At 70.8% G+C, this 44,424-nt stretch carries 46 protein-coding genes (1 of these 46 only partly in view); 14 read left to right on the top strand and 32 right to left on the bottom strand.

Annotation, left to right across the window (positions count from 1 at the left end; all coding sequences use genetic code 11):
• The 3 genes from ACIG5F_RS08940 to ACIG5F_RS08930 all read right to left on the bottom strand — a co-directional run.
• The coding region (locus ACIG5F_RS08940) for a tetratricopeptide repeat protein (protein ID WP_396516869.1) at positions 1 to 1,983 on the bottom strand (1,983 nt) is incomplete at its 3' end.
• 2 nt (positions 1,984 to 1,985) lie between these two features.
• A complete protein-coding gene (locus ACIG5F_RS08935) occupies positions 1,986 to 2,384 on the bottom strand; it encodes a hypothetical protein (protein WP_396516868.1) in 399 nt (132 codons plus the stop codon).
• Positions 2,385 to 2,514: 130 nt separating this feature from the next.
• Positions 2,515 to 3,759, bottom strand: coding sequence for an IS110 family transposase (locus ACIG5F_RS08930; RefSeq protein ID WP_396516867.1), 1,245 nt, complete (start codon positions 3,757 to 3,759; stop codon positions 2,515 to 2,517).
• Between the two features lie 447 nt (positions 3,760 to 4,206).
• Here ACIG5F_RS08930 and ACIG5F_RS08925 point away from each other — a divergent pair, with 447 nt between their 5' ends.
• Complete coding sequence (locus ACIG5F_RS08925) at positions 4,207 to 5,436, top strand: cytochrome P450 (protein ID WP_396516866.1); 1,230 nt, start codon at positions 4,207 to 4,209, stop codon at positions 5,434 to 5,436.
• Here the strand turns inward: ACIG5F_RS08925 and ACIG5F_RS08920 are convergent.
• From ACIG5F_RS08920 to ACIG5F_RS08910, 3 genes are all read right to left on the bottom strand, one after another.
• Positions 5,402 to 5,812 (bottom strand): nuclear transport factor 2 family protein, encoded by a 411-nt coding sequence (locus tag ACIG5F_RS08920; RefSeq protein ID WP_396516865.1) that lies wholly within the window; start codon positions 5,810 to 5,812, stop codon positions 5,402 to 5,404. The two genes, ACIG5F_RS08925 and ACIG5F_RS08920, sit on opposite strands and share 35 nt — an antisense overlap.
• 97 nt (positions 5,813 to 5,909) lie before the next feature.
• Entirely contained in the window at positions 5,910 to 6,038 is a 129-nt protein-coding gene (locus ACIG5F_RS08915; protein WP_396516864.1) for a hypothetical protein, read from the bottom strand.
• 202 nt (positions 6,039 to 6,240) lie between these two features.
• Positions 6,241 to 6,657 (bottom strand): carboxymuconolactone decarboxylase family protein, encoded by a 417-nt coding sequence (locus ACIG5F_RS08910; RefSeq protein WP_396516863.1) that lies wholly within the window; start codon positions 6,655 to 6,657, stop codon positions 6,241 to 6,243.
• 40 nt (positions 6,658 to 6,697) lie between these two features.
• On the opposite strand from ACIG5F_RS08910, the gene ACIG5F_RS08905 reads away from it, so the two are divergent.
• Positions 6,698 to 7,204 carry a hypothetical protein gene (locus ACIG5F_RS08905; protein WP_396516862.1) on the top strand — a complete coding sequence of 169 codons (507 nt, stop codon included), beginning with the start codon at positions 6,698 to 6,700 and terminating at the stop codon, positions 7,202 to 7,204.
• Here the strand turns inward: ACIG5F_RS08905 and ACIG5F_RS08900 are convergent.
• The 7 genes from ACIG5F_RS08900 to ACIG5F_RS08870 form a co-directional block, all read right to left on the bottom strand.
• Entirely contained in the window at positions 7,201 to 7,986 is a 786-nt protein-coding gene (locus ACIG5F_RS08900; protein WP_396516861.1) for a class I SAM-dependent methyltransferase, read from the bottom strand. The genes ACIG5F_RS08905 and ACIG5F_RS08900 overlap by 4 nt on opposite strands.
• 34 nt (positions 7,987 to 8,020) lie before the next feature.
• Complete coding sequence (locus tag ACIG5F_RS08895) at positions 8,021 to 8,602, bottom strand: DUF1707 domain-containing protein (RefSeq protein WP_396516860.1); 582 nt, start codon at positions 8,600 to 8,602, stop codon at positions 8,021 to 8,023.
• A gap of 40 nt (positions 8,603 to 8,642) precedes the next feature.
• Positions 8,643 to 9,521: a metal ABC transporter permease gene (locus tag ACIG5F_RS08890; RefSeq protein ID WP_396516859.1), complete on the bottom strand. Its 879-nt coding sequence runs from the start codon at positions 9,519 to 9,521 to the stop codon at positions 8,643 to 8,645.
• Positions 9,521 to 10,318 (bottom strand): metal ABC transporter ATP-binding protein, encoded by a 798-nt coding sequence (locus ACIG5F_RS08885; protein WP_396516898.1) that lies wholly within the window; start codon positions 10,316 to 10,318, stop codon positions 9,521 to 9,523. Before ACIG5F_RS08885 ends, ACIG5F_RS08890 begins: the two co-directional genes overlap by 1 nt.
• A gap of 56 nt (positions 10,319 to 10,374) precedes the next feature.
• Positions 10,375 to 11,277, bottom strand: coding sequence for a metal ABC transporter solute-binding protein, Zn/Mn family (locus ACIG5F_RS08880; RefSeq protein ID WP_396516858.1), 903 nt, complete (start codon positions 11,275 to 11,277; stop codon positions 10,375 to 10,377).
• A gap of 200 nt (positions 11,278 to 11,477) precedes the next feature.
• Positions 11,478 to 12,143 (bottom strand): VanZ family protein, encoded by a 666-nt coding sequence (locus ACIG5F_RS08875; protein WP_396516857.1) that lies wholly within the window; start codon positions 12,141 to 12,143, stop codon positions 11,478 to 11,480.
• An 89-nt stretch (positions 12,144 to 12,232) separates the two neighbouring features.
• Entirely contained in the window at positions 12,233 to 13,333 is a 1,101-nt protein-coding gene (locus ACIG5F_RS08870) for an ABC transporter ATP-binding protein (protein WP_396516856.1), read from the bottom strand.
• A 375-nt stretch (positions 13,334 to 13,708) separates the two neighbouring features.
• Between ACIG5F_RS08870 and ACIG5F_RS08865 the strand changes: the two genes are divergently transcribed.
• Together ACIG5F_RS08865 and ACIG5F_RS08860 are read left to right on the top strand one after the other, a co-directional pair.
• On the top strand, positions 13,709 to 14,743 hold the full coding sequence (locus ACIG5F_RS08865) for a LacI family DNA-binding transcriptional regulator (RefSeq protein ID WP_396516855.1): 1,035 nt from the start codon (positions 13,709 to 13,711) through the stop codon (positions 14,741 to 14,743).
• Between the two features lie 119 nt (positions 14,744 to 14,862).
• The gene (locus ACIG5F_RS08860) at positions 14,863 to 15,963 is read left to right on the top strand and encodes a LacI family DNA-binding transcriptional regulator (RefSeq protein ID WP_396516854.1); all 1,101 of its coding nucleotides are present in this window, start codon (positions 14,863 to 14,865) and stop codon (positions 15,961 to 15,963) included.
• A 65-nt stretch (positions 15,964 to 16,028) separates the two neighbouring features.
• Here the strand turns inward: ACIG5F_RS08860 and ACIG5F_RS08855 are convergent, their stop codons facing one another.
• The 3 genes from ACIG5F_RS08855 to ACIG5F_RS08845 form a co-directional block, all read right to left on the bottom strand.
• On the bottom strand, positions 16,029 to 17,708 hold the full coding sequence (locus ACIG5F_RS08855) for a hypothetical protein (protein WP_396516853.1): 1,680 nt from the start codon (positions 17,706 to 17,708) through the stop codon (positions 16,029 to 16,031).
• A gap of 140 nt (positions 17,709 to 17,848) precedes the next feature.
• The gene (locus ACIG5F_RS08850; RefSeq protein WP_396516852.1) at positions 17,849 to 18,577 is read right to left on the bottom strand and encodes a hypothetical protein; all 729 of its coding nucleotides are present in this window, start codon (positions 18,575 to 18,577) and stop codon (positions 17,849 to 17,851) included.
• A 99-nt stretch (positions 18,578 to 18,676) separates the two neighbouring features.
• Positions 18,677 to 19,390 (bottom strand): hypothetical protein, encoded by a 714-nt coding sequence (locus tag ACIG5F_RS08845; protein ID WP_396516851.1) that lies wholly within the window; start codon positions 19,388 to 19,390, stop codon positions 18,677 to 18,679.
• A 135-nt stretch (positions 19,391 to 19,525) separates the two neighbouring features.
• On the opposite strand from ACIG5F_RS08845, the gene ACIG5F_RS08840 reads away from it, so the two are divergent.
• The 5 genes from ACIG5F_RS08840 (at position 19,526) to ACIG5F_RS08820 (ending at position 22,430) form a co-directional block, all read left to right on the top strand.
• On the top strand, positions 19,526 to 20,032 hold the full coding sequence (locus tag ACIG5F_RS08840; protein WP_396516850.1) for a beta-class carbonic anhydrase: 507 nt from the start codon (positions 19,526 to 19,528) through the stop codon (positions 20,030 to 20,032).
• 9 nt (positions 20,033 to 20,041) lie between these two features.
• Positions 20,042 to 20,914 carry an A/G-specific adenine glycosylase gene (locus ACIG5F_RS08835; protein ID WP_396516849.1) on the top strand — a complete coding sequence of 291 codons (873 nt, stop codon included), beginning with the start codon at positions 20,042 to 20,044 and terminating at the stop codon, positions 20,912 to 20,914.
• 173 nt (positions 20,915 to 21,087) lie between these two features.
• On the top strand, positions 21,088 to 21,345 hold the full coding sequence (locus ACIG5F_RS08830; RefSeq protein WP_184862903.1) for a Prokaryotic metallothionein: 258 nt from the start codon (positions 21,088 to 21,090) through the stop codon (positions 21,343 to 21,345).
• Positions 21,346 to 21,363: 18 nt separating this feature from the next.
• Positions 21,364 to 21,891: a 2'-5' RNA ligase family protein gene (locus ACIG5F_RS08825; RefSeq protein WP_396516847.1), complete on the top strand. Its 528-nt coding sequence runs from the start codon at positions 21,364 to 21,366 to the stop codon at positions 21,889 to 21,891.
• 32 nt (positions 21,892 to 21,923) lie between these two features.
• On the top strand, positions 21,924 to 22,430 hold the full coding sequence (locus ACIG5F_RS08820) for a helix-turn-helix domain-containing protein (RefSeq protein WP_396516846.1): 507 nt from the start codon (positions 21,924 to 21,926) through the stop codon (positions 22,428 to 22,430).
• A gap of 127 nt (positions 22,431 to 22,557) precedes the next feature.
• Here the strand turns inward: ACIG5F_RS08820 and ACIG5F_RS08815 are convergent, their stop codons facing one another.
• Positions 22,558 to 23,316, bottom strand: coding sequence for an alpha/beta fold hydrolase (locus ACIG5F_RS08815; protein WP_396516845.1), 759 nt, complete (start codon positions 23,314 to 23,316; stop codon positions 22,558 to 22,560).
• A 33-nt stretch (positions 23,317 to 23,349) separates the two neighbouring features.
• Here ACIG5F_RS08815 and ACIG5F_RS08810 point away from each other — a divergent pair, with 33 nt between their 5' ends.
• Positions 23,350 to 24,759 carry a M1 family metallopeptidase gene (locus ACIG5F_RS08810; RefSeq protein WP_396516844.1) on the top strand — a complete coding sequence of 470 codons (1,410 nt, stop codon included), beginning with the start codon at positions 23,350 to 23,352 and terminating at the stop codon, positions 24,757 to 24,759.
• Here the strand turns inward: ACIG5F_RS08810 and ACIG5F_RS08805 are convergent.
• The 4 genes from ACIG5F_RS08805 to ACIG5F_RS08790 all read right to left on the bottom strand — a co-directional run bounded on the left by ACIG5F_RS08805 (position 24,749) and on the right by ACIG5F_RS08790 (position 29,191).
• Positions 24,749 to 24,883 carry a hypothetical protein gene (locus tag ACIG5F_RS08805; RefSeq protein ID WP_396516843.1) on the bottom strand — a complete coding sequence of 45 codons (135 nt, stop codon included), beginning with the start codon at positions 24,881 to 24,883 and terminating at the stop codon, positions 24,749 to 24,751. The two genes, ACIG5F_RS08810 and ACIG5F_RS08805, sit on opposite strands and share 11 nt — an antisense overlap.
• Before the next feature lie 34 nt (positions 24,884 to 24,917).
• Entirely contained in the window at positions 24,918 to 25,940 is a 1,023-nt protein-coding gene (locus tag ACIG5F_RS08800; RefSeq protein WP_396516842.1) for an endonuclease/exonuclease/phosphatase family protein, read from the bottom strand.
• 71 nt (positions 25,941 to 26,011) lie between these two features.
• Entirely contained in the window at positions 26,012 to 28,558 is a 2,547-nt protein-coding gene (locus tag ACIG5F_RS08795; protein ID WP_396516841.1) for an ATP-dependent Clp protease ATP-binding subunit, read from the bottom strand.
• 258 nt (positions 28,559 to 28,816) lie between these two features.
• Positions 28,817 to 29,191, bottom strand: a complete 375-nt coding sequence (locus ACIG5F_RS08790; RefSeq protein ID WP_396516840.1) for a MarR family winged helix-turn-helix transcriptional regulator — start codon at positions 29,189 to 29,191, stop codon at positions 28,817 to 28,819.
• A 162-nt stretch (positions 29,192 to 29,353) separates the two neighbouring features.
• Between ACIG5F_RS08790 and ACIG5F_RS08785 the strand changes: the two genes are divergently transcribed.
• Complete coding sequence (locus tag ACIG5F_RS08785) at positions 29,354 to 30,745, top strand: MFS transporter (RefSeq protein ID WP_396516897.1); 1,392 nt, start codon at positions 29,354 to 29,356, stop codon at positions 30,743 to 30,745.
• Positions 30,746 to 30,901: 156 nt separating this feature from the next.
• Here ACIG5F_RS08785 and ACIG5F_RS08780 read toward each other — a convergent pair whose 3' ends face one another.
• From ACIG5F_RS08780 to lysS, 5 genes are all read right to left on the bottom strand, one after another.
• Positions 30,902 to 31,696, bottom strand: coding sequence for an ABC transporter ATP-binding protein (locus ACIG5F_RS08780; RefSeq protein ID WP_396516839.1), 795 nt, complete (start codon positions 31,694 to 31,696; stop codon positions 30,902 to 30,904).
• Positions 31,693 to 32,748 carry a FecCD family ABC transporter permease gene (locus ACIG5F_RS08775; RefSeq protein WP_396516838.1) on the bottom strand — a complete coding sequence of 352 codons (1,056 nt, stop codon included), beginning with the start codon at positions 32,746 to 32,748 and terminating at the stop codon, positions 31,693 to 31,695. The genes ACIG5F_RS08780 and ACIG5F_RS08775 overlap by 4 nt, the downstream gene beginning before the upstream one ends.
• Positions 32,745 to 33,758, bottom strand: coding sequence for a FecCD family ABC transporter permease (locus tag ACIG5F_RS08770; protein WP_396516837.1), 1,014 nt, complete (start codon positions 33,756 to 33,758; stop codon positions 32,745 to 32,747). Before ACIG5F_RS08770 ends, ACIG5F_RS08775 begins: the two co-directional genes overlap by 4 nt.
• 375 nt (positions 33,759 to 34,133) lie before the next feature.
• Positions 34,134 to 34,487 (bottom strand): Lsr2 family protein, encoded by a 354-nt coding sequence (locus tag ACIG5F_RS08765; protein ID WP_396516836.1) that lies wholly within the window; start codon positions 34,485 to 34,487, stop codon positions 34,134 to 34,136.
• 126 nt (positions 34,488 to 34,613) lie between these two features.
• The gene (gene lysS, locus ACIG5F_RS08760; protein ID WP_396516835.1) at positions 34,614 to 36,122 is read right to left on the bottom strand and encodes a lysine--tRNA ligase; all 1,509 of its coding nucleotides are present in this window, start codon (positions 36,120 to 36,122) and stop codon (positions 34,614 to 34,616) included.
• A 56-nt stretch (positions 36,123 to 36,178) separates the two neighbouring features.
• Between lysS and ACIG5F_RS08755 the strand changes: the two genes are divergently transcribed.
• Positions 36,179 to 36,934, top strand: coding sequence for a class I SAM-dependent methyltransferase (locus ACIG5F_RS08755; protein ID WP_396516833.1), 756 nt, complete (start codon positions 36,179 to 36,181; stop codon positions 36,932 to 36,934).
• A 142-nt stretch (positions 36,935 to 37,076) separates the two neighbouring features.
• Here ACIG5F_RS08755 and ACIG5F_RS08750 read toward each other — a convergent pair whose 3' ends face one another.
• The 5 genes from ACIG5F_RS08750 to ACIG5F_RS08730 form a co-directional block, all read right to left on the bottom strand.
• The gene (locus ACIG5F_RS08750; RefSeq protein ID WP_396516832.1) at positions 37,077 to 37,847 is read right to left on the bottom strand and encodes a type III pantothenate kinase; all 771 of its coding nucleotides are present in this window, start codon (positions 37,845 to 37,847) and stop codon (positions 37,077 to 37,079) included.
• A 6-nt stretch (positions 37,848 to 37,853) separates the two neighbouring features.
• Positions 37,854 to 38,318 (bottom strand): aspartate 1-decarboxylase, encoded by a 465-nt coding sequence (gene panD / locus ACIG5F_RS08745; protein WP_396516831.1) that lies wholly within the window; start codon positions 38,316 to 38,318, stop codon positions 37,854 to 37,856.
• A 13-nt stretch (positions 38,319 to 38,331) separates the two neighbouring features.
• Positions 38,332 to 39,216 carry a pantoate--beta-alanine ligase gene (gene panC / locus ACIG5F_RS08740; RefSeq protein WP_396516830.1) on the bottom strand — a complete coding sequence of 295 codons (885 nt, stop codon included), beginning with the start codon at positions 39,214 to 39,216 and terminating at the stop codon, positions 38,332 to 38,334.
• Positions 39,213 to 40,106: a Rossmann-like and DUF2520 domain-containing protein gene (locus ACIG5F_RS08735; RefSeq protein WP_396516829.1), complete on the bottom strand. Its 894-nt coding sequence runs from the start codon at positions 40,104 to 40,106 to the stop codon at positions 39,213 to 39,215. Before ACIG5F_RS08735 ends, panC begins: the two co-directional genes overlap by 4 nt.
• Before the next feature lie 143 nt (positions 40,107 to 40,249).
• Positions 40,250 to 41,389: a PrsW family intramembrane metalloprotease gene (locus ACIG5F_RS08730; RefSeq protein WP_396516896.1), complete on the bottom strand. Its 1,140-nt coding sequence runs from the start codon at positions 41,387 to 41,389 to the stop codon at positions 40,250 to 40,252.
• Between the two features lie 63 nt (positions 41,390 to 41,452).
• Between ACIG5F_RS08730 and ACIG5F_RS08725 the strand changes: the two genes are divergently transcribed.
• Positions 41,453 to 42,412 (top strand): SAM-dependent methyltransferase, encoded by a 960-nt coding sequence (locus ACIG5F_RS08725; protein WP_396516828.1) that lies wholly within the window; start codon positions 41,453 to 41,455, stop codon positions 42,410 to 42,412.
• Entirely contained in the window at positions 42,409 to 43,548 is a 1,140-nt protein-coding gene (locus ACIG5F_RS08720; protein WP_396516827.1) for an NADH-quinone oxidoreductase subunit D, read from the top strand. Before ACIG5F_RS08725 ends, ACIG5F_RS08720 begins: the two co-directional genes overlap by 4 nt.
• Here the strand turns inward: ACIG5F_RS08720 and ACIG5F_RS08715 are convergent, their stop codons facing one another.
• Positions 43,549 to 44,424 carry the 3' portion of a DUF6779 domain-containing protein gene (locus tag ACIG5F_RS08715; RefSeq protein ID WP_396516826.1) on the bottom strand. 690 nt of this gene lie beyond the right edge of the window, so only the last 876 of its 1,566 coding nucleotides appear in the window; the start codon falls outside the window, past its right edge; its stop codon occupies positions 43,549 to 43,551.

The following is a 44,424-nucleotide window of genomic DNA, read 5'->3' as shown; positions in this document are numbered from 1 at the left end:
GCGTTCGAACTCGGCGATCGCGCCCGCGACATCACCAGCCCTAGCCCGCCAGGAGGCGAGATTGCCGCGGGTGACCAGCGTGTCGGGGTGGTCGGCGCCCAGGACCCGCCGGCGGTCCTCGAGGAGGCGTTCGAACTCGGCGATCGCGCCCGCGACATCACCAGCCCTAGCCCGCCAGGAGGCGAGATTGCCGCGGGTGACCAGCGTGTCGGGGTGGTCGGTGCCCAGTACCCGCCGGCGGTCCTCGAGGAGGCGTTCGAACTCGGCGATCGCGCCCGCGTCATCACCCGCCTCAGCCCGCCAGGAGGCGAGATTGCTGCGGATGACCAGCGTGTCGGGGTGATCGGTGCCCACGACACGCTGCAGGTCATGGTGAAGGTGTTCGAACTCGGCGATCGCGCCCGCGACATCACCAGCCTCAGCCCGGCAGGTAGCGAGTTCGTTACGGCTGAACAGGGTGTCGGGGTGACCGGCACCAAGAAGGCTATCTGCCTGCGACCACAGGTCGCGGAAATGATGTGTAGCGTCCGAAATGAGCCCGGCTTTTATCAACGACTGGCCTGTGTGGAACAGCACCGGATGTCCACCGGGCATCCACAGCGCCGGGAACGTGGTGGCATGGAGGGCGCCGGCCGCTGAACGTAGTGCCAATGTGAGTGCCGCGTCGCGGTCGATCTCGGGCCAGATGCTGATGAGTGCGTCTGCTGCGATGTGTGCGAGATCAGCGAGCTGTTCGGCCGGAATGGTGTCGCGGACAGCGCGTTGCACCAGTGCGTGCGCCTGCACGGTGCGCACCGGCTGGTTGCGATCCAACGTGATCAGGCTGAAACGGTGCAGGCACCCTAAAGCATCTCGGACGATGCTGGGATCTGCCTCCGTCTCCGTGACGGCAGTGAGGTGGCTGAGGACGGCGTCACTGGTGAACACCGTAACGGGGACACCGGCGGGGTCGAGCACGCTCATCAGTTCCAGCAGAGGCCGTGCGAAGCCTTGCGGGGTCAGGGTGTTGGCGCGCTCGATCGACAGCGACCAGGTCGCCGCGACGGTGGCTCGATGCTCGTCCGGCAGGCTGCCGTCCTCTGGCAGCGCCTGCGCCAGTTTGCGGTCAGCCAGACGCTTTCGGTACTCGGCGACGGACTCCAGTGGGTTGTCGGCAATGAACGCCGCTGCCTGGGCCAATGCCAGGGGGAGATACCCGAGGTCTGTGGCCAGCGCCTTCAGCTGTTCTTGATCAGCCGCGGTCGCGGAGTGAGCTGGCAGTTTCGCGGTCAGATACGCCAGTGACACGGCTTCGGTGAACACGCCGACCTCGATGACATGTCGGTCCCCGCGTCCCAGCGCGGCGTCGCGGCGTCGGGTGGTCACCACGATGTGTCCCGCAGAGGTGGGGGGCGGCCACAGACCATGAAGATCCACGGGGTCCTGGAGGTCGTCGAGCACGATCAACCACCGGCGCTTGGTGGAGGCCAGCCAAGTCAACAACGCTCGAGCGACGTCCTCCGGCGGCCGCTGTCCAATCGAGGGATCGTCGCCCCGCAATACGTGGCGCGCGGTGTCGACGTAGCTCGTGAGGATCCCGTCGCGCGATGCGGCGTTGATCCACACCACCAGGTCGGCAGACGTGTCTGACCAGGCATGCCATGCGTGGTTGGCGGCCAGCTGCGACTTGCCGACCCCACCCAACCCCGACAGCACGACACCACGAACCTGCTCGGCGCCCACCAGCACCGCTGTCTCTCCTGACGCCAACACTCTGGACAGTTCCTGCTCGGCGTCACGGTGCTGGTAGCGGTCGGCCGGCCGCGGCGGCACTCCTACGCGCACTGGCCACTCCGCTGACGGCAGCGGCGGCTGGACGATGTACGCGGTGTTGCCGTCACCGACCAGCGCTGCGATGTTGCCATGCACGTCGTGCGTGGCTTGCGACAGCTGAGTGCTCGGCTCTGGTTCGGCGTCGGGTTCGCCGTCCTGCTGGTGGCCCATGGTCAGGATTGGGGGCCGAAGTTCATCGTGAGGGTGTTGCCGTCGCCGACCGAGACGCCCTGGTTGTGGTGCACGTTGACGCGGTACTTGCCGGCATTACTACCTTCCGGGTCGGTCAGCGCCAGCAGTCGCTGCGCCGCCGCCACCAGTTCCGCATCCGAGCCGGCATCGGCCGCGACCAACGCCTTCCTCAGCTCCTCCTGATGCTGCTGCGGATCCTCCAGCTGCCCCTCGATCACGCCCTCAGACTCAGGATCAACTCCCTTGTGCCGCAGGGCCTTCTGAGTCAGAACTTTAAGCCCCTGATAAGCCTCCTTGACCGCTGTCGACGCCGTGTCCTTCAGGCCCGCCGCAGCTCCCGCGCTCAACGCCGCCACCACGACCTCAACCGACTCGATCACTCGAACCACTCCCGCCTCGGAACGCGTTAGTCACGGGCAGTATCGACATCACCGGTCTCGCCAGTACGGCAACGACAAACACACACCCGAATGGCTCAGCCTCGGCGTGCGCGTCCTTCACACGCCCTGCTCACACCGCTGAGCGCGACGCCGCTGGCCCTACACCCAGCGTCCGGTTGGCCTGATACAGGCACTCATCGCGAATCAGCGCCCACATGACGTTCACCCGCCGGCGGGCCAACGCCAGCAAGGCCTGCACGTGGCTTTTGCCCTCGTCGCGTTTGCGCTGGTAGAACGCCTTCGAGGTGGGACAGTGAATCAGTGCCGCCATCGCGGACAGGTAGAACGCGCGTTGAAGCCGGCGGCTGTAGCGCTGCGGTCGGTGCAGGTTTCCACTGACCTTGCCCGAGTCCCGCGGAACCGGCGCCAAACCGGCGACGCTGGCCAGCCGGTCCGGCGATCCGAACGTCAACACGTCGCCACCAGAGCTGACCAGCAGCTCAGCGGCCAGCTGCGGGCCGACGCCGGGCATGCTCGCGAGAAGCACCGCCTGGTCGTGTTGCTCCAGCAGCCGCTTGAGCCAGCCGTCCAGGTCGCGGATCTCCTCGTCCAGCGCGGTCAGCATCCGCACCAGGTGCCGCACGAGGTCGGCGGCGACCTGTTCGCCGGGCACGGCGACGGACTGCTGCTCGGCCGCGCTGATGGCGCGGGTGGCGATGGCGTCGGCGTTGCGGACGTTGTGCACCTTCAGCCAAGACACCAGCTGCGACCGGGTGACCGAGCGGATCTCGGCCGGCGTCCTGAACCCGCGCAGCAGCACCAGTGCGTTCGGCGAGCGCGCCCAGGTGAACGCCCGCTCCAAGGCCGGGAAGTACTCCAGCAACAGGCCCCGCAGCCGATTGACCGTGCGGACCCGGTCGGCCACCAGGTCCTCGCGGCGACGGGTGACCATCCGCAGCTGGGCGACCAGCTCGTCGGCGACACGGACAGGTTGCAGGTCCCGGCGCATCCGAGCCTGGTCGGCGATCACCGCGGCGTCGCGGGCGTCGGTCTTGCCCTCGCCGCGGTAGGTCTCAGCGGCGCGGTGGACCAGACGACCGGGCAGGTAGAGCACCAGCGCAGCGTGCTCGGCCAGCAGCGTGATCAGCAGCATCGCCGGCCCGCCAACGAGGTCGATAGCCCAGGTCACTGGTGATCCCAGCGCTGCGACGTCGCTGATCAGAGCCCGTAAGTCCGCCTCGTCGTTGCGGACCCGCCGGGACAGCACCCGGGTGCCGTCGGTGTCGATGACCACGCAGTGGTGGTGTTCCTTGCCAACGTCGACACCGGCCCAGACCTGCGGCATCAGCGCCTCCTCCGTGCTCGTCGTGGCCATGACCCAGCAGACGAGCACGCCGGCGCTTCCTTACACAGCGATCGAGTCGCGGATCCCAATGATGCGGTCGTTCTCGTCGTGAGCACCGGGTGGCCATTCCCCTCCAGCCATGACGGCGAAGTCAGACAAGCCATGCCCGGTGCCCCTGAGCTGCGACGACCCTACGACAGCCCTCGAACAGACCCAGTGCCGGAGATCGTAAGGAAGTTCCTCCCGGCTACCCGACTCACTCTCAGGCCGTCTCCAGGCCGTCAAGCGTCGGGCAACGGTGAAGCGGCTAGAACTATCGAGAGATGTCTTCGCTGGTAGAAGGGCTTCCAGCGCCAGGAGTCCCAGGTGGACGGTCGCCGGACTCAGTACTACCAGTTCTGATCTGGGCACTGGGGTTTCTTCAGCAGCGAGAAATCCGTTGGTGGTTTGCCGGCCGGTCTTCCTAGGGTGTGGACCATGGCGGACGAGGGGCAGCCCATCTCCGTGGACGAGGACGTCTATTTCCGGAGCCCATCGGGGTTTTTCGCGCAGTTGCGCGAGACGCGGCCGGTCGCGGCGGTACAGATTCCGGGCCAGGGGCGGAGGTGGGTCGTGACGCGCTACGAGGACGTGCGGGCCGGCCTGGCCGATCCGCAGCTGAGCAAGGACCTGCACCACTGGCCCACCGGCCCGCGGACTTGGCCGAGCCAGGCCGTGAACCTGCACGCGCACATGCTCCACCGGGACCCGCCGGACCACACGAGGCTGCGCGGCCTCATGCTGAAGGCCTTCACGCCGCGGCGTATCGCGCAGTTGCGGCCACGCACGGTGGAGATCGCCGAAACGTTGCTGGCGGACATGGCGTCGGCGGGCGGCGAGATCGTCGACCTGCTCATCCGTTTCGCCCGGCCGCTGCCGATCACGGTGCTCAGCGAGCTGTTGGGTGTGCCGGCGGCCGATCGGGCGTGGCTCGAGGTAGCAGTGGTCGACTACGACAACGGCAAGGACCGCGAACGCGTCATCCGGGAGCTGGCCGTCTACTTCACAGACCTCATCACGGCCAAGCGCGCCGAGCCCGGCGACGACCTTGTCTCGGCACTCGTGCGGGTTCGCGACGAGTCCGACGCCGCCCTCACCGACATCGAGCTGCTCTCCGGCGTGTTCCAACTAGTCATGGCCGGGTTCGACACCACCGTCAACCTCATCGCCTCCGGCACCTTGGCGCTGCTGACCCACCCCGAGCAGGCAGCCCGGCTACGCGAAGAGCCGTCGCTACTGCCGGCGGCCGTCGAGGAACTGCTGCGGCACACCAACCCGCTGAACCACGCGACCGAACGGTTCACCCTCACCGACGTTGTCATCGGCGGCGTGACGATCCCGGCTGGCGAATGGGTCCTGCTCGCGACCAGTTCCGCCAACGGGGATCCGGGCCGGTTCCCCGCCCCGGAGCGACTCGACTTCAACCGCCAGCCCGGCGGGCACGTCTCCTTCGGCCACGGCATCCACTACTGCCTGGGCGCACCCCTGGCACGGTTGGAGGCGCAGGTCGCGTTCGGCGCGCTACTCACCCGCTTCCCCAAGCTCTCACTCGCCGCCACGCCGGAGGATCTCCGGTGGCGACCGGTCAGCCTGATGCACGGCCTGGAAGCCCTCCCTGTCCGACCTCACGGCCCTAGTCGACCGACCCTCCCGCTCCGTCAACGCTGAAGTAGTCCCGTAGGCGCGCGATCTTCCCGTCCCGGAGCCGAAAGATCTGCACGAACGACATGGTCGATCGGGAACCGTCGGGGAGGTCGAAGACGGTGTCGATCTCGACGACGAACGTGGAGGGGTCGACGGTGTGCAAGCAGTAGCGGGACTCCTGGATGTTGACGGCGCCGGGGACGTCGAGGTCTTGGTGGTACTGGCGGATTCCGGCACGGATGGCGGCGCGGCCCTCCAGGAGGCGAGGCAGGTGGTGGCCGGCGGGCACGAGGGGAGCCTCGAACACGCCGTCCTCGGCGAACAGGGCGGCCACGGCGTTGGCGTCACGGCCGATGGGCCCGGCGTGGAGATACCGCGAGAAGAACTCGTCGTGGGTCACTCTTTCCAAGCTATCGCCGCAACTCGGGCAGGGGGCCGAGGTCGAAGGGACGCGTCACCTTTCGCCGCCCGATCCGCCACTGGCCGGCGATCCGCTGCTATTGGTCCTCGTAGGTGCCGCCGCCGGTCATCCAAGTGCCATCGGCCAGGCGGACGTGCACGATGACCTCGCAGCGGCCGGTCAGCCGATCGAGGTCGACGACGTGGTTGACGGTGCCGTGCTGCATGACGGCAAACGCTTGCCACTGGCCCAGTCTGGCTATGCCACGCGGCGGCGGGGCGGAGTGGGCAGGCAGGCGCGAAGGAGGTCGGCGATGCCCCAAGATCGTGATTCGCGAGATCGGCCGGAACGTCGGCGGCAACCAGATGTGCCGACAGCATCCTGCGCTGCCTGGACGATCCCGACGCGCCCGGTCGATCGCGAACTGATCAGTCCACAGTGGTCTGGACCGGCAGCAGCCCGCGCTCGGCGAAGACCTCCTTGGCCACGTTGGTCGCGTTGAGGGCCCGGGGAAAGCCGCAGTAGCCGGCCGACTGCAGCAGCGCCTCGACGATCTCGGCCGGCGTGAGCCCGACGTTGAGCCCGGTGTTGATGTGCACCCGCAGCTGGGATTCGCAGCCGCCCAGCGCGGTGAGCATGCCGATGGTGACCAGCTGACGGTCCCGCGGCGCCAGCTGCGGCCGGCTGTAGATCTCGCCGTAGCCCCAGGCCACGGTCTGGTGGGCCAGCTCGGGCGAGACGTCGGCCAGCGACTCCAGCACCGCGGGACCGAGTCCCCCGGTGACCTCGTTGAGCAGCGCCATGCCCCGGTCGAACCGGGCCTGTCGATCTTCGTGCTCGGTCATAGGCCCACCTTACGACGTCACCCATTAGGATCATGCGGTGATGGCGTTCGACGGTCACGTCTGGATCCACGACGGCCAGCTCTACCTCAGCGGAAACCCCCACGGCAGCCCCGACTGGGACCGCTGTTTCACCGCCAACCCGGTCGGCATCGTCGGCGTGTACGGCGGCGAGGCGATCCTGCTCACCGGCCTGCACACCGGCCACGTCGGCGTCCGGGTCGACCTCGCCGGGGCCGATCCCGGCGCGCAGCTGGAGCGCTACGAGGACGTGGTGGAGATCGACTTCGCCCCGACCGAGGACGAGCTGCACCTGGTCGAGTGGGCCGGCGAGGACAGCCACCCGCTGGGCCCGCTGCCGGCCGGCCCTGGCAACCACCGATTGCGTTACCACGCAAGGGGAATGGACGCCGGGCACGACCTGGACACGGCGGACGATGGCGACGAGGAGCCGGTCGACGAGTACCTGGTGCAGGTGTGGCCGGCCCGCCCGTCGATGCCGGCCACGCTCAAGCTGACCAGCGCCTACGCCCGGGCCTGCCAGAGCTAGCCCTTGTGCGCGACGGTGAGCAGGTGGGAGGAGACGCCGAGCACGCTGGGGTCGGTCTCCATCAGCCGCAGCGCCCACATCAGGTGCTCACGCTGCACGGGGTCGGCCAGCCGGGCCTCAATCTCGGCGTCGGGCAGGGCCCGGGCGCTGCCCTCGATGGCGAACACCTGCGGCGCAAGGAATCCCGCCTCGATGGCCTCCTGAGCGGACTCCTCGGGGCGGTGGAAGTAGGTGTGGGTGAACCACTCGTGCCGTCCCTCGGGCGGCCGGTGGTGGCCATCGACCACAGTGGACGCCACCATGGGGTAGAACTCCTTGTACCGGAACAGATTGCGGAACAAGGCGTCGTGCAGGGACGAGAACCGGGCGATGGTGGCGGCGGCGACGTGCCCGCCGGGCTTGAGCACCCGGCGGGCCTCGCGCCAGGCGGCCAGCCGGTCCTCGACGGTCAGCAGGTGGTACAGCGGCCCGCACATGAGCACGAAGTCGTACGAGGCGTCGGCGGCGTCGAGCTTGCGCGCGTCGCCCAGAACCGCCGTGACACCGGGGATTTCCGACGCCCGAGCGACGTGCAGTGGCACGGCGTCGACCAGATCGACGCGATGGCCCAGCTCGGCCAGCCAGCGCGCGTGCACCCCGGTCCCACCGCCGATGTCCACAATGGATGAAGGCACGGCCGGCAGGTAGCGCTCGACCAGTTCCCTGGTGCGCACGAACTCCAGCAACCCGCCGCCGGCGCCGAGCCGGCCGTCTTCCCTGTCCTGCTCGTAATAGGCCTGCATCTCTCGACGGTAGCGAGCGGCGCCAGCCGTTTTCTCAGTCCCCGTAACGGATCTTGATGTCGCCGGCGGTCACGCTGCCCTCGACGTGCAGCACCGGTCGGCCGGGGTCGCCGGGCGAGGTGGCCTTGTTGTTGAACCGGCCGGTGCCCACCGACATGCCCTCGACCACCACGGTCCAGCCCCGCGGCACGAGCACCTTCATGTTGCCCCAGCCGCATTCCACGTGCAGCCGCACGTCGCGGTGCCGGCAGACCGCGTCGCTGAAGTCGATCTTCACGTTGCCCATCGAGCACCGGGCGTTGATCTGACTCGGCACCGTCCAGCGGCCGACCTGGTTGACGTTGCCCATGCCGGCGTTGAGCTCCAGCGGCCGCTCGTCCTCCAGCGGCGCGGGCGAGGTCAGGGCCACGGTCCCGTTGTGCAGGGCGGTGGGCAGGTCGGCCAGGATGACGGTCAGCTCGCCGCGCACTCTGGCCGCCGCGGCGATCGCGCTGCGCTCGCCGTACTCGTCGATCGTGATCATCCCCTGGTCCAGCGCGTCCTGGAGGATCGCGGCCGCCTGCTCGCGCTCGGCGTTGGACACCCTGAGGTTGGCCGGGTCGATCGCGTCAGTCATGGCATCACGCTAGTACGGATCCCGGCCGGACAGCCCCGGTTCAGGTGCGAGCGGCCCCTACCGCCAGGTGGGCGGACGCCATCCCGCGCCCGCTGCCGATCCGGCGCGCCCGCAGTGCGCCGACCAGCCGGCACAGCAGGTAGATCAGGAACGAGATGGCGGTGACGAACGCGCTCACCGGCTTGCCCGGCACCAGCGACAGCACGATGCCGCCGATCACCGCCAGCTCCGCGAACACGATCGACAGCACGGTCGCGACCAGCGGCGAGGCCGTCACCCGGGACGCGGCGGCGGCCGGCGTGATCATCAGCGACAGCACCAGCAGCGAGCCGACGGTCTGCACGCCCAGCGCGGTGGCCACGCCAACCAGCACCGCGAACACCGGCGACAGCACGCGCAGCGGCACGCCCCGCGCGGCCGCCACCTCGGAGTCGACGCTGGCGAACAGCAGCGGCCGGTAGATGAACGACAGCACCACCAGCACCCCGACCGCCGCGCTGACCAGCAGCACCAGGCTGCCCGAGTCGACGCTGGCGATCTGGCCGATGAGCAGGCCGAACTTGTTGGCGGAGTTGCCTTCGTAGAACGACAGCAGCAGCACGCCGACGCCCAGCCCGAACGCCAGCACGGCGCCGATCACGGAGTCGTGCTCGGACACCTTGCGGGTCAGCAGCCCCAGGATCACCGCGGCCACGATCGCGCCGACCAGCGAGCCGTAGCCGACGTTGATGCCGGCCAGCAGGGCCGCGGCGCCGCCGGTCAGGGCCAGTTCGCTGGTGCCGTGCACGGAGAACGCCATGTTGCGGGTGACGATCAGCGGCCCGAGGACCCCGGCCAGCACGCCCAGCACCGCGGCGGCGATCAGCGCGGAGCTGACGAAGGGCAGGAGCAGCAGGGTGGTGGAGATGTAGTCGGACATCAGGGCCGGACCTCCGGCGTCGGCGTGGTGTCGGCGCAGTGGTGCGATTCCTGGTGCGCGCCGACCACGACGATCTGGCCTCGCACCCGCAGCACGTCGACTGGCGTCCGGTACAGCTCGGACAGGTTCTCCGAGGTCATCACCTCGTCCGGGGTGCCGATCCGGAACCGCCCGTTGACCAGGTAGAGCACCCGGTCCACCAGCGGCAGCACGGGATTGATCTCGTGCGTCACGAACAGCACGGCGGTCCCGGCGGTGCGGCGGCGGGCGTCGATCAGGTCGCTGACCACACGCTGGTGAGCCAGGTCGAGCGACAGCAAAGGCTCGTCGCACAGCAGCAGCTGGGGATCGCCGACCAGGGCCTGCGCCACTCGCAACCGCTGCTGCTCACCGCCGGAGAGCAGGCCGACGGGGTGATCCGCGTAGTCGCTGGCGCCGACCTCGGCCAGCGCGGCCTCCACCTTGCGACGACGCTCCTTGCGACCACGCAGTCCCAGGCCCCAGCGATGCCCGTCCAGGCCGAGGCCGACCAGATCACGGCCTCGCAGCGTGAGATTGGCGTCGATGGACCGCTGCTGCGGGATGTAGCCGAGCTGGTGGTTGGCCTTGCCGGGCGCGTGGCCGGCGATGGAGACCTCGCCGGCCGACAGCGGCTGCTGGCCGAGCAGGACCCGCAGCATGCTGGTCTTGCCGGAGCCGTTGGGGCCGAGCACGGCCAGGAACTCGCCGGGCCTGATGTCCAGGTCGAGGCCGTCCCACAGGACCCGGCTGCCGTAGGCGAGGCGGGCCCCGCGCATGCGCAGCGCCGCCGCCGGCCGAGTGGCCGGGGCGGCGTCGACGAGCGCGTCCGCCGTCACTGCTTCACGAGCGCTTTCGATAGGGCGTCGACCTCCTTGCCGATCCAACCAACGTAGTCGGTCGTCCCGGCGGGCAGCGTCTCGGTCACGTCCACGACCGGAATGCCGGCCGCGGCGGCCTTCGACTTGAGCTGGTTGGTCAGGTCGGTCTCGGTCTGGGCGTTGTTCACCAGCGCGTCGACCTGGCGGTTGGCGATCAGCGCGGTGGCCTCGGCGACGGCGGCGACCGGGATGTCGGTGCCGGCCTCGACGGCCTCCTCGAACGCCTTGGGCGTGGCGTCGGCGATGGCGCCGGCGGCCAGCAGGTAGTTGGCCACCGGCTCGGTGACCACGACCTTCTTGCCGGCCGGGAGCTTGCCGATCTGGGCGATCAGGTCGTCCAGCTTGCCGTCGAAGGCCTTGGCGTTGGCGTCGAAGGCAGCCTTCTTGGACGCGTCGATGGCGCCGAGGTCGGCGGCGATCTTGTCGGCCACCTTCTTGACGGTCGGCAGGTCGTAGAAGACGTGCTCGTTGGTGTCGTCGGTCTTCTGCTTGCCGGAGACGTCGAAGGCCACCACGCTCGGCTTGCCCCCGCCGACCGTGGCTGTCGCCTTGGCGAAGAAGTCGTCGTAGCCGATGCCGTTGGAGACCAGCAGCTGCGCGCCGGCGACGGCGGCGGTGTCCTTGGGCTGGACCTCGTAGTCGTGCGGGTCCTTGGTCGGGTCGTCGATGATCGACGTGACGCTGACGTCGTCGCCGCCGACCGCCCGGACCACGCTGCCCCACACGTCGGTCGACGCGACGACCTTGATCTTGCCGTCGGCCGGGGTGGAGGACGCGGCGCCGGCGCCACAGGCGGCTAGCACCGCCGCGGCCATGGCCAACGTGGCCGCCGAAGCCCAGCGGGAACGGACAGTCATCTGCACACCCCTCGACAGCGTGACGATCTAGCAATGGAAACCGTTGTCGAGTGGAGCCTAGGTCAGATGAGTGATCAACATCCTCGTTGGAGTGAAAATCGTTATCACCTGGACGGGTGGTCCCGGTCGTCGGCGACCACGAAGCAGCAGGTCCGGACCATGCCGGCGGAGAGGGTGTGTTCTTCGCCGCAGCGGAGCGGTTACCGCCGGTGCCAGGACCCGATGGGGACGGTCCGCTGCTCGCGGTGCAACGGCACGGTCTCGCGATCCGGCGTGGCCGGCGCCGGCGCCGGCCACTCGGACCAGCTCGGGAAGCCGGGGTGGCCCAGCCGGGCCACCGGCTCGGGCTGGCGCCGGTGCCGCCGGTTGCGACCGGAGACCAGCAGCAACAGCCAGCCGGCCACGGCGGCCAGCACCCCGCCGACGCTGTTGTTCATGAAATCCTGGCCGTCGCAGACGCCCAGCTCGAACACGGCCTGGGTGATCTCGATGCCGGCGCTGACCGACACGCAGCCGATGGCCACCAGCAGCGGGCGCTTGGTGGCCAGCACGCCGAACAAGCCCAGCGGCATGAGCATCACGAAGTTCAGCAGCGCACCGCCGGCGGCCAGCGAGAACACGCCGGGCACGCAGACCCGCATCGGGTCGCCCAGCCGGACGTCGCCCCAGAACGGCCGGACCAGGGTGACCGACAGGGCCAGCGCCAGGCTCACGCCGGCCAGCACCGAAGCGGTCTTGCCCCAGCGGAACAGATGCGCCGCCAGCAGCGCCAACGCCCCCAGCACCAGGCCGCCGACCAGCAACGCGGCCGTCACGTCCGGCCTGGAGGTGAGGTAGTCGTAGCCATCCCGGTAGAGCTCATGCATACCGGGTCAGACGACGAGCCCCGCCCGCCGGTTGTTCCACATGCGTGTGGCCCGCCCGGCGAACCGGACGGGCCACCACGAACCGAGGGTCAGACCTCCAGGCGGGCGCCGCTCTCCGGGTGGAACAGGTGCACCTCGCTGGTGTCGCGCACGGCCACCTTGACGTTCTGACCGAAGGCCGGCGGCGTGCGGCCGTCGACGCGGACGATGAAGCGCTCCGGCGAGCCGCCGATGCGCACCGAGCCGTAGACGTAGGCGTCGGCGCCGAGCTCCTCGACCAGCTCGACGGTCAGGTCCATGCCGGGCTCGTCGCCCGAGGCCAGCCGCAGCGTCTCGGGCCGCACGCCGAAGGTGACCTCCTTGAGGCCCTCGGACGAGGCCTTGTCCAGCGCGGCCCGGGTCAGCGGCACGGTCAGGCCGTCCAGCTGCGCGCCCTCGGCGGACAGCGGCACGGTCTTGAGGTTCATCGCGGGCGAGCCGATGAAGCCGGCGACGAAGGCGTTGGCCGGGCGGTCGTACAGCTCGCGCGGCGAGGCGCACTGCTGGAGCAGGCCGTCCTTGAGCACGGCGACCCGGTCGCCCATGGTCATGGCCTCGACCTGGTCGTGCGTGACGTAGATGGTGGTCGTGCCCAGGCGCTGCTGGAGGGCGGCGATGTTGGCCCGGGTCTCGACGCGCAGCTTGGCGTCCAGGTTGGACAGCGGCTCGTCCATCAGGAAGACGCTGGGCTCGCGCACGATGGCCCGGCCCATGGCGACGCGCTGACGCTGGCCGCCGGACAGCGCCTTCGGCTTGCGGTCCAGGTACTTGGTCAGGTCCAGCATCTTGGCCGCCTCGGCGACCTTGTCCTTGATCTCCTGCTTGGGCGTGCCCCGCAGCTTGAGCGCGAAGCCCATGTTCTCGGCGACCGTCATGTGCGGGTAGAGCGCGTAGGACTGGAACACCATGGCGATGTCGCGGCCCTTCGGCGGCACGTTGGTGACGTCCTTGCCGCCGATCTTGATCGCGCCCTCGTCAACGTCCTCCAGGCCGGCGAGCATGCGCAGGGCGGTGGACTTGCCCGAGCCGGACGGCCCGACCAGCACCAGGAACTCACCGTCCGCGACGTCGAGCTCCAGCTGGTCGACCGCGCGCACCGGAGGGTTCCCGGCGAACACCCGGGAGGCACTGACGTAGGCGACCTCGGCCATGTGTGGTCCCTTTCACTGCGAAACGTGTGACGACAAAGTAACCCGAGAAACCGCATCCGTCAGCCCCTCGGCGTACGCCGACTACCCACCGTTTCTGAATCGTCACCCCTAGGCTCGGCCCGGCGGTCTCACCAGGCACAACGCCGTGGGTTATGGGTAACCGAAGTCGGCCGAACGGCCCTATTCGGCGCGGTTGTGTTACCTGAGCGGCCGCGTGTCCCGTGGTCGGCGGCCCGCGGACCGGTCGCTGCAAAACTTTGCCGGCGATTTCCCGCCGACGGCCGGCGCGACCGACGCGGGGTGGCCTGTTCGTTGCAAAAGCTTTCCGGCCCGGGCAGGCTTCAGCCCGACACGCTCCGAACGAGGAGGACGCGGGTGCCCGGTCTGGCCGAGATCGCGAAGATCGCGGGCGTCAGCGTCTCGACCGTGAGCCGGGTGCTCAACCGGCGGGCGGGGGTGAACGAGGAGACCCGGCTGCGGGTGCTGGCCGCGCTGGACGACCTGCCGTACTCGCCGCGCGGGCTGGGCGCGCTGCGCCGCACCGGGGTGATCGGCCTGCTGCTGCCGGAGCTGTCGAATCCGGTGTTCCCGGCGTTCGCCGAGGCGTTGGAGACCCGGGCGGCGGCCGCCGGCTACTCGTCACTGCTGTGCAACACCCGCTCGGCCGGCCTGCGCGAGGAGGAATACGTGCGCATGGTGCTGGCCCGCGGCGTGGAGGGGATGATCTTCGTGTCCCCGGCGATCACCAACGCGCCGGCCGGTGAGGGCCCGGAGGCCGCCTACTACACCCGGCTCGTGGCCGACGGCGTGCGGATGGTGTTCATCAACGGCGCCACGCCCGCCCTGGACGTCGCCGACATCGCCGTGGACGAGCAGCTGGCCGGCTACCTCGCGACCGCGCACCTGATCGCCCTCGGGCACACCCGGATCGGCTTCGTCAGCGGGCCGGCGCGGGCGTTGCCGTCACGGCTCAAGCGAGCCGGCTGGGCCGCCGCCCTTGAGGAAAACGGCCATGCCGCGCCGGCCGAGCTGGTCGCCCACGGCCCGTTCGAGCCGGCCGGCGGGGCCGCGGCGCTGGCCCAACTACTCGACACGGCCGCGCCGACCGCGGTGATCTGCTCCTCGGACCAGATGGCCATCGGCGCGCTGCGGGAGGCCGCGCGGCGGGGCGTGCGCGTGCCGTCGCAACTGTCCGTAGTCGGCTTCGACGACATCCCGTTCGCCGGACAGTGCACGCCCGCGCTCACGACTGTGGCGCAGCCCATCAGTGAGATGTCCGCCGCAGCCGTGGACGAGCTGGTGCAGCGTCTTGACCCCGATTCCCGGCGGCGCCCGGCCTCCTCGCACACCCGCCTGTTCCGGCCAAGACTGGTGGTCAGGGAGTCGACAGGACCGATTCCGAGCGCGTGACTTGGTCTACACCACGCTTCCTTAACGGGAAAGACCTGTTGACGTGCCGGGATAGTGCTTCAGGGGGACACGGCTGTCCCCGGCTTCACGAATTGGTTCTTGACCGTTACGGTCACTCCATGGCGCGGTCAATGCATGTGCGACGGCCGGCGACGCTGGCGTCCCTCGCCGCTGAGCTGGGCGTTTCGCGGACAACGGTGTCCAACGCATACAACCGGCCCGACCAGCTCTCACCGGAGCTGCGTCGGCGGGTGTTGGAGACGGCCCGAAGGCTGGGCTACCCCGGCCCGGACCCGGTCGCGCGCTCGCTGCGCACCCGCAAGGCGGGAGCCGTCGGCCTGCTGCTGACCGAGAACCTGTCGTACGCGTTCCGCGACCCGGCCGCCGTCGGCTTCCTCGAAGGACTGGCCCTCGCGTGCGAGGACGCCGGCCAGGGACTGCTGCTGGTGCCGGCCAATCCGGAGCGTGAGGACGTGGCCGCCGTGCACCGGGCCGGCGTCGACGGCTTTGTCGTCTACTCCGTGCCCGACGACGACCCGCACCTGGCCGCCGTGCTGGAGCGGCCGGTGCCGACTGTCGTGTGCGACCAGCCGGAGCTGGACACCGTGGACCGGGTCGGCATCGACGACCGGGCCGCCATCACCCAGGTCGCCGACCACCTCATCGACCTCGGGCACCGGCGCATCGGCGTGATCTGCATGCGGCTGGCGCGGGACCGCAACGACGGCTTCGTCAACGCCGACCGCCAGCACACCGCCCACTTCCACGTGCAGCGGGCCCGGCTCGAGGCCCTGGCCACCGCCTTCACCTCGGCCAACGTGGACTGGACGAGCGTGCCGGTGGTGGAGCGCTTCGACCACAGCATCGCCTCCGGCGCGTCCGCCGCCGCCCAGCTGCTGGACCGGGATCCCCAGGTCACCGCCCTGATCTGCACCTCCGACATCCTGGCCCTCGGCGCGCTGGCCGAGGCCAGGCGGCGGGGGCTGCGGGTGCCGCAGGACCTCAGCATCACCGGCTTCGACGGCATCACCGAGAGCGAGCGCTCCGGCCTGACCACGGTGCGCCAGCCCGTGCTGGAGAAGGGCCGGGCCGCCGGCAAGCTGCTGGTCAACGCGGCCGACCACAACCGGCCGCGGACCGTCACGCTGGCCACCGAGCTGATCGTCGGCACCACCTCGGCCCCGCCCCGCATCACTGAGGAACGCTGGTTCGGCCCCTGATCGCATGACAAAGCCCCCAACCTTCGCGCGGAAGGTTGGGGGCTTTGTCGTGCGTGGCTTACGGCTCAGACGCCGGTGACCGGGAGGCGCGGGGCGTGGCCGAGCAGGCCGCCCAGCAGACCCGAGGTGCTGGGCACGCCCGGCACGATGGAGCGGGCCGAGTCGTTGGCCGGCAGGGTCGTGGTGAACGACGGGCCGAGGGCCGGGATGCCGTGGAAGCCGGACAGCGAGGCGCCGGGAACGGCCGGCACGGCCAGGGGCAGCTTCGGCAGCACGGAGTCGACGACCGGCAGCTCGCGGGCGTCGGTGTCCGGGGTGAGGTCCGAGTCGGTGGTGGCGTCGGCGTCAGTGGCGTCGGCGTCGGCCGGCACGCCCAGCGGCAGGGCGTTCAGGCCCGGCAGCGGCAGGGCCGGCAGGGCCGGGATCGGCAGCGAACGGGCGCCGACCGGCAGGCCACCCAGGCCCGGCAGCTTCGGCAGGGCCGGGATGCCCGGCAGCGAACGGGCGTCGGTGTCGTCGCCGATGGTCTGCGCGTCGGCCGGCTCGTCCAGCGCACCCAGGCCCGGCAGCGAACCCAGGCCCGGCAGGGCGCCCAGCAGGCTCAGGCCCGGCAGGTCACGCTGCTGACCACCCAGACCCGGCAGCGCCGGGAGGTGCAGCGGCAGCGCCGGGATCGCCGGCAGATCACGACCCGCAACCGAACCCAGCGGCGTGCTGGCCAGCAGCGCAGTCAACGGGGTGCTGGCGAGCAAACCCTGCACCACCTCCAGACCCGGCACCGCCGGGAGCGCACGCTGACCACCGAGACCGGGCAGCGAGCCCAGCAGGCTCAGGCCCGGCAGATCACGCTCGGACGAGGCACCCGGCAGCGCCGGGAGGTGCAGCGGCAGCGCCGGGAGGTGCAGCGGCAGCGCCGGGATCGCCGGCAGGTCGCGACCCGCGACCGAACCCAGCGGCGTGCTGGCCAGCAGCGCAGTCAACGGGGTGGTGGCGAGCAAACCCTGCACCACCTCCAGACCCGGCACCGCCGGGAGCGCACGCTGACCACCGAGACCGGGGAGCGAACCGAGCAGGCTCAGACCCGGCAGATCACGCTGCTGACCACCCAGACCCGGCAGCGAACCCAGCAGGCTCAGACCCGGCAGATCACGCTCGCCGGTGGCCCCGCCGATCAGCGGCAGGCTGCTCAGGTCCGGCACCGTGGTCAGGTCGTGCAGGCCGGCGGTCGGCACCACACCGCTGTAGGTGAGGTTCGGCAGCGCCCGCGAGGTGCTCATGGTCGGCAGCACGGTCACCGGCAGTCCGGAGCCCACCGACGGCAGCTTCGGCAGCTGCTGGAGCTGCGGCAGGTCCGAGATGGCGATGTGGGTGGGGTCGAGCGACCGCTCGCCACCGCCGAGACCGGGCAGCGCCGGCAGCGCGGGCAGGCCCGGCAGCTGCGGCTTGGGCAGGTCCTGGCCGTTGAGCTGCACGTTGCTCAGCGACAGGCCACCGCCGGCCAGGCCCGGCTCCAGGTCGCGCTGCGACTGGCCGATGGGCGCGGTCGGCAGCTGGATCTGGCTGGCGTCCGGCAGCGGCGGCAGGCCCTTGTGGCCGACGATGTCGGTCAGGCGCAGCGCGGTGTCCGCGAGGCCGGTCGGGTCGCCGATCGGGGCGGGCACGGCGGCGGCGTTGCCGGCGCTCATCGCCAGCACACCGCCGGCGAGCAGGGCGGCCGGAATTCCGCGCCGCATCCAGGTACGCATGAGAAATATTCTCCTTGGTGAATTCCCGGGTCGCGGGAGTTAAACGGGCGATCCCTCGAAAGACGATTCGGGGCAGGGATCACCCGGGAAAGGGGAAAACAGGAAAGTGGACTGCGGACCGAACGCCGAGAGGCGGCGAATCAGTCGGGGGTGATGCCGGGCTGACGACGCGCGGCCATCGGAACGCAGCGCGAGACCGCGCGCGTGGGCTGGACCGAGTTGTCCACGGGCGTGACGACCACACCGTCGCCGAGGCACATGCCGGCGCCGCCGGACGGACCGTCGTGGCCGCAGGCGTTGCCGGGCAGCGCGCCGAACGGCAGCGCCTCGGACTTGGACGGGCTGTCCTGGGGCAGCGGGACGGCCGGCGCGCTCATGGCGACGGCCTGCGGACCGGCCGCGGCGGCCGGCTCGACCACGTGATCCACCCGGCTCACGGCCGGGGACGACACGACCCGCTGGACGGGCAACGCCTCGTCAGCGGGAGTGAAATTCCTGGTCACGGCGGTGTCCCCGGGCTCATCGGCCGGCTGCGACGCCGTGATGTCGTCGAGCTTCTGCTCGACCAGGATCACCGGGGCGACCAGGTGCGGCACCGGAACCTGCAACGCCGGGACCGCGGGCGCGGCCGCCGGCAGCGCCCGCGTCGCGTCCTGGCCGAGGTGCACGGTGTGGGCGACGGAGCCGTCCACCACCGAACCGGCGGTGGAGATCAGGTCGGTGACCGGGTTCTCCTCGGCCGCCGACGCCGTCGCCGAGGAGAGCAGCCAGGCCAGCGCGGTGCCGGCCAGGACGCCGCCGATCAGAACGAGGACGCGCAACAGCGCCGACCGAAAACGGTCGACCTCCGCGACTGTCTGCTCGTCCATGACCGGAAACGGATCCTCTCGAACGACTGCTCGTGGATCCACACCGTACTGGATTCGAGTTGGGGAATTGCACCCCCGACCGTTACACCTTCGGGTTAATCAGGTGAGCTTGAACGGCGTGGGGTGACTGGTGAGGCTTCCCAGCTTTCCGACCACCACGTAGTCGCCGGCCGGCAGCGGGGCCCCGCTCGGCGCGCAGTTGGGCGACGAGGTGCGGCCGGCCCAGGCGATGCTGAACGTGGCCTGCTCGCCGGGCTGGAGCAGCCGGGTGTCGGCCGGCTGCTGGTAGTAGCAGTCGGAGCTCGACCACAGCCGGGTGCTGCCGTCCGCGGTGAACACGAGCAGCTCTCGCAGCTGGCGGGTGACCTCCCGCTTGCACGCCACCGGCCCCGAGTTGGTCACCACCAGGGTGAGCAGCGGCGACTGGCCGACCCGGTAGCTGGGCTGCGCGATGCGGGCCTCGACCGTGATCGCGGTGTCCGGGCACGGCCCGGGCGGGGGCGGCGGAGGCGGCGGCCCGGTCGTGGTGCTGGTGGTCGTGGGGGCCGGCGCGGGCGAGGCCGACGAGGACGAGGAGCCGCCGGCCGCCGTGATCGTGCCGCTGGTCGGGGGCGAGGAGGTGAGGCGCTTGCTGGAGGTGGGAGCCACGTTCTGCCGGTTGGCCACGCCCTGCGGGTCGGCCGACGAGCCGTGGCCGAGCCAGGCCGTGATGATCACTGCCAGCAGCACGACCACCAGGATCGAGCCGCCGAGCGCGAACGCCCGGCGGCGCCAGTACACCGACGGGTCGAGCGGTCCCTGGGGCTCGATCATGCACCGACGGTAACGCCGTGGTCGCCGACGGCCAGGGATTCAGGGGATCACTCAATCCGGTTGTGTCTTTGCTCAATTGCCCTTGTCAGAGATCGCCCGACCAGGTGCCATAGAGATCTAGGCAGGAGGTGCGACATGACCGCCATCGACGAGTTGCTCGAACGCAATGCCGCACTGGTCGACCGGACCCGCGGGGACCGGTCCTCGGCCAGCCCTTCGTTGCACATCGCCGTGCTGACGTGCATGGACGCCCGGATCCGGGTGTTCGAGCTGTTCGGCCTGCAGCAGGGCGAGGCGCACGTGCTGCGCAACGCCGGCGGCGTGGTGACCGACGACGTGATCCGCTCGCTGGCGCTGAGCCAGCGCAAGCTCGGCACCAGGGAGATCCTGCTGGTGCAGCACACCTCGTGCGGTCTGTCGATGACCACCGAGGACGAGTTCAAGGACGAGCTGGAGTCCGACACCGGCCTGCGGCCGACCTGGGCCGTCGAGGCGTTCAAGGAGGTCAAGGACAGCGTCCGGACCTCGCTGGCGCGGCTGCGGCACAGCGTGTTCCTGCCGTACACGGACAACGTCCGCGGCTTCGTCTACGACGTGCACAACGGTGCCCTGCACGAGGTGTTGTCACCCGGCCAGGGATAATCGGAGGCGATGCTTGCCTCCGACACCCTGCTGAGCTGGTTCGACGACACCGCGCGGGATCTGCCCTGGCGGCGCCCCGACTGCACCGCGTGGGGCGTGCTGGTCAGCGAGATCATGCTGCAGCAGACCCCCGTCGCCCGGGTCGAGCCGATCTGGCACGAGTGGATGGCGCGCTGGCCGGTGCCCTCGGCGCTGGCCGCCGCCAGCCAGGGCGAGGTCGTTCGGGCGTGGGGCAAGCTCGGCTATCCGCGCCGGGCCCTGCGCCTGCACGAGGCCGCCGCCGCCATCGCCCTCAAGCATGACGACGTCGTGCCCGACGACGTGGACACCCTGCTGGCGCTGCCCGGCATCGGCGCGTACACCGCTCGCGCCGTCGCCGCCTTCGCCTACGGGCAGCGGTGTCCCGTCGTCGACACCAACGTCCGCCGGGTCGTCGCCCGGGCCATCCACGGCGCCGGGGACGCCGGGCCGCCGTCCACCACCCGCGACATGGCCGACGTCGCCGCTCTCCTGCCCGTCGTCGACTCCGTCGCCGCCCGCTACTCCGCCGCCCTCATGGAACTCGGCGCCCTCGTCTGCACCGCTCGCACCCCCCGCTGCGCCGACTGCCCCGTCTTCGACACCTGCGCCTGGCAGCTCGCCGGCCGCCCCGCCTACAACGGTCCCGTCAAGGCCGTGCAGAAGTTCGCCGGCACCGACCGCCAGGTCCGCGGCCGCCTGCTCGACGTCCTGCGCGGCGCTCCCGGCCCCGTCACCCGCGCCCAGCTCGACGCCGCGTGGTCCGAAGCCGGGCAACGGGACCGCTGCCTCGACTCCCTGCTCGTCGACGGCCTCGTCGAACAGACCGACTCCGGTCTGTTCGCCCTGCCAGGTGAGCACTGACTCCCGGTTGTCCACAGCCCCCGACTTGTCCACAGGCAACCCCTTTGCAAGATCCACTAGCCATCGGGGCAGGTAGGCTGGCGACGGGGCGGCCACCCCGGGAGTGGTGGGGGCTGGACAGTTGGAGGGATGTTCCGGTTGCCGGCTTTCCGGGGACCCCGCACCCTGTCGGCATGGCGACCTGCGATGTCTGCGGCAACGACTACTGGATGGCGTTCGAGATCCGGACCGTGACCGGCGAGAGCCACTGGTTCGACTCCTTCGAGTGCGCGATGGAGAAGCTCGCGCCGCGCTGCGAGCGGTGCAACTGCCGCATCGTCGGCCACGGAGTCGAGGTCGAGGGCCGGTTCTACTGCTGCGCCCACTGCGCGCGGACCGTGGCCGAGCTCGGCAACCAGATCCGCGACGCCGTCGGAGTCCGCCCCTCCTGACCGGTGTTGGATGGCTCCATGGCACAGGCCCTGGAGTTCTTCTTCGACGGTGAGGCCGACACCGCGGTGCGGGCGCTGTGGCAGCGGCTGGAACGGGCCGGCGTGCCGAGCCTGGCCAGCCGCAGCCACCGCCGGCACCGGCCCCACGTCACCTTCGCCCTCGGCAGCGCCTTCACCCGCCCCACCCGCGCCGAGCTGGCCGCCGAGCTCCGCCTGCTGGCCCTGCCCAGCATCTGGCTCTACACCCTGGGCACCTTCCCCACCACCGACACCAACCTCGTGCTCACCGCCGTCGTCGACACCGAGCTGCTGGCCGTCCACTCCGCCGTGCACGACGTCCTGGCCAAGAAGGTCCGCAACCCGTCCGCCTACTACCTGCCCGGCTCCTGGGTCCCCCACTGCGCCCTGGCCCAGGAGATCGACACCCCCACCCTCGCCGCCGGCATCGCCGCCCTGCACCCCGCCGAGCCCATCCGCGCCAAGGTCGACGAGGTCGGCATCACCGACACCGTCACCGGCGAGGTCGACGTGCTGTTCGTGAGGTGACATATCCGATTGGATATGGAAGCGGGTGTGCGATGAGCCTGATCGCGGAAGCGCGAACGGCAGCTGGCATCAGTCAGGAAGAACTGGCGCTACGCGCGCACACGTCCCAGCCGACCTTGTCCGCGTACGAGAACGGCCGGAAGTCCCCGTCGCTGGCGACGACGGAGCGGCTGCTCGCGGAAACAGGCCACCGCCTCACGATCGCCGCTGAGATCACCTTCACCCAGTTGCTCACCAGTCGAGGTCGGCCGTTCTGGGTGCCTGACCACCTGCCGCGCCTTCCGCTGCGTCGGGCGTTGGCGACACTGACGCCGCCATTGCATGTGAACTGGTCGACGCCCGGCATGAAGTTCGATCTACGTGACCGAGCGGAGCGCGTGCACCTCTACGAGATAGTGCTGCGCGAAGGCAAGCCGGCGGACATCCTGACCTACGTTGACGGGGCGTTACTCCTCGACCTCTGGTCAGAACTGGTGCTTCCGCGCGACATCCGCGCCGCGTGGGACGAAGTCATCGAGGTCCTCCAAGAAAGCGCATGATCCACTCACCGCCTTCCAGGTCGAGGTCGCGCATCGCCGACAAGAACATTCCCGTCGATCCCACGAAGGTCGCTGCTCTGCGTGCCTTTCGCGGAGTGGGCCGAGGAGTTGAACTCGGAGGGCTGAGTCAGCCGTCGAGCAGGCCGGACAGGAAGGCTTCCACGGCGCCGCGGTAGACGGCGGGGGCGCTGAGTTGGACGAGGTGGCCGGCGCCTTCGACGAGGATGTGGCGGCCGTCGGCGGCGCGGGCGGCCATGGCCGCCTGCTGGCCGGGGGGCATGAAGGTGTGCTCGGCCTCGATGACGAGCAGGGGCGACTGGAGGCGGTCGACGAAGGGCCAGTAGTCGCGGACGCCCCATTCGGCGGCGATGCGGTAGAGGTCGTCGAGGTCGGCGATGAGGTGGTAGCCGTCGCAACGTTCCTCGACGCACTCGGCGAAGTAGTCACCGACGGGGCCGAAGAAGGAGCGGACGTGGGCCAGGGACTGGAAGGGCACGGGCCAGCGGGAGAACTCGGCCCGCCACGGGTCGACGGTGCGGCCACGCTGGTCGGGGGCGAAGTCCTCGACGACGAGGCCGCGGACGAGGGAGGGCTCGGAGGCGGCGAGGACGAGGGCGTGCAGACCACCCATGGAGTGGCCGATGACGACTGAGGGCCCCAGGTCGAGGCGGCGGATGGCCGAGGCGGCGTCGGCGGCGAAGTCCTCGGTGCGCCAATCGCCGCCGCGATGCGTATTACGACCGTGTCCCCGCGCATCGAGACCGACGACCCGACCGTAGCGAGTCAGCCACTGGGCGACCGGCCACCAGGTGGTGGCCCGGCCCATCAGCCCGTGCAGCAACACAATGCCGGGGCCGGAGCCGCCGAACTCGACGACATCGAACACGGAGCACTCATACCACCTGGTACACACATCGGCATGCGGGTTGGGAAGGTGGCGGCGCTGCTCGCGGTCGTGGCGTTGTGCGTGGCCTGCACCCCGGCGACGAAGTCGGCGGAGGAGGAGGTCCACGGCACGGCGGGCGCGCGCACCGCGGGCGATCCGTATTACCCGACCAGCGGGAACGGGGGCTACAACGCGTCCAACTACGTCGTGGCGATCACCTACGACCCGAAGACGCACCACCTGGACGGCGACACGACGATCACCGCGAAAGCATCGCAGGACCTCAGCGAGTTCAGCCTCGACCTGGACGGCCTGGACGTGCGCACGGTGACGGTGGACGGCCAGGCGGCGGACACCACCCGCGAGGGCGGCAAGCTGGTGATCACCCCGGCGGACGCGGTGGCCAACGGCAGCACCTTCACCACCGAGGTGCAGTACGACGGCGTGCCGACCCCGTTCAAGCAGACCAAGCTGGGCGCGGAGGGCTGGCAGATCTCCAGCAGCGGCGGCGCGTTCGTGGCCGGCGAGCCGCACTCGGCGTCGACCTGGTACCCGGTCAACGACACGCCGACCGACAAGGCGGCCTTCCACCTGGCGGCCAAGGTGCCGGACGGCTGGAGCGTGATCTCCAACGGGGTCCAGGGCCGCAACGAGTCCAAGGACGGCTGGACGACCTACCGCTGGGACGAGCCCGACCCGATCGCCTCGTACCTGACCACGGTCGGCATCGACCACTGGACGATGACCACCGGCAAGCTGGCCGACGGCACGCCGCTGGTGTCGGCGTTCGCCCCGGGCGCCGAGGACAAGAAGGCCCTGGAGGACCGGCTGCCGGAGATCCTGGACTTCCTGTCGTCGAAGTTCGGCAAGTACCCGCAGGACGCGGCCGGCGGCGTCTTCCTGGCCGACAAGATCAACTTCTCGCTGGAGACGCAGACCCGGCCGATCTACGCCCAGTGGACCGACCTGTCGACGATCGTGCACGAGAACGCCCACCAGTGGTGGGGCGACTCGGTCTCGGTGCGGCAGTGGAAGGACATCTGCCTCAACGAGTGCTTCGCCAGCTACGCCCAATGGCTGTGGTCGGAGGCCAAGGAGGGCGCGAACCTGGACGACCAGTACCGCCAGTGGGTCAAGAAAGGCCCGCAGGTGTTCGGGGCCAAGCTCTACGACATGGGCGAGGGCAACGAGTTCAAGGCCGTCTACACCAAGGGCCCCCTGGCTTTGCACGCCCTGCGCCGCACCATCGGCGACACCGCCTTCTTCCAGATCCTCAAGACCTGGCCAGCCCTGCACCGCGACGGCAACGCCGCCTGGCCGCAGTTCGAGGCGTACGCGGAGCAGATCAGCGGCCGGGACCTGAAGGGCTTCTTCGACGCCTGGTTCCGCGGCGCCACCCAGCCCGCGGACCAGTACCTGTGGCCGGGCAACCTCAAGCCCTGACCCACACGTCCTTGAGGCCGGCGACGATCACCCGCCCGTCGGCCAGCGTGGTGACGGCGTTGGGGATGTCGTCGCAGCCCAGGCTCTGGCGCTGCCACGAGCCGTCCGCGGCCGAGCAGCACAAATAAGACAGAGTGCCTCCCCCTCATGGGAGAGTGTCAGCCGCTCACCGTGGCCACGAACTGGGTCAGCACCGCCTTGTGGTCGGTGCCGGGCACGTCGAAGGTGGCGAAGGTGTCGACGGGGCAGCGTTTGTCGACCAGCACGTGGTCGATGGGCAGCAGCGGCGGCAGCCGGCCGTCGGTGGGCCAGGTGGGCAGCAGGCCGTCGCCGGCCTGGGAGGCGGCGTCGACGAAGCCGCTGACCATCTCGGCGCGCAGGCCGGCGTGGTCGACGGTGGCGTTGAAGTCGCCGGCCAGCACCATCGGCGGCGTGCCGTCGACGGGGTCGGGTAAAGCGTCGAGCTCCCGCTTCCAGGTGTCGGTGGTGTTGTCGTCGGTCGGCGGCCGGACGTGCACGGACTGGACCTGGATCGCCCGGTTCTGCGGCAATGTCACCTGGGCGGTGACCTGAGGAAACGTCGTGGGCGTCTCGATCTGCACGGGTTGCAGCGGATAGCGGGAGGCGATGCCGGAGCCGGTCGGCCCGTCGCCGGGCTGGAAGAGCTGGTCGGGCAGCTCGGATGCGAGGCCGGCGGCGGCGAGCGCGGCGGCCGACTGCGGGGTGAGCTCCTGGAAGGCGACGACGTCGACGTGCTGGGACCGGATCAGGGAGACGACGGTGGCAGCGTCGGCGCGTCCCTGGGCGAGGTCGAGGCTGAGCACCCGGACGGCCGGCCCGATGCCGAGCGGCCGCGGCGCGGTGAAGGCCCGCGGCATGACGGCGGCGAACAGGCACGCGGTGAAGGCCAGCGCCACCACGGCGACGGCCCAGCGACGCACCAGCATGGCGAACAGCACGAGCAGCGCCCCGCCGCCGGCGGCGTACGGGGTGCCGGCCAGCAGCACGACCATCACGTGGTCGCCGTCGATGCCGAGCAGCCGCAACGCCACCATGGCGATCACGGCCGCGGTCAGCAGCGAGAGCAGGAAGGTCAGCAGCGGGCCGCCGACCTTGCGCCGACCCTCGTCGAGGTAGACGGGGGCCCGGCGGGTCGCGCGGGCACGCACGTTGCTGGCCACATGTCCCATTGAACACGACAAAGGGCGGTTCCCCGGCGAACCGGGAAACCGCCCCTGATCAGAGCATCAGCTCACTCGCCGTCGAACTCCTGCACGGCGTCGCTGCCGTGGGCGGCCAGGCCCACCGGCGGCGCGTCCGGGATCCGCAGCGGACGGGTCTCGCCGCGGAACACGAAGTGCGCCTTGTCGTCGGAGCCCTCGCCGCTCCAGCCCTCCACGTCGCAGAGCACGATCTGGCCGGGCTGGAGCTCCCCGAACAGGATCTTCTCCGACAGCTGGTCCTCGATCTCGCGCTGGATGGTCCGGCGCAGCGGCCGGGCGCCCAGCACCGGGTCGAAGCCCCGCTTGGCCAGCAGCTGCTTGGCCAGCGGCGTGAGCTCGAGCGACATGTCCTTGTTCTTCAGCTGGGCCTCGACCCGCGTGACCATCAGGTCGACCATCTTGATGATCTCTTCCTGGGTCAGCTGGTGGAACACGATGATGTCGTCGATGCGGTTGAGGAACTCCGGGCGGAAATGCTTCTTCAGCTCGTCGTTGACCTTGATCTTCATCCGCTCGTAGTTCGAGCCCTCGACACCGCCGCCGGAGAAGCCAAGGCCGACGGCCTTGGAGATGTCCTGCGTGCCCAGGTTGGAGGTGAAGATGATCACGGTGTTCTTGAAGTCCACCGTGCGGCCCTGGCCGTCGGTCAGGCGGCCGTCCTCCAGCACCTGCAGGAGGGTGTTGTAGACCTCCTGGTGTGCCTTCTCGATCTCGTCGAACAGGACCACCGAGAACGGCTTGCGGCGCACCTTCTCGGTGAGCTGGCCGCCCTCCTCGTAGCCCACGTAGCCGGGAGGCGCGCCGAACAGACGCGACGCGGTGTACCGGTCGTGGAACTCGCCCATGTCGATCTGGATGAGCGCGTCGTCGTCGCCGAACAGGAAGTTGGCCAGCGCCTTGGACAGCTCGGTCTTACCGACGCCGGACGGGCCGGCGAAGATGAACGAGCCGGAGGGGCGCTTGGGGTCCTTCAGGCCGGCACGGGTGCGGCGGATCGCCTTGGAGACGGCCTTGACGGCCTCCTCCTGGCCGATGATCCGCTTGTGGACCTCGTCCTCCATGCGGAGCAGACGGGTGGTCTCCTCCTCGGTGAGCTTGAAGACGGGGATGCCGGTCCAGTTGGCCAGCACCTCCGCGATCTGCTCGTCGTCGACCTCGGCGACGACGTCGAGGTCGCCGTCCTTCCACTGCTTCTCGCGCTCGGCCTTCTGCGCGAGCAGCTGCTTCTCCTGGTCCCGCAGCTTCGCGGCGCGCTCGAAGTCCTGCGCGTCGATCGCGGACTCCTTGTCCCGGCGCACGTCGGCGATCTTCTCGTCGAACTCGCGCAGGTCCGGCGGCGCGGTCATGCGGCGGATGCGCATCCGGGCGCCGGCCTCGTCGATCAGGTCGATCGCCTTGTCCGGCAGGAACCGGTCGTTGATGTACCGGTCGGCCAGCGTGGCCGCGGCCACCAGCGCCGAGTCGGTGATCGAGACACGGTGGTGCGCCTCGTACCGGTCGCGCAGACCCTTGAGGATCTCGATGGTCTGCTCCAGCGTCGGCTCGCCGACCTGGATCGGCTGGAACCGGCGCTCCAGGGCGGGGTCCTTCTCGACGTACTTGCGGTACTCGTCGAGCGTGGTCGCGCCGATGGTCTGGAGCTCGCCGCGGGCCAGCATCGGCTTGAGGATGCTGGCGGCGTCGATCGCGCCCTCGGCGGCGCCCGCGCCGACCAGGGTGTGGATCTCGTCGATGAACAGGATGATGTCGCCGCGGGTGCGGATCTCCTTGAGCACCTTCTTCAGGCGCTCCTCGAAGTCACCGCGGTAGCGGGAACCGGCGACCAGCGAGCCCAGGTCCAGGGTGTAGAGCTGCTTGTCCTTGAGCGTCTCGGGCACCTCGCCCTTGACGATCATCTGGGCCAGGCCCTCCACCACGGCGGTCTTGCCGACGCCGGGCTCGCCGATGAGCACCGGGTTGTTCTTGGTGCGGCGCGAGAGCACCTGCATGACCCGCTCGATCTCCTTGGCCCGGCCGATGACCGGGTCCACCTTGCCCTCGCGGGCCAGGGCGGTGAGATTGCGGCCGAACTGGTCCAGCACGAGCGAGGAGGACGGAGTGCCCTCGCCGCGGCCGCCGGCCTCGGCCGGCTCCTTGCCCTGGTAGCCGGACAGCAGCTGAAGCACCTGCTGGCGGACGCGGTTGAGGTCCGCGCCCAGCTTGACCAGGACCTGGGCGGCCACGCCCTCGCCCTCGCGGATCAGCCCGAGCAGGATGTGCTCGGTGCCGATGTAGTTGTGGCCGAGCTGCAGCGCCTCGCGCAGCGACAGCTCAAGCACCTTCTTGGCCCGGGGCGTGAACGGGATGTGCCCGCTCGGCGCCTGCTGACCCTGACCGATGATCTCTTCCACCTGCTGGCGAACGCCCTCGAGGGCGATGCCCAGCGACTCCAGCGCCTTGGCGGCGACACCCTCACCCTCGTGGATCAGACCCAGGAGGATGTGCTCGGTGCCGATGTAGTTGTGGTTGAGCATCCTGGCCTCTTCTTGAGCCAGGACGACCACCCGCCTCGCGCGGTCGGTGAACCTCTCGAACATATGCACTCCCTGACAGCTGCGTCGGCGGTCCTCCACCCACCCATGACCTCGCCGGTGGGGTCAGCACCTGGGGTCCACTGTAGTAGGCGGACCCGTCGCTCTCAGTGCCGCTCGCAGCCGCAGACCCCGCGAGCGCCCTGACGCATGGCACAACGTGGGTTCTGACAGGCAGATTCCCACTGTCCGCTTACCGCGAACAAGCCACCATCAGCTGACATTCACTGTGAGCGGGGTCACCAAAAGGGTGAAATTCGGACCTCAGGCCAGGTTGGCCGAGAGCACCGAGCGGTGGGTCGGGGCGGCGGCCTTGTGCCGGGCACGCCCCTGCTCGGTCAGCTCCACGAAGATCCCGCGCCGGTCGTCGGAGCACAGCGAGCGGGCCACCAGCCCGTCGGCCTCCAGCCGCGCCACTACCCGGGACAGGGCGCTCTGACTGAGCTGGACGCTCTTGCCGAGCTCCTGCATGCGCAGCGCCGGCTTGTCGCAGCAGTTGTCCGACAGCTGGTCGAGCACCTCGAACTCGCTGGCCCCCAGGCCATGCCCCTCGCGCAGCTCCCGGTCCAGCGTGCACCACGTGGAGTGGTACCGCCCCAGCAGGTCACGCCAGGCGCTCACGAGCTCGTTCTCGGTCACGCCCCGCATCATAGTCCCCGCCGTCATAAGATTCCAGCGCATTAAATCCCCTTGCATTAGATGCAGCTGCATGTAGTCTTGCCAACCGTGACCACACCGGCAACACCCGTTCCGTCCGCCCCCGCCGGCACGCGCTGGACCGCGAGCCTGTGGGCGGCGCTGATGCTGCTGTGCGGCGTGCTGTTCCTGGACGGCCTCGACCTGTCCATGGTCGGCGTCGCGCTGCCCTCGATCGGCTCCGAGCTGCACATGTCCACCTCGTCCCTGCAGTGGGTGATCAGCGGCTACGTGCTCGGCTACGGCGGCTTCCTGCTGCTCGGCGGCCGCACCGCCGACCTGCTCGGCCGCCGCCGCGTGCTGCTGGTGGCGCTGGGCGTCTTCGCCGCCGGCTCGCTGCTCGGCGGCCTGGTGGACGACCCGACCCTGCTGATCGCCGCCCGCTTCATCAAGGGCGCCGCCGCCGCGTTCACCGCCCCGGCCGGCCTGTCGATCATCACCACGACCTTCCCGGAGGGCCCCTCCCGCAACCGGGCGCTGTCCATCTACACCGCGTTCGGGGCCAGCGGCTTCTCCTCCGGCCTGATCCTCGGCGGCCTGATGACCGAGGTCGGCTGGCGCTGGACCTTCCTGCTGCCGGCCCCGCTGGCCATCGCCGTGCTGATCGCCGGCATCCGGCTCATCCCCAACCACGGCCGTCCCGACGGCCCCCGCCAGGGCTACGACGTGCTCGGCGCCGCCACCAGCACCCTCGCGCTGCTGCTGCTCGTCTACACCGTCGTGTCCGCGTCCACGGTGGGCTGGGCCTCGCCGATCACGCTCGGCTCGTTCGCGGTGGTGATCGCGCTGGCGGTCGCCTTCGTGCTGGTCGAACGCCGGGTCGCGCACCCGCTGCTGCGGCTGGGCATCCTGCGCAACAAGAACGTGCTCTCGGCCAACCTCACCGCCATGGCCGTCTTCGGCTCGTACTCCGGCTTCCAGTTCATCGGCACCATCTACATGCAGTCGCTGCTGCACTGGTCGCCGCTGAGCATGGCGCTGGCCTTCCTGCCGGTCGGCCTGCTCGTGGCCTTCGGCGGGCCGCGCACCGGCGCGCTGGTCAACCGGTTCGGCGCCGGCCGGGTCATCGCCGTCGGGCTCGCCTCGTTCGTCGTGGCCTACGGCCTGTTCCTGCAGATCGACGCCAACCCCAACTACGCGCTGGCCATCCTGCCCAGCATGCTGCTGCTGGGCGTGGGCTTCGCGCTGTCCTTCCCGGCGCTGAACATGCAGGCCACCACCGGCGTCGACGACGACGAGCAGGGCCTGGCCGCCGGCCTCGTGCAGACGTCCTTCCAGGTCGGCGGGGCCATCGCGCTGGCCGTGGTGACCGCGGTGCTCAACGCCGCGACGCCGCACACCACCGCCGAGGTCATCGCCAGCTACCACCCGGCCCTGGCCGTGGTGACCGGCGTCGCCCTGGCCGGGCTGATCGCCACCGTGACGATCAGCGGCCTGCGCCGCCGGTCGGCCGCCGAGCCGGCGCCGGCCCTGGAGCCGGAGTTCGCCCAGGTCTGACCGACCGGCTCGTCGGTTCGAGGGGAGTCGACGAGCCACCCTTGAAAACCCACATGCGCTTCCTATGTGGCGGCTGGTGCCACATAGGAAGCGCATGTGGCGTATCGAGGGGCGCGAGTGTCACCCGATCAGGTGACACAGACAGGTGGGTGGGAGTCAGGTGCGGTGGCGGGTGCCGATGGGGACGACGAGCGGCGTGCCGGCCACCGGGTCGTCGATGACCTTGGCCTCCAGCTCGAAGACCTCGCGCAAGAGGTCCTCGGTCAGCACCTCGTGCGGCCGGCCTTGGGCGACGATCTTGCCAGCGCGCAGTGCGACCAGCCGGTCGGCGTAGCGGGCGGCCAGGTTGAGGTCGTGCAGCACCATCACCACGGTCCGGCCCAGCTCGCTGTGCAGCCGCTGCACGAGATCGAGCACGTCGACCTGGTGGGCCAGGTCCAAGTAGGTGGTCGGCTCGTCGAGCAGCAGCAGCTCGGTGCCCTGGGCCAGCGCCATGGAGATCCACGCCCGCTGCCGCTGGCCGCCGGAGAGCTGGTCCAGGGTGCGGTCGGCGAACTCGGTCATGCCGGTCATGGCCAGCGCCTCGTCGATGGCGGCGTGGTCGTCGGACGACCACTGCCGGTACCAGGCCTGGTGCGGGTGCCGGCCGCGGGCGACCAGGTCGGCGACGGTGAGGCCCTCGGGGGCCTGCGGCGACTGCGGCAGCACGCCGAGCAGCTTGGCCACCTCGCGCGTGGGCATCTTGTCGATGCGCTTGCCGTCCAGCAGCACCTGCCCGCCCTGCGGCGCGAGCAGCCGGCCCATGGCCCGCAGCAGGGTGGACTTCCCGCAGCCGTTGGGCCCGATCACGGCGGTCACCGTGCCGCCGACGACGTCCAGGTCGAGGCCGTCGACGACCAGGGAGTCGCCGTAGCCCAACCGCAGCGACTCGGCCCGCAGTCGTGCCGTCACGCCCGCACCTCCCGGCGCTTCCGAATGATCAGGAACATCAGGTACGGCGCGCCGAGCACGGCCGTCACGACTCCGACCGGCAGCTCGATGCCGAACGCCGTCCGCGCGATCAGGTCGGAGACACTGATCAGCAGCGCGCCCAGCACCGCCGAGGCGATCAGCGGCGGTCGCGCGGTGCCGGCCAGCCGGATCGCGATCTGCGGCGTGGCCAGGGCGACGAACAACACCGGGCCGGCCGCGGCCGTCGCGACCGCGGCCAGCGTCACCGCGATGAGGATCATCGTGAACCGGCTCAGCTCCACCCGTGCGCCGAGGTTGCGCACGGTGTCGTCGTCGAACTGGAGGGCGCCCAGCACGTGCGCGCCGACCAGCGACAACGGCAGGAACACGCCCAACGCGACCGCCACCGGCGCCAGATCGGCCCAGCTGCGGCCGTTGAGGCTGCCGGTGATCCACACCAGCGCCTGGCCGGCCTGGTTGATGTCGCCGATGGTCAGCAGCCAGTACGTCAGGTTGAGCATGAACGCCTGCACGCCGATGCCCACCAGCACCAGCCGATAGCCGTCCACGCCACGACGCCAGGCCAGCAGGTAGACCAGCGCGGCCGACAGCAGGCCGCCGATCAGCGCCGCCACCGGCAGGCCGATCGCGCCCGCGACGGTAGCCACTCCCCCGAAGCCGCCGGCCAGCACGATCACGCCGACCGCCCCGGCGGACGCGCCCGGCGTGACGCCGAGGACGTCCGGACTGGCCAGCGGGTTGCGGGAGATCGCCTGGGTGATCGCCCCGGACACGCCCAGCGCCGCCCCGACCAGCAGGCCCGTCAGCGTTCGCGGCAGCCTAAGGTCGAACACGATGTACTGCTCGGTCGGGTCGCCCGCCCCGAACAGCACCCGCAGCACGTCGCCGACCGTCATCGGGAAGTCGCCGAGTCGGATGTTCAGGGCCACCACCAGCACCAACAGCGCCAGTGCGACCAGCGGCACCAGCAGCGGCCGCAGCCGGAACCTCAGTCCGACCGGCCCGATCCGCACCCCGTGCAGCGCCGTCACAGTCGCACCAGCCGATTGCGCCGCACGATGCCGACGAACACCGGCGCGCCGATCAGCGCCAGCACGATGCCCACCTGCAGTTCGCTGGGCCAGGCGATCACCCGTCCGATGATGTCGGCCACCAGCATCAGCACCGCGCCGATCAGCCCGGAGTACGGCAGCAGCCAGCGATGGTCGGGGCCGGTGATGAACCGGGCCACGTGCGGCACCACCAGGCCGACGAACCCGATCGGTCCGCACGCCGCGACCGCGCCGCCGGTCAGCAGCGTGATCGCCACGATGCCCAGCACCCGGGTCCTCGTCACGTGCTGGCCGATGGAGCGGGCCACGTCCTCCCCCAGCGACAGCGCGTTCAGGCCGGGCGCGTTGGCCAGGGCCAGCACCAGGCCCACGACCAGGAACGGCAGCACCTGCCCGATGATCACCGGGTCGCGGCCGGCGACCGCGCCCACCCGCCAGAACCGGAACGTCTCCAGGCTCTGCTGGTCGATCACCGCCATCGCCGAGATCAGGCCGGCCATCAGGGCGCTGACCGCCGCCCCGGCCAGCGCCAGCGTCAACGGCGTCGGCCCACCCCGGCCGGCCGAGCCGAGCAGGAAGACCACCGCCGTGGTCACCACCGCCCCGGCGAACGCCAGCCAGACGTAGCTGTAGAGGCTGGTCAGGTCGAACGCGAAAATCCCGATCACCACCGCGAACGCCGCGCCGCTGGTCACGCCGAGCAGTCCCGGGTCGGCCAGCGGGTTGCGGGTGTGGCCCTGGATCAGCGAGCCCGCCACCCCCAGCGCCGCGCCGGCCAGCACCGCCAGCTCCGTCCTCGGCACCCGCAGGGACCGGATGATGATGTCGTTCTCGCTGCCCGTCGGCGTGAGCAGGCCGTGCCACACCCCGTCCAGGCCGATCGGCTTCGAGCCGATGGCGATGCTGGCCAGCCCGGCCACCACCGCCACCCCGAGCAGGACCAGGAGCCCGACGATCCGACGCCGACGACGCCGCGCGACTGCGCCCACCAGCCCTCCTCTCGACTTTGGTTAGCCTAACCGCAGTGCGAGGAGGGAACGGACAGGCCCTGATTGAACAGGCAACAACCGGGGTGAGGTCTGGTGCGGCCCGGTCAGCTCCGCCCCAACGGCGGCCGATCGCCCCCAGAGCCCGCCCACCCAGAGCCCGCCCACCCAGAGCCCGCCCACCCAGAGCCCGCCCACCCAGAGCCCGCCCACCCAGAGCCCGCCCACCCAGGGGGCCATCCCCGATCCATTTTACCGCTGGAACGGGGTATCGATCTTGGAGCGGGGAGTGGCTGTGGATAACCGCGGAAGGGAGCCGGGGGCTGTGGACAACACGAAGGGCCGCCCACACGGGCGGCCCTTCGGAAATCCTGGCGGTCAGGCCTGCTGGTGGTAGGCGTCCAGGACATCGGCGGGGATGCGGCCGCGGTCGGAGACCTTCATGCCCTGCTTGCGGGCCCATTCCCGGATGGCCTGGTTCTGCTCGCGGTCGGCGGCGGCGGGACGCGGGGTGCGGCCGGCGGCGCCGGCGGGGCGGCCGGGGTTGCGCTTGCGGCCGCCGGAACGGCGGGCGGAGGCCACGAAAGCGGCCAATCCGTCGCGCAGCTTGCTCGCATTGTTCACCGAAAGATCGATCTGGTACGCCACGCCGTCGAGAGCGAACTCGAGAGTCTCACTGGCTTCGGACCCGTCCAGGTCATCGATCAGGGCGACAGTGACCTTCTGCGCCATGAGCGGCCTCCTACACAGAGTGCGCCGCGGAAAGGGGTCCAATCGGCGGCTGCCCGTTAAAATCTGTCTTGGGGACAGATTAGCGCATATCTATCGCACGCCGTCAATGGCAGCCGCCGATTCACCTCATTCGGGTCGCACGAGTGGGAACAGGATCGTCTCCCGGATACCGAGACCGGTCAGCGCCATCAGGAGGCGATCGATGCCCATTCCGACGCCACCGCTCGGTGGCATTCCGTACTCCAACGAACGCAGAAAGTCCTCGTCCACGGGCATCGCCTCGGCGTCGCCGGCCGCGGCCAGCCGCGACTGCTCGGTCAGCCGCTGCCGCTCGACCACCGGATCCACCAGCTCGGAGTAACCGGTCGCCAGCTCGAATCCGCGGACGTAGAGGTCCCACTTCTCGGCCAGGCCGGGCGTATCGCGGTGCTCGCGGGTCAGTGGCGAGGTCTCGACCGGGAAATCGCGCACGAATGCCGGCGCGTGCAGGTGGTCGCCGACCAGGTGCTCGAACAGCTCCTCGACGAGCTTTCCGTGACCCAGCTTCGGGTCCACCTCCAGCCCGCGCGCGTCGGCGTGCTTGCGCAGCAGCTCGGCCGGGGTCTGCGGGGTGATCTCGGAGTCCAGCGCCTCCGACAGCGAGCCGTACATGGTCAGCTCGGTCCAGTCCCCGGACAGGTCGTACTCGGCGCCGTCGGCCAGCGTGACGACCTGGGAGCCCAGCACGGCCTGGGCCGCCTCCTGGATGAGCTGCCTGGTCAGGGCGGCCATCGAGTCATAGGTGCCATACGCCTGGTAGAACTCGAGCATGGCGAACTCCGGGGAGTGCGAGGAGTCGGATCCCTCGTTCCGGAAGTTCCTGTTGATCTCGAAGACCTTCTCGATACCGCCGACCACACAGCGCTTCAGGTACAGTTCCGGCGCGATCCGCAGGAACAGGTCAATGCCCAGCGCGTTCGAGTGCGTGACGAACGGACGCGCGGTGGCGCCCCCCTGCAACGTTTGCAGCATCGGCGTCTCGACTTCGAGGAAACCCCGCTGGTGGAACGAATCGCGCAGGGACCGAACAACGCCGGCCCTGGTGCGCACGGTGTGCATGGCCTGCGGCCGCAGGATCAGGTCGACGTAACGCTGCCGAATGCGCGTTTCCTCGGCCAGCTCCTTGTGCGCGACCGGCAGCGGGCGAAGCGACTTGGCCGCCATCCGCCACTCGTCGGCCATCACCGAGAGTTCACCGCGGCGCGAGGTGATGACCTCGCCGTGCACAAATACGTGATCGCCCAGGTCGACGGTCGCCTTCCAGTCGGAAAGGGCTTCCTCGCCGACCTGGGCCAGGCTCAGCATCGCCTGGAGTTCGGTTCCGTCGCCCTCACGCAACGTGGCGAAGCACAGCTTGCCGGTGTTGCGGATGAACATCACGCGGCCGGTGACGCCGACGATGTCGCCGGTCGCGGTGTCCGGCGGCAGATCCTGGTGGGATTCGCGGACCTCGCTGAGCGAGTGGGTGCGCGGCAGCTCGACCGGATAGGGCGACACGCCCCGTTCCAGCATCCGCTCACGCTTCTCCCGGCGGATGCGGAGCTGCTCGGGAAGGTCGTCGTCCGTGGCGGAATGGGAAGGGTTGTGTTCGGTCACGGCTCACAAGGTTACGGACTCACCGCCCGTGACCACGAACCGGTTAACGTCGGATCATGGCAGGCGAGGAGTTGATCTCCGGGCGGGCGGCGTCGTTCGGCCGCCGGGCGGCGGACTACGCGCAACACCGCCCCGACTATCCCGTCGCGGCGGTGGAATGGGCGCTGGCCCCGGTGGCCGCCGAACGGCCTCGGGTGCTGGACCTGGCCGCCGGCACCGGCAAGCTGACCGCGATGATCGCCGCCCTCGGGTTGGACGTGGTGGCCGTGGAGCCGGACGACGCGATGCGGGCGGAGCTGTCGGCGCTGCTGCCGGAGGTCACTGCCCTGTCCGGCGCCGCCGAGCGGATCCCGCTGCCGGACGCCTCCGTGGACGCCGTGCTGGTCGGGCAGGCCCTGCACTGGTTCGACCACGAGCGCGCGCTGCCGGAGATCGGCCGGGTGCTGCGGCGCGGCGGCGTGCTGGCCGGGCTGTGGCTGGACGACGACACCAGCGTGGAGTGGGTCGCCGGCATGGACCGGATCTACACCGCGCACACCCCCGGCGACGAGTCCCGCGGCATGGTGCTGCCGGTCGAGCTCGGGCCGTTCGAGCCGCAGGAGCAGGCCGAGTTCCCGCACCGTCAGCGACGGACCGCCGAGACGCTGGTGGCCACGGCGGCCACGCACTCCAAGCTGCTCACGATGCCGGAGCCGGAGCGTGGTCAGGCCCTGGACCGGATGCTGGCCTACCTCAAGTCACGGCCGGAGACCGCCGAGGGCGAGTTCGACTTCCCCATGCGGGCCGTCGTCCTGCGCGCCATCCGCTCCTGACCGCCACCCCACCACCCATCTACCACCACCCCTGACCCCTACTCATTTTTTGCCACATGTGGCGCACATGTGGCGCCTGGGCGCGAATGTGGTCCACGTGTGGCGAAAAAGAGGGGGGAGAGGGAGGGAGACAGGCCCGGGCTCAGGTGGTGGCGTTGCGTTCGTAGACGAGGCGGAGGCCGAGCAGGGTGAGGTCGGGGATGTGGTGGTCGATCAGCTCCGCCTCGCCGACCACCAGCGGGGCCAGCCAGCCGGTGGCGATCACGGTGACGGGCCCGGCCGGGTCGAGGGCGGCGATCATGCGGCGGACCAGGCCGTCGACCTGTCCGGAGTAGCCGTAGAGGATGCCGGACTGAAGGCATTCCACGGTGTTCTTGCCGATCACCGAGCGGGGCCGCCGCACGTCGACGCGGCGCAGCTGGGCGCCGCTGGCGGCCAGGGCGTCGATGGAGACGGCGACGCCGGGCAGGAAGGCGCCGCCGAGGAACTCGCCCTTGGCGGTGGAGACGTCGATGTTGGTGACGGTGCCGAAGTCGACGACCACGCAGGCGGTGTCGTACAGGTGGTGCGCGGCCATGGTGTTGACCAGCCGGTCGCCGCCCACCTCCTTGGGGTTGTCGACCAGCAGCGGCACACCGGTGCGCACCCCGGGCTGCACCACGATCCGCGGCACGTCGCCGTAGTAGCGGGCCAGCATCACGCGCAGTTCCTGCAGCACCGCGGGCACGTTGGACAGCGCGGACACCCCGGTCACCTGGTCGGCGAGCGGGCCGAGCATGCCTCGCATGCCCAGCGCCAGCTCGTCGGCGGTCATCCGGACGTCGGTGCGCATCCGCCAGTCGTGCACCAGCTCACTGCCCTCGTAGAGGCCGAGGGCGATGTTGGTGTTGCCGATGTCGACGCACAGCAGCACGGCGGGTTACGCCTCGGCCTGTAGCAGCGCGTCCAGGCGCGCGGCGTCCGAAGTCTCGGCGTGGACCTCGGCTCCGGAGGTGAGGCCGAAGCCGGCCGGGGCGTGCGCCGGGTCCTCGCCGCGGTCCAGGATCTTGTTGTCGGCGTCGACGAACACGATCTTGGGCCGGTAGGCGATGGACTCGATCTCGTCCATCACGCCGTAGGAGATCAGGATGACCAGGTCTCCCGGGTGCACCAGGTGCGCGGCCGCGCCGTTGATGCCGATGACGCCGCTGCCCCGCTCGCCGGGGATGACGTAGGTCTCCAGCCGCGCGCCGTTGGTGACGTCGACGATGGCCACCTGCTCGCCGGGCAGCAGGTCGGCCGCCTGCATCAGGTCCTCGTCGATGGTGACGGAACCGACGTAGTCCAGGTCGGCCTGGGTGACCACAGCTCTGTGGATCTTGGACTTCAGCATCGTGCGGAACATGTCCCGCCCCTTCTCACTGGCCTTCGGCGCCGAGCTGCACCGAGGCGTTGTCGATCAGCCGGGTGTCCCCGACCTTGGCCGCCACCAGCAGCCGGGCGTCGCCGGTGGCCGGCGCCGGGCCGAGGTCGGGGGCCCGCAGCTCCAGGTAGAACACGTCCACGCCGTCCTGCGCGGCCAGCACGTCGCCGGCCGCCTTGAGCGCCGCCTCGGGGCCGTCGAAGGCGGCGTGCCGGCCGGCGGCCATCGCCGCCGACAGCGCCACCGCGGCCTCCCGCTGCGGCGGGGACAGGTAGACGTTGCGCGAGGACAGGGCCAGCCCGTCGGCCTCCCTGATGATCGGCACGCCCACGACCTGCACGTCGAAGCGCAGCTCGCGGACCATCCGGCGGATCAGCGTCAGCTGCTGGTAGTCCTTCTCCCCGAAGAAGGCCATGTCCGGCCGGACGATGTTGAACAGCTTGGCCACCACGGTCAACACGCCGGCGAAGTGGCCCTTGCGCACCGCGCCCTCCAGCTCGTCGCCGAGCGGCCCGGCCTGCACGGTGATCTGCGGCGTCTCCGGGTACATGTCCTCGACGCCCGGGGTGAAGGCCAGGTCCACGCCCTCGGCCCGCAGCTTGGCCAGGTCGGCCTCCAGCGGCCGCGGGTAGCGGTCGATGTCCTCGTTCGCGCCGAACTGCAACGGGTTCACGAAGATCGACACCACCACGACGGTGCCGGCCAGCCGCTTGGCCCGGCGGATCAGCTCCAGGTGGCCCTCGTGCAGCGCGCCCATGGTCGGCACCAGCACGACCTTGCGGCCGGCCACGCGCAGCGCCCGGGTGACCCGGCCCAGCTTCTCCGGGTCGGAGTGCACGGTCAGCTGCCCGGGCGCGTAGTCGGTCCGGGTCAGGTTCATCTCTCGGTCTCCTCGTCGAGCACGGAAAGGATCTCGGGCACGGCGTCCGCGCGCAGCACGCCGGCGTCGGCCGCCCGGTGCGCGGCGCGACGGGCCAGCGCCAGATAGGCCGGCACGGTGTCCGGCGCGGCGTCCCTCAGCACCCCCACGTGCTTGCGGACGGTGCCGACGTCGCCGCGGGCGACGGGCCCGGTGAGCGCGCGGTCGCCGTGCCGCAGCGCGTTGTCCAGCGCCGCCGACAGCAGCGGGCTGATCACCCGCTCCGCCGGCTCGATGCCGGCGTTGCGCAGCAGGCCGACGCATTCGGTGACCAGGGTGGCCAGGTGATTGGCGCCGTGGGTCAGGGCGGCGTGGTACAGCGGGCGGACCGCCTCCGGCACCCGCACCGGCTCCGCGCCCATCTCCACGACCAGCGCCTCGCCCACACTCCAACCGGCCGGATCGCCCTCGCCGGCTGTGACGCCGACGCAGCAGGCGACCACGCGGTGCAGATCCTCGGCGCGGCCGGTGAACGTCATCGCCGGGTGCAGCGCCAGCGGCAGCACGCCGATCTCCGCCGCGGGCGCGAGCACATCCACGCCGTGCGCGCCGGAGGTGTGCACCACGATCTGGCCGGGCCGCAACGACTCCGTCGCCACCAGGCCTCGCACCAGACCGCCGAGCGCGTCGTCCGGCACCGCCAGCAGCACCAGGTCCGCGCGAGCGGCCACCTCGTCCGGCGACAACAGCGGCACGTCCGGCAGCAGCTCCTCGGCCCGGCGGACCGAAGCCTTGGACACGCCGGACGCGGCGACGACGACGTGGCCCGCGCGGGCCAGGGCGGCGCCGAGCACCGCACCGACCCGACCGGCGGACACCACGCCCACGGCGAGTCGGGCAGGGCGAGTCATGGCGGTCGGAGCTCCCTTGTTGCTGTTCCAGGCCCGATCGGACGCCGGGTACCGGACCGGACGAGGCTAACCGGACTCTTCGATTCAGCCCGGCGGGCCGTGACAAGTTTCACGGGTGCCGCAAGGCCGCCCGAGACCGGGTGTCACTGCTGGCGTCGGTCCAGGTGGTGCCGGGTGGCGCGCAGCGCGTCGGGGGCGTTCACCGCGGCCCGCCGCGCGGCGAGCATCGTGGCCAACAGATTGCGCTGCCGCTGCTCGGCATCCGCCCCCGCCGCGCCGCGCTCGACGGCGTCGCGCAGGAAAGCGAGTTCGGTCGCGGCCGTCTGGTACGAGTGCACGGCCTTGGCCGCGTGAGCGCCGGCTCGCTTGCGCACGGCCGTCCGCCAGCCCCGCCGGCCGGTCAGGCTGGACAGCAGCGACACCTCGCTGTCGGCGATCCAGCCGGCCGCCGCCATGCCCGGCAGCTGCGCGGCCACCACCCGCTGCTCCCGCCGCCGCTGCCAGACCACCAGCCACACCATCGCGGCCAGGATCGGCAGGATCACCAGGAAGTAGACGATCAGGAACGCGTCCGCGCCGCCGAGCGTGGCCGAGGAGTTCCACAGCGAGTGCAGCAGCACCGCGCACACGTAGCCGATCAGCGGCGCGAACACCCGCACGCGGGAACTGGTGGTGCGGGCGGCGATGCCGATCCCGATGCCGGTCATCGACGTGAACAGCGGATGCGTGAACGGCGCGAGCACCCCTCGCAGGATGAACGCGGTGATCACGCCGCCGGTCGCGCCGCCGAAGCCGTAGGTCACGAACGCCCGGCCGAAGTACTCGATGTTCTCGGTGAAGGCGAAGCCGGTGGCCACGAAGCCGGCGTAGACGATGCCGTCGACCAGGCCGTCGAACTCCTGCCGCCGCCACACCAGCAGGCCGACCAGGAAGATGCCCTTGGCCGCCTCCTCGGTGATCGGCGCGGAGATGGTGGCGGCCACGGTGTTGCCGCCGCCGTGCCCGAGCGCCAGGTCGCCGAGCGCCTCCGCGGTGCTGTTGATCACGAGCGAGCAGATCGTCGCCCCGCAGGCGCCCCAGGCGAAGGCCAGCCACAGCAGCTTCGCCGGCTCCGGCTCCCACCGGTCGATCCACAGGAACGCGGCCACCACCGGGCCCACCGGCAGCAGCGCGGCGGCCGCGCCGACGCCCACCCCCAGCGGGCCCACCTTGCCCACGCCCAGTCCCAGCAGGACAAGTGCGGCCAGCCCGAGGGCGACCAGTCCGACCACCGGAGCCAACACGGTCCGGGTCCGTGGCGCTGCTGTCGTCACGGGGATGAACCATAGGGCCATGGAGTTGACGTGATGGCACACCCCGACTGGCCGCGGGCCTGGCGGGCAGCCCTTTACGGCCCTCTGGGCTTCTTCGCCCGCGGGTCGCGGCCGGCCGACCACTTCCGCACTTCCCCGTTGGTCGGGCCGGAGTTGGCCGAGGCGGTGGTCGAGCTGCTGGACCGGGTGGATGTGGCCCTGGACCGGCCGAATCGGCTCGATCTGGTTGACGTCGGGGCCGGCGGCGGGGAGCTGGCGGCCCAGGTTTTCGCGCTGGGCAAGCGCTTTGGGGGCCGGCTGCGGGTGCGGGCGGTGGAGCTGGTCCGGCCGCCGCTGCCGGCCGGCGTGGACTGGTCGGCGGAATTGCCCGATCAGGTGACGGGCTTGGTCATCGCCCACGAGTGGCTGGACTCGCTGCCGTGCCGGGTCGTGCAGCGGCACGAGGGCCGCATCCGTGAGGTGCACGTGGCGTCCGACGGCACGGAATCGTTGGGCGCCGAGGTGTCCTCGCCGTGGCTCGACCAGTGGTGGCCGTTGTCGGTCGACGGCCAGCGCGCGGAGATCGGCGACCCGCGAGACGCCGCGTGGGCGGACTTGGTGGCGCGAGTCGCAGCGGGGGCCGCCTTGGCCGTCGACTACGGGCATTTCGCCGGCGCCCGGCCGTTCGCCGGGTCGTTGACCGGCTATCGCGCCGGCCGGCAGGTTCCGCCGGCGCCGGACGGCAGCTGCGACATCACCGCCCACGTCGCGTTCGACGCCGTCGCCGCCGCGGCCGGCCCGTGCGAGCTGGTGACCCAGCGGGAAGCGTTGGCAGCACTGGGAATCGCCGAGGAGGCGCCGGCCGCCGGCCTCGCCGCCCAGGACCCGTTGGGCTGGTTGGCCGGGGCAAGCCGCGCCGGGCGGATCGCCGAGCTGCGCGATCCCGCCGGCCTCGGCGGCTTCCACTGGCTGCTCTGTCCCCGATCGGCCCCGATCAGCCTCGTGCGAGCATGACACCCGTGCAGATCACCGTCGGCGTCGGCGCGGGCGCCAAGTACCTGGGCGTCGACCACGTCATCGACCTCGGCCCGCTGCACCCGTCGGCGCACGGCGCGTACCGGCTGCGGCTGCTCGTCGAGGACGACGTCGTCACCGAGGCCGAGCCGCTGGTCGGGCACCTGCACCGCGGCGCGGAGAAGCTGTTCGAGGTCCGCGACTACCGGCAGGTGCTCACCCTGGCCAACCGGCATGACTGGCTGGCCGCCTTCTGCAACGAGCTCACCGTCGCGCTGGCGGTCGAGCGGATGACCGGCATGGACGTGCCGCCGCGGGCCGCATCGCTGCGAATGATCCTGTGCGAGCTGAACCGGTTGCTGGCCCATCTGGTGTTCCTCGCGCCGCTGACCCGCGAGCTCACCGGAGCGCCGACTGCCGGCACCACCGCCGCCCTGCGTGGCCGCGAGGCCGTGCAAGCGGTGATGGAGCAGGCCTCCGGCGGGCGGATCCACTTCATGGCCAACCGGATCGGCGGCCTGCGCGAGGATATGCCCGCCACCTGGGTCCCGAACGTTCGGACCCTGCTGACCTCGCTGACGGAGCTGGCGCCGGCCATTCGCGCGTCCACTGTGGACGATGATGCCTTCCGGGCCCGGCACGCCGGCCTGGGCGTGCTCTCCCGCCAGGACGCGCTGGCCCTGGGCGTCACCGGCCCCACCGGCCGGGCCAGCGGCGTCGACGTCGACCTCCGCCGCGACGGCGAACACCTTGCGTACCAGGACTTCCAGCCGGTGCTGGGCACGGCCGGCGACGCGCTGGCCCGGGTCGAATGCGTGGTCGGCGAGATCGAGCTGTCGCTGCGGCTGATCGCCGCCACCCTCGACGACCTGCCGCCCGGGCCGGTCAACCTGCGGCTGCCCAAGGCGGTCAAGGCCCCCGAGGGCTCCGTCTACGTGTGGACCGAGGCTCCGCTGGGCATCTCCGGCGTGCATCTGGCCTCACGGGGCGAGAAGACGCCGTGGCGGCTCAAGCTGCGCACGCCGTCGTTCAACAACGTGCAGGCGCTGTCCGCCCTGCTGCCCGGGACTCCGATCGCCGACCTGCCTGCCGTGCTCGGCTCGTTCGCGGTCGTGGTCGGCGACATCGACAAGTGACTAATCCTCGCTGCGCCTACGGCGGCGGCCGCGGGATTCCTCCTGGCCCAGCGACGCCAGCAGTTCGCTGACCGACTTGCCGGCGGCGTGCGCACCCGTGTCGACGACCGGGGGCGCGGCGGGCGGCGGAGGCGGGGCGGCGGGGGCCGGGGGCGGGGTGACGGCCGGCGCGGTGCGCACCGGGATCGGCATCTCCAGCGAGTTCGGCACCCAGTCCCCGAGTTCCGGGTCCCACACCGGGCCGTCCATGGGCGGCTCCGCGGCCGGCACGGGCTGCGGCGCCGCCGGCTCGGGACGACGCCGGCGACCACTGGTGTCCGGCGCGACGGCGGCGGCCTCGGCCTCGGGACGACGGCGTCGGCCGGACGCCTCGGCCGGACGCGCCGGCTCGGGCTGGCGGGCGAGCGGCGCCTTCGTCTCCGGGTTGAGGCGCATCGCCATCGTCTGCTCGGCGCGCTGCGCGGGCTGACGGGGATCGGGGCGACGCGGCTCACGGACCTCCGGCGCGCGGGCCGGCTGCTTGGGCACGGGTTGGGACGGCTCCGGCGGGCGCACCCGCATGCCGACCACGTTGGGCATGCCGGCCGGCCGGGCCTCCGGCTGACGGGGCTCGGGCTTGCGCGGCTCGGGCTGCCGGGGTTCAGGCTGCCGCGATTCGGGCTGGCGGGGCTCGGGCTGCCGAGGCTCGGGCTGGCGGGGCTGTGCCGGCGCGGCGGGCCGGGCCTCCGGCGGCTTGGCCGCGCCCGGGCGGCTGACGAACTGGGTGGCGGCCGGCTGCGCCGGGCGTTGCGGCTCGCGCCGGGGCTGCGTCGCCGGCCGGCTCAACGCGTCGGTCTGCGCGGTCGCGGTCCGGACCGGCTGCCGCACCTGCTCCGG

Source organism: Kutzneria sp. NPDC052558 (genome assembly GCF_044547355.1).
Taxonomy (GTDB): Bacteria; Actinomycetota; Actinomycetes; order Mycobacteriales; family Pseudonocardiaceae; genus Kutzneria.
The sequence above is the reverse complement of the archived record's forward strand: the minus strand, read 5'-3'. Positions and strand labels throughout refer to the sequence as shown.

Coding starts and splice junctions, on each gene's coding strand:
- ACIG5F_RS08930 (WP_396516867.1), bottom strand. CDS start 3,759: ATGGCCACGACGAGCACGGAGGAGGCGCTGATGCCGCAGGTCTGGGCC.
- ACIG5F_RS08925 (WP_396516866.1), top strand. CDS start 4,207: ATGGCGGACGAGGGGCAGCCCATCTCCGTGGACGAGGACGTCTATTTC.
- ACIG5F_RS08915 (WP_396516864.1), bottom strand. CDS start 6,038: ATGCAGCACGGCACCGTCAACCACGTCGTCGACCTCGATCGGCTGACC.
- ACIG5F_RS08910 (WP_396516863.1), bottom strand. CDS start 6,657: ATGACCGAGCACGAAGATCGACAGGCCCGGTTCGACCGGGGCATGGCG.
- ACIG5F_RS08905 (WP_396516862.1), top strand. CDS start 6,698: ATGGCGTTCGACGGTCACGTCTGGATCCACGACGGCCAGCTCTACCTC.
- ACIG5F_RS08900 (WP_396516861.1), bottom strand. CDS start 7,986: ATGCAGGCCTATTACGAGCAGGACAGGGAAGACGGCCGGCTCGGCGCC.
- ACIG5F_RS08895 (WP_396516860.1), bottom strand. CDS start 8,602: ATGACTGACGCGATCGACCCGGCCAACCTCAGGGTGTCCAACGCCGAG.
- ACIG5F_RS08890 (WP_396516859.1), bottom strand. CDS start 9,521: ATGTCCGACTACATCTCCACCACCCTGCTGCTCCTGCCCTTCGTCAGC.
- ACIG5F_RS08885 (WP_396516898.1), bottom strand. CDS start 10,318: ATGCGCGGGGCCCGCCTCGCCTACGGCAGCCGGGTCCTGTGGGACGGC.
- ACIG5F_RS08880 (WP_396516858.1), bottom strand. CDS start 11,277: ATGACTGTCCGTTCCCGCTGGGCTTCGGCGGCCACGTTGGCCATGGCC.
- ACIG5F_RS08875 (WP_396516857.1), bottom strand. CDS start 12,143: ATGCATGAGCTCTACCGGGATGGCTACGACTACCTCACCTCCAGGCCG.
- ACIG5F_RS08870 (WP_396516856.1), bottom strand. CDS start 13,333: ATGGCCGAGGTCGCCTACGTCAGTGCCTCCCGGGTGTTCGCCGGGAAC.
- ACIG5F_RS08860 (WP_396516854.1), top strand. CDS start 14,863: ATGGCGCGGTCAATGCATGTGCGACGGCCGGCGACGCTGGCGTCCCTC.
- ACIG5F_RS08855 (WP_396516853.1), bottom strand. CDS start 17,708: ATGCGTACCTGGATGCGGCGCGGAATTCCGGCCGCCCTGCTCGCCGGC.
- ACIG5F_RS08850 (WP_396516852.1), bottom strand. CDS start 18,577: ATGGACGAGCAGACAGTCGCGGAGGTCGACCGTTTTCGGTCGGCGCTG.
- ACIG5F_RS08845 (WP_396516851.1), bottom strand. CDS start 19,390: ATGATCGAGCCCCAGGGACCGCTCGACCCGTCGGTGTACTGGCGCCGC.
- ACIG5F_RS08840 (WP_396516850.1), top strand. CDS start 19,526: ATGACCGCCATCGACGAGTTGCTCGAACGCAATGCCGCACTGGTCGAC.
- ACIG5F_RS08835 (WP_396516849.1), top strand. CDS start 20,042: ATGCTTGCCTCCGACACCCTGCTGAGCTGGTTCGACGACACCGCGCGG.
- ACIG5F_RS08830 (WP_184862903.1), top strand. CDS start 21,088: ATGGCGACCTGCGATGTCTGCGGCAACGACTACTGGATGGCGTTCGAG.
- ACIG5F_RS08825 (WP_396516847.1), top strand. CDS start 21,364: ATGGCACAGGCCCTGGAGTTCTTCTTCGACGGTGAGGCCGACACCGCG.
- ACIG5F_RS08820 (WP_396516846.1), top strand. CDS start 21,924: ATGAGCCTGATCGCGGAAGCGCGAACGGCAGCTGGCATCAGTCAGGAA.
- ACIG5F_RS08810 (WP_396516844.1), top strand. CDS start 23,350: ATGCGGGTTGGGAAGGTGGCGGCGCTGCTCGCGGTCGTGGCGTTGTGC.
- ACIG5F_RS08795 (WP_396516841.1), bottom strand. CDS start 28,558: ATGTTCGAGAGGTTCACCGACCGCGCGAGGCGGGTGGTCGTCCTGGCT.
- ACIG5F_RS08785 (WP_396516897.1), top strand. CDS start 29,354: ATGCTGCTGTGCGGCGTGCTGTTCCTGGACGGCCTCGACCTGTCCATG.
- ACIG5F_RS08765 (WP_396516836.1), bottom strand. CDS start 34,487: ATGGCGCAGAAGGTCACTGTCGCCCTGATCGATGACCTGGACGGGTCC.
- ACIG5F_RS08755 (WP_396516833.1), top strand. CDS start 36,179: ATGGCAGGCGAGGAGTTGATCTCCGGGCGGGCGGCGTCGTTCGGCCGC.
- panD (WP_396516831.1), bottom strand. CDS start 38,318: ATGTTCCGCACGATGCTGAAGTCCAAGATCCACAGAGCTGTGGTCACC.
- panC (WP_396516830.1), bottom strand. CDS start 39,216: ATGAACCTGACCCGGACCGACTACGCGCCCGGGCAGCTGACCGTGCAC.
- ACIG5F_RS08735 (WP_396516829.1), bottom strand. CDS start 40,106: ATGACTCGCCCTGCCCGACTCGCCGTGGGCGTGGTGTCCGCCGGTCGG.
- ACIG5F_RS08725 (WP_396516828.1), top strand. CDS start 41,453: ATGGCACACCCCGACTGGCCGCGGGCCTGGCGGGCAGCCCTTTACGGC.
- ACIG5F_RS08720 (WP_396516827.1), top strand. CDS start 42,409: ATGACACCCGTGCAGATCACCGTCGGCGTCGGCGCGGGCGCCAAGTAC.